Origin of the sequence: Nocardioides sp. NPDC023903 (assembly GCF_040639295.1) — a bacterium.
In the GTDB taxonomy this organism is placed as follows: domain Bacteria; phylum Actinomycetota; class Actinomycetes; order Propionibacteriales; family Nocardioidaceae; genus Nocardioides.
This window is the reverse complement of the sequence record NZ_JBEZZS010000011.1, coordinates 110,028-167,176: the sequence shown is the minus strand read 5'-3', so window position 1 is coordinate 167,176 and position 57,149 is coordinate 110,028. Positions and strand designations below refer to the sequence as shown.

Genomic DNA, 57,149 nt, shown 5'->3' with positions numbered 1-57,149 from the left:
GCATCGTCCACCGTGACGTGAAGCCCGCCAACATCGTGGTCGGCCGTGCCGACCGCGCCAAGCTGACCGACTTCGGGATCGCGCGCGGCGTCGATTCCCAGACCACCCAGACCGGGCAGGTCACCGGCTCGCCGGCGTACCTGGCTCCGGAGATCGCCACCGGCGGGCGGGCCACCCCGGCCAGCGACATGTGGTCGCTGGGGGCAACGCTATTCCAGGCGCTGACCGGCGAGCCTCCCTACGGGATCGGCGACAACGCGCTCGCGACGCTGTATCGGGTGGTGCACGAGGACCCGCCGCGTACGCCGCTGGCCGGGCGGCTCGCTCCGCTGCTGGAGCACACGATGGCCTACGACCCTGCCGAGCGGTGGTCGGCCGCGGACGTCGTCGACTTCCTGGCCGGGCGGTTGGCGGCCGAGAAGCTGGAGCCGGTGGCGCTGCGTACCCAGACTCTCGCCGCGGTGGCGGCGCCGGCTCCGGCCGCGCCTTCGGGACTGGCACAGTCGACCAGCACGCCGACGCGGCGTCGCTGGTGGCCGATCGCGCTCGTCGCAGCCGCAGCGTTGGTGCTGGTGATCGGCGGAGCGCTGTGGGCCAACCGCGGCGAGGAGCCGAGTGCGAAGCCGAAGCCGGTCGCGTCCGGATCGCCGCTGTCGGAAGCGACCGACAAGGCCACCGAGGAGGCAGACGACGAGGCGTCGGAGGAGGCCTCCGAGAAGCCGTCGCCCAGCGAGACGGCCAGCGAGTCTCCGAGCGAGAGCCCCTCAGCCAGCGAGACCGCCGGCCCGACCGCCGAAGGGATCGACGCCTTCATCCGCAGCTATCTCGCCACCGCTCCCACGAACCCCGACGCCGCCTTCAGCTCGATGCTGACCCCGGCGTTCCAGGCCAGCAGCGGCGGGATCGAGGGCTACCGCGACTGGTGGACCACCGTCGCGAGCACCAGCGTCGCCTCGGTCTCCCCCAGCGTCGACCCGCTCAAGGTGACCTACACCTACAGATACACGATGAAGGACGGCCGCCAGGAGGGCAGCACGGTGACGCTGGGGCTCGTCTACGCCGACGGGAAGTACCTCATCAACAGCGAAGGCTGAGCGCCCAGCTCCTCAGAGGAGCTTTCCCAACGGGCCCAGGTCGATGTTGAGCTCCTCCGGGGTGAGCCCGAAGTGGTCGCGCAGCTCGGTCATCTTCTCGTCCAGCAGCATCAGGGTCTGCCCCAGCCGCTCGATGTCCTCATCGCTCAAGCCTCCCGCATCCATCCGGCGGATCGCCTGGCGCTCCATCAGCTGCCGGAGCAGCTCCACCAGGGTGAGCACGAGCTGTACGAGCCCCTTCTCGACGGATTCCGGATCCGCATCGATCCGCCTGCTCAAGGCGGACGGCAGGTCGTCTTCCGCGTCGAGGTCCAGGGGCCAGGGAGCCCCGTCGTCGGGCCGCGTCACGGGCTCTCCTCCTGACAGAAACTGAACGGTGGCCACGGGCCGGTGACCGTCACTCCGGGCCGGTTCTCGCCCCAGTCTCGAATGGCTGTCCGGGCCGCTTCCACGTGCTCGTCGGGTAGCAGGACCGACAGCCGCGCCTCGTGCGGTCGGATCGACGAGAGCTTCGTGATCTCGGAGGCGTAGGGGGCGAGCAACGCCCTCAGCTCCGCGGTCTCGGCGTCATGCTGCTTCAGCTCCTTCGCGCGCCGGCGGAGATAGTCCGAACCCGTCTGCTCGTCCTTGACACGTTCGGGGACACGCTCGGGCAGCGGGAGGTGGACGATGCACTCGCTGCATCCGGTGACGGCGGCGATCCGGTCGGTCCACTCGCTCTCGCGCTCCGCGACGAGCTCGTCAAGCTCATCGCTGTCGCTCACGACCGTCCCGAAGCGCATCGGGAGCACGGGGACGTTCGACCAGAGCTGGTGGAGGGCTCGCCCGAACCCGAGCAGCTCGTGCATCGACCGCTCGGGTGGCTGGGTTCTCGGTTCGACGAAGACGGTGAGCCCGCGGGAGCGGTGTGCTTGTAGCGGGGTGTCGACCGTGTCGCCTGTGCTTTCCGTGGCTGCCACGGCGTAGAGGAGCATCATGGTTGCTTCCCGGACCCGGGTAGCGAAACCCTGTGGGCCGGGGCGAGAACCAGGCGCAGGCCGAGGTAGACGAGGTCGACCCCGGCGAGCGAGAGGACGATGTCGCCGCCCACGACGACACCCCCGTCGATCAGACGGTCGACGAGGTCGACGAGCGAGGTCTCGTCGAGTGCAGGGGAACGCTCGAGCGTCATGACATCATCCCGGTCAGGTCGTCGTCGTGCGGCTCTTCCGCACCGACGAAGCTGTAGGCCGGCCACGGCCCGGTCACCTCGACACGCATGCCGGCAGCGGCGACCAGATGGTCGTGGAGCTCTTCGGCAAGGCCGAGGAATCGCTGCTCCTCGTCCCGCGCCACGAGGTAGGCGCTGTTGAGCAGCATCGGCTCGTCGCGGCCGGTGACGGCAGGGTCGAGCGGGGCGCGCACGACGCTCGCGGCCGCCCCATGAGCCAGTGCCTCATGGGTCTGCGTCAGGGCGGCCTCGCGCCGTCCGCGTTCGGTGTCGCGGGCATCCTGTTGCGACCGGCGCCGTTCGAGGTACTCACGGCCGCTGCGGGGCGCCGGCTGCTCCGGCGCGGCAGGAGCCGAGGTCGGGAAGATCTGGAGCGACCACTCGACGCGACCGGCCAAGAGCTGCCAGGCGTGTTGGAGGCGGGCGCGACTCGACTCCAGCGCGGCGATCAGCGCCTCATCGCTCGGGTAGATACCGGGCAGCTGCAGCGGCAGCACGTCGCCGTGCTCGACCAGCTGCTGGAGCACCTCGTGGTGGGCTGCGGCGACAGGCGTGACCCAGCGAGTGTCTTCCCCGTGCTCTGCCCAGGCGGTCTCTCCGAAGGACTCCGCGGGCAGATCGCTGACGACGATCTCGAGGTCGTGGAACGCGACGGTGCGTACCTTCGAACCCGCGATGCCGCGGTCGGGCAGGACAAACGGCCCATCGCCCGGAACCAGTCCGTACGCGTGGATCACAGTGGTCGGGTCAGCGGCGTTCACGGCTCGTCTCACCTTGCACGATCTCGGTCTGTTCACCGCCGACGCTGCGCTCGAGGGCCTCCAGCCGCCGGCGGAGGTCGAGCTCCTCGTCCTGCTTCTGCTGGTCCTCGAGGTTGCTGACGAACGGGTCGCCCTCCCACCAGTTGATTCCCATCTCGCGGGCCTTGTCGACGGAGGCCACCATGAGTCGCACCTTGATGGTGAGCAGCTCGATGTCGAGCAGCCGGACCTGGATGTCACCGACGATGACGATGCCCTTGTCGAGGACACGCTCGAGCACGTCGGCGAGGCTCTCGGGTGAGGACTGGGGCCGGTTGCTCACGAACATCGGTGAGCGTTGGGTCTCGGTCATCGCTCCTCCACTTGGGCTCGGACGTAGCGGTGGACACGGCGATAGCCCGTGATCTCGCCGTCCGGGTCGACAGTCACCTCGTAGGAGGCGAGGACATCGGTCGTCTCCGGGACTCGTTCCAGCTCGAGGATGTCCGCGTTGACGACCCAGCCGTCGTCGTCGCGACGGATTGCCGTCACGCCCTCGGCAGGACATCCCACGAGCGCCTCGAGCTCTTCGAGCACATGCTCGGCGATCGAGGACAGGGTGGGTTTGCTCGGCTCATTCATGCCAGCCTCCGGCCATCAGGCGCTGCACGAGAACCTCCTCGAGATCGGCAGCCTCCTCCTCGGTCAACAGGCCCGCCTCCCGGCGGGCGTCGACGTCTTCGAGCGCGGCTTGGATGGTGGCCGGGTCGAAGTACTGGCTCTCGGCCTCGTCCCGGATCTGCTCTGCCACCCAGACCACACCGCGCACGGGCGCGATGGGCAGGGTCAGCAGCTGCTTGATCAAGCCCATGAGAGCTCTCCCGACGAGGCGGCGTCGAGAAATGCGTACGGCGGCTGCGGGCCGACGTAGCGAAGCGACGCCAGCGGCGCCAGGTCCTCGCGCAGCGTGGTGACCGTGGCGTCGAGTTCGCTCTGCCGGTCACGCTCGACCAGCAGGAACACCTCGGCGGCCTGCAGAGCTCCGCGGAGCTCGCCGAGGGAGACGGCACGGGCGGTCGGGGCGATCCGGTCGACGACGCCGTCGCCGACCTCGGCCCGCAGTGCTTCGAGCGCGGCCGCGATGGCCTCGCCCAGGCGTACCTCCGCCGAGTGCCGGTCCTGCGGGGCGGCTCGCTGTACGTGGTCGCGCAGCGCGACGAGATCGGGGTCCCGCCGCAGCACCTCTTTGAGCGCTTCCTGCTCGATCAGGTCGACCGCGACGGTGAGCTGCAGCAGGCCCCCGAACCGTTCCAGGAGCGGGCGGATCTCGTCACCGCGGCTCTCGATCAACTCGTGGCGCACGGTGTCGTCGTCCGGCATCTCGACGCCGAACTGCATGGGCAGCACCGTGCCGAGCGCGGCCATCGCCTCGAGCGTATGAGCGTGGGCCATCAGGTCCTCGCGCAGCACGCGCGAGTCGGCGTCCACGTCGCTGACGAGCACTCGAAGGCCGTCGCCGTCGACGTGGCGCAGCGGACGTTCGGCTCGCCCCTTTCGATCCGCGGGGATCATGACCGAGGTGTCCGTGACTCCGTAGATGTGGACAGGCACGGTCAGTCCTCCTTCTCCTTGGTCTGCCTGGATGACGTGCTCTTCCGAGTGCGCCGAGCCGGCTGCTTGCGACCCTGACCTTCGTGCTCGTCATCGTCCTTGTCGGCGTCCTTGTCGGAGTCCTCATCGTCGCTGCCCAGAATGCTCCCGAGCTTCTCCTTGGCTCCTTCGATCGCGCCGGACGTCTTCCCCTTGGCCCCGGACTCGGTCACCCCCTCGATCAGCTCCGGGATGCCGTGCGTCTGGGTGTTGGTGAGATCCAGCCGATTCACCGCCTCGGCGAAGCGTAGGTAGGTGTCGACACTGGCGATCACGATGCGTGCGTCGATCGTCAGCAGCTCGATGCCGACGAGCGAGACGCGCACGTAGATGTCGATCACCAGACCCTTGTCGAGGATCGTGTCGATGACGTCGGCGAGACTGCTCGGCGCCGGGCGGTCGAGGTACCGGTTCTGCTGGGTGATGGTCATGACTCAGTCGCTTTCTGCCGGGGTGCCGGCGGGCACGGGCTGCGCGGCCCGCTCCAGGATGTGCCTGCGGATGTAGGCCCGGTTGGCGCCGAGCGACTTCGCCAGGCCGGATTTCCCGCACCCGACGAAGTAGCCGATGCACCAGTCGAGCTGCTGCAAGGCGTCCTCGGTGGCAGTCCGATAGCGATCGACCTCCACCATGAGCTCCTCGACGTCGCGCTCGAGCTCTTGGACACGGCGTTCGTCGTTCTCGGCCATGGTCAGGATGCCTTCGTCGAGGAGCCGGAGGACGTACGCCTGCTGGTGGTCTGCTTGCTGGCGCTCTGCTTGCTCGGGCTCTGCTTGCTGGCGCTCTGCTTGCTCGGGCTCCGCTTGCTCGCGGTCTGCTTGCTCGCGGTCTGCTTGCTCGCGCTCTGCTTCGTCGGGCGCTGCGTGCTCGTGGTCTTTTTGGCCGCCGGCTTCTTGGCAGCGGTCTTCTTGGCAGCGGTCTTCTTGGCAGCCGTCTTCTTGGCAGCCGTCTTCTTGGCAGCCGTCTTCTTGGCTGCTGGCTTCTTAGCCGCGGTCTTCTTGGCAGCGGTCTTCTTGGCAGCGGTCTTCTTGGCGGGCGTCCTCTTCGCCTGCGGTTTGTCACCAGACGCCCCGTTCCCGGAAGACCTGTTGTTGGAAGACCCGTTGCCCGGCTTGCTGCCCGACGACGACTTCTCCGAGCTGTTCTTCTGCCCGTTCTCCGAGCCCTCGCCGGAACCGTCGTCCACGACCTCCTTGTCGTGGATCTCGCCCGTCCACCCCTCGATCTCGTCGCGGTGAAGAAGCGTGTGGTTGGCGACATGGCGGCGGAAGTGCTTCAGCTCCAGGCGAACTCGACGCCCCTGAGCCCGCCAAAGGTTTCCGGTGTGCTCGAAGAGACCCTTCGGGTGGTACTCGAGCGAGACGAGGACCCGGGTCAGGTTCGGTGCGAGCTCGTGGAAGGTCACGGCGCCGTCGACGCGTCCCTTCTCGCTCTCGCTCGTCCACACGATGTGCTCGTTCGGGACCTGGTCGAGGATGGTGGCCTTCCACGTGCGGTGGGACCAGAACACCTGGGCCTGCCAGGTGACGACCTCGTCCTCCTCCTGCGTGACGTTCTCGACCTTCTTCATGAACGACGGGAATTCCTCGAACTGGGTCCACTGCTCGTAGGCGACGTCCCGGCTGACGGGTACGTCGACCGTCTCGACGATGTTGGTCACCTTGAGCTTCTTGCCGGTGGGATGCTCGCTCTTGTTGAGGCCGCCCGAGACCTTGTCAACGGTGTCCTTGACCTGAGTCGCCGTGTCCTTGACCTGGGCGGCGGTGTTCTTCACCTTGCCGACCGGAGCCGTGACTTTGTCGACGGCCGCCTTCGCCCCCGCCTTCACGTTCGAGCCACCCTTGGACTCCTTCGCCCCCTTCATCGTGGGGACACCGTCGGCGAAGCCGGTCAGTCGGTCAGTGAGCCCCTCGACCCCGCTGCCCAGCTTGTTCAGGCTCCGCTTCCCGAAGGCGCGGCTGAGGCCCAGGGCCTCTTTGAACAGCCGATCGACGGGTAGCTGCGACAGAAGGCCCGAGTCCTCCGTTTCGGCAGTGGCTTTCTTGCGGGTCTGTTCCGTCATGACTCAGGCACCTCCTGTCGGCGCGGCCGCGCGCCGACGACGGGAGCTCCGCGCAGGCCGGCGCGGCTTCTCCTCTTCGTCGTCCTCGTCCTGCTGGTCCGCCTCGTCCTCGGGCTCGTCTTCGTACTCGTCCTCGGGCTCTTCCTCCGCCTCTTCGACGTCCTCGTCCTCGGGCTCTTCCTCAGCCTCGTCCTGAGCCTCGTCCTCAGCCTCGTCCTCAGGCTCCTCGGCCTCGTCCTCAGGCTCTTCCTCGTACTCGTCCTCAGGCTCCTCACCCTCGGCCTCGTCTTCGGCTTCGGCTTCGTCTTCGGCTTCGGCTTCGTCTTCGGCTTCGGCCTCGTCTTCGTACTCGTCCTCAGGCTCCTCGTCCTCCGGAACCTCGTCGGTGTCCTCGTCGGTTTCCTGGTCGGCGTCCTCATCGGATGACGACGCGCCCCAGAGCGTGCTCCGCTCGTGCAGGCGATCGCTGAGCTTGTCGATCTGGCCGGCGGCCGCGGCGACCGCGGCAGCCTTACCAGCCGAAACGAGCTTTCCGCTGACCTGCTGTCCGAGCTTCTGTACGTCCGGCGAGCCGCCAAGGCTCTGGGTGCCGATCTTCAGCAGCTCGAGACTGCGGTCGCGAACGGCGCTGTTGCTGAGCGCGGACCCGACAATCACGGCGAGTCGAAGCTTCTTGAATCGCCCGAGCACGTACCCCGCCGCGACAGCGGTTCCCACGCGTGTGGTGACAGACATGTTGGTGCTCCCTCCTCGGGCGGCCCTCCAACCACCCACGTACCCCCGGTGGTACCCGCCGGACCACCGGACATACCTTGCACGTCTGAATTCGTGCCGCCCACCGGCGCAGAGCGCTGGATAGTCTCCGAACATGAGTGTCAGCGCGGGACAACAGAAAGACCTGCCGGAGTCGGTGGTGATTGAGCTGCGCCGCACCGCTGCCGAGCTGTTGGGGCACGTGGCGTCGTACGCCGATGACATGCTCGCCTACATCCTCGAGCGGATCCCGGAGGCGAGCGCCGATGACGAGCTCCGTGGCCTGACGCTGGGGTCGTGCTCCTCGAACCTCGAGGCCGCGCTGTCGATGGTGCGGCACGGTATCGACGTGAGTGCCGCGTCGGCGCCGGTCACCGCGCTCGAGCATGCGCGTGCCATGGCCGGCCGCGGCTACAGCGTCGATGTGATGCTGCGCTTCTACCGGATCGGCCACGCGTACTTCAGCGAACGACTCCTGACCGGCCTCACCGACTCGGTGAAGGACCCGGCCCTCGCCCTTGCGGTGGTCGCACACCTGCAGCACTACGCCTTCGCCTACGTAGACCGCATCTCCAGCGAGGTCGCCGCCGAGTACGTCGCCGAGCTCGACCGGATCCAGACCCAGGCCCGTGCGGCGCGGACGGATGCTGTCCGCACGTTGATCGCCGGCGGACGGATCGACCTCCGCCGCGCGGAGCGCACCTTGTCTCACCGGCTCACCGGATGGCAGACGGCCTTCGTCTGCTGGACCGACGGCGACGACGTCGGTCTGGCCCGCGTGGGTGAGACGGTCGGCGCCCACTTCGGCTCACCGCATCCCCTGCTCGTCCCGGACGGCGCTCGGGCGCTGTGGGGCTGGGTCTCCACGACGGGTGCTCCTGGCATCGCACCGACGGACCTCAGGCCTCTGGCCGGGAGGATCCCGGAAACGGTCCGGGTCACGCTCGGGTTGCCGGCGCAAGGTGCTCCCGGCTTCCGGAACTCCCATGTCCAGGCGCAACGCGGCCGTCGGATCATCGAGCTCGCGGGTCGCGGAGCAGCGGTAACGACGTACGCCGAGGTGGCCCTCGTGGACACGATGAGCGGCGACCTCGACCTGACTCGCGCCTTCGTCGCGACCGAGCTGGGCGGGCTGGCGGTGGCCGGGCGCCGGGAGGAGGAAGAGCGGCGGGCGCTGCTCGCGGTGCTCGATGCACAGGGTGGGCTGGCGGCCGCGGCCGACGAGCTCGGCGTACACCGGAACACAGTGCTGCAGCGTGTTCGCCGGGGCGAGGAACGGCGCGGGCATCCTGCGACCGAGCGGGTTGCCGAGCTGCATGCCGCGTTGCGCCTGGTGGGTGTGCTCGGTCCGCTCGTGCTCGCGCCGGAGCATGAAGCCTGACCGGGATCTGACTCGGATGTGCTGCGCGCACATCGACATGGGCTCGGCACCTCTCGCGGAGTGCGGCTCGTGGTTCGTACGTTTCGAGCATGGCAACTACGACGGAGCAACCCGCAGCCACCCGCCACGCGCTCCCCGACCCGGGCGAGAAGGTTCCGACGATCTCCTGGCCCATCGTCGGCATCTTCTCCGGCGCGCTCGCGCTCTTCGCGGTCTCGACATGGGCGGCGTTGGCCGAGCGCCTTCCCGTCCCTGTGACGGTCCTGCTCAGTGCGGCGGCGATCTTCGTACTGTTCACCGTGCTGCACGATGCCGCGCACTACTCGATCAGCACCCATCGCTGGGTCAACGTGGCCTTCGGTCGGGTCGCGATGCTCTTCGTCTCGCCGCTGATCTCGTTCAGGTCGTTCGCGTTCATCCACATCGAGCACCACCGCAACACCAACGACGACGACAACGACCCCGACCACTTCGTCAGTGGCGCGCCGTGGTGGCAGGTCCCATTCCGGTTCCCGCTGATGGACGTGCCGTACCTGTCCTTCCTGGTGCGCAACGTGAAGCGTCGCCCTCGAGCAGAGGTGCTCGAGACGGTCTTCCTGATGGGCATGACGATCGCCTTGATCGTCGCCGCGGGCTTCACCGGACATCTGTGGACGCTGGCCGTGCTCTACCTGATCCCCGAGCGGCTCGCGATGTTCGTGCTGGCGTGGTGGTTCGACTGGTTGCCGCACCACGACCTCGAGGACACCCAGCAGGAGAACCGCTACCGCGCCACCCGCAACCGGGTCGGGTCCGAATGGGTCCTGACTCCCCTGCTCCTCTCGCAGAACTACCACCTCGTCCACCACCTGCATCCCTCGATCCCGTTTTACCGCTACGTCGCGGCCTGGAAACGCAACGAGGAGGCCTACCTCGAGCGCGATGCCGCGATCGGCACCGTCTTCGGTCATCAGCTCGATGCGGACGAGTACCGCGAGTGGAAGACGCTGAACGGCAAGATGGCCCGGCTCCTCCCGGTGCGGATGCCGAAGCGTTCCTCGGCCCGTGCCGCGGAGTTCCACCCGGTCCCGGTCGCCGGCGTCGACCCACTGACCGACGACAGTGTGCTGATCCGCTTCGCCGTGCCCGACGAGCTGCGCGAGAAGTTCTCCTTCGAACCCGGTCAGCATCTCGCCGTCCGCACCGACCTCGGTGGCGAAGGCGTACGTCGCAACTACTCGATCTGCTCCTCGGCCACCTCCGACACCTTGGCGATCGCCGTCAAGCACATCCCCGGCGGGGCTTTCTCGACCTTCGCGATGGAGCAGCTCCGACCCGGTGACACCCTCGAGCTGATGACACCGACCGGTTCGTTCGGGACAGCGGTCGACCCGCTCGCCACCAAGAGCTATGTGGCGATCGCCGCCGGCAGCGGCATCACGCCGGTCCTCTCGATCCTGCAGACCACCCTCGCCGTCGAGACCGAGAGCCGCTTCACCCTGATCTACGGCAACCAGGATGCCGACAGCACGATGTTCCGCGACGAGCTCGACGACCTCGAGGGCCGCTACGCCGACCGGCTCCGGATCATCCACGTACGCTCCCGCGACCCGCGGCACCCGGCACACCTGCGTGGCCGGATCGACCGGGCGAAGCTCGAACGGTGGCTCGGCTCCGAGCTGGCCGCGGCTTCGGTGGACGAGTGGTTCCTGTGTGGACCGGTCGAGATGGTGGCTGACCTACGCGACCTGCTCCTCGAACGCGGGGCCGAGCCGGACCGCGTCCACGTCGAGCTCTTCCATGGCTACCAGAAGTCCCGGGTCGCCGACGGCTTCGCCCCGGCCACCGTCACCGTCGGCCTGCGCGGCCGACAGCACGCGGTCCCGCTGGCCGCCGGCGACACCGTTCTCGAGGCCGCGTTGAAGGCCGGGCTCGAGGCGCCGTACGCCTGCCTCGGCGGAGCCTGCGGCACCTGCAAGGCGAAGGTCGAGCAGGGGTCGGTCGCCATGGAGCAGAACTTCGCCCTGTCCTCGGCCGAGGTCGAGACCGGCCACGTGCTCACCTGCCAGTCGCGCCCGACCACCCCGGCGGTCACCGTCGACTACGACGACTGAGCGGGCGGCTTGCTGCCGCTGCGTACGGCGCCGTAGAAGTCGCTCAGACGGGTGATCAGCTCTTCCACCGAGGCGGGGGTGGGTCCTTCGGCGGGTACGTCGAGGACCCAGTCCGCGATGATGTCGAACAGGCCACCGATCAGGCCGATCGCGATTCCGTGATAGCGCTCGGTCACCACGGTGCCGTACCCGACCCACAGGTCTTCGACGAACGCCGCGGCCGCGCGGCGGTTCTCCCGGCGCTGTCGCTCGGCGACCGGTGTGATGGCGCTGCCCTGGCCGAAAGTGACCTGCGCGACCCGGACGTCGTCGACGAAGGCGTGCGCCAGCTCAGCGAGCATCAGGCGGGTGCCGGTCTCCTCGTCGGGTGCCTCGGCGGCCACGGTCGCGAGCCGCGCGAAGGCCCCGTCGGTGATCTGGCGCAGCAGGACGGCATAGAGGTCGTCGCGGCTGTCGAAGGACTCGTAGAAGGACTTGGTGGCGACGTACGCGTGCTGGCACAGCTGCTCGATCGAGGTGCCGACGAAGCCTTGCGCGGCGAACAGCTCGAGCGCCGAGTCGAGCAGCGCCTGCCGGCGCTGCTCGCGGCGCTGATCGGCGTCCAGGCCACGGATCACCCGCTGTTGCTTGCCCGTGGCCTTGCCGCTCGTGCTGTTGGGTGGCGTCACCTCACCGAGGTTAGAGCACCCTCCTCGACGTACTCAGGACAGCCAGGGCATCGGGACGCAGCTGACCGGCCTGGCGTCGGCCGGGTCGAGCGCGTTGGACACCAGCGCGAACACGTTCGGGTCCCAGGCCAGACCGACGTGGCCGCTGAAGTCGACAGCGCAGACGTCCTGAAGCACGACGTTCTTCACGTTGCTCGCCGGGGCGAGGATGCCGCTGGTGTAGGGCGTGACGGCCTCGTCGTACTTGGTGACGATGCTGGTGTAGCGGGGTCCGGGGACGCTCACGCCACCCTCGTTGAGGTCTTTCATGAACTCCGAGGTCGGCGCGAACTCGTTGCAGGCCGTGCAGCCGCCGGCGTCCAGGATCGGACGGAAGCCGAGCAGGTCGGCGAGCTCCTGGAGACCCTGCAAGCTGGTTCCCTTGAAGTTCGAGCCGAAGCCGACGAAGTGCTTGACCACCTTGTCGCCGCCGAGAAACTTCAGGTAGTACGCCGGCACGGTCGTTCCTTCGGAGTGCCCGGCGATGCTGACCTTCGCCGCACCACTCGAGGCTCGGACCTTCTCCACGAACGCGTCCAGCTCGCCCGCGCTCTCGCGCATCGAGGCGAGCCCGCCGGTGAACGGGCCCCAGTGGGTGGTGCCGTACGTCTTGTAGTAGACGCAGTAGCCCTTGCCCTTGAGGTGCTGAGAGAGCAGCGCCATCCCAACGTCGCCGCTGCTGCCCAGGCCGTGCCACAGCACGACCGGCTCCGGGTGTGCGGCGCTCGGCTGACAGGTCCAGTCGTTGATGCCCGCCGTGGGCGCCGCGGTGGCCGGCGCGGCCACCACCAGAGTGGCCAGAACCGCGACGAGCGCGGTTCCTAGACAAGCGACGAGTTTCTTCATGGGGTCCCTCCCGGACGCCGGAATGTGACGGTGGTCACCCGAATTGGAACACGGTTCCTGCTTTGAAACAAGACACCTTTTCCAAAAGAGGCCTGTGCAAGCGCGACCGACTGGTGTCTGCGTGGTATCCACGCGGCGCCCGCTAGGATCTGCGCGGGCCGTGTGGCTCGCCGCTGGCACACCTCCACCCCTCGTGGCGAAGTGGGCCGGCCATAGCGTTCAAGTGCTCCTGACTGTCTACGCTCACGCCGTCGACGGCCAAGAAGATGCCGCGCGAATGAGGATCGAGCAAGCCCTAGCCGATGACACTGAAGCCGCGTAGCGCCCGCTAGGATCTGCCCGGGCCGTTAGCTCAGTTGGTTAGAGCAGGGAACTCATAATTCTCCAGTCGCGGGTTCAAGTCCCGCACGGCCTACGGCGACAGGAACCCGTCGTCCTTGACCTCTAGCAATCGCGGGGGTCAAGGACGCGAAAGGGCACCACGGCAGCACACCGATGCGCCAAACTGTGTCGTCATGAGGAGAGTTGGGCCTACCGCGCGGATTGTCGGCATAGTCGGCGTCGCCGCCCTAGCAGCCGTTCTAGTTGCCGTCACAACGGAGAAGTTGTTGCCGGGGCCAGCCTTGGTCACGGTGAGCGTCGGCGCCGCCGGCGTCGTCTTGGTGGGGTTTTTCAAACCGCTTCTCGATGCGTCGTCCGAGATCTGGACGTCCAGGCTTAAGAACTCCGCGGAGCGATCAGAGGCACATCGAATCCTTGAGGAGCGACATGGCGGCCCCGGTGGGAGATTCCGTCATGTCGCCGAAATTCGAGAGCGTGCGATTGTATACGGAGTCCAACAAGCGATCCCGTTGCCAGTCGGCCACGATGGTGATCTCTCACACGATCTCCCGAAATACGTACCACGCACAACAGATGGCTTGCTCCATGCAAAGCTCACTGCACGTTCAGTCACAGGCGGAATGGTTATCGTCAAGGGCGAGTCGACGTGGGGCAAGACGCGCAGCCTGCTTGAAGCGGTCACACAAACGATCGGAACCTGGCGAATCATTGCCCCATCTTCAGCCTCCGATCTGAAGGAATTGGTCGACAGTGGACTTGATATCCGACGAACAGTATTTTGGCTGGATGAACTCGCCGGATTCCTGGATTCTCCGACACCCCTTACACTTGAGATGATCCGCAAGGTTATCGACCATGGCGCGATAATCGTCGGAACCATTTGGAAGTCTGATTTTTCACGGCTTACGAGACAGGGTGACCGAACCAAACAAGAGAGCGGAGAGATGATGCACACGGACATCTACCCTGCCGCTCGAGCAGTTCTGACCTCCAGTCTCGTAGACGTTGTTGAGATGTTCGCGCACTTCGACGCCCAAGAGCTGGAGACAGCCACGGCGGTCAGCGGCGAAGATCCCCGCTGGGCGACTGCGTTGGCCTACGAGAGCCACCTGGAGCCGATCAAGGTCCTTGCGGCGGCCGACTGGCTTCTCGACCGATATCACCGGCCCGACCACGTCGCAGGCGGGGTCGTGCTCCAGACAGCGGTCGAGTTGCTATCTATCAACCATCCTGAACCTCTGCCAGAACCTACATTGAAGAACCTGGCATCACTGCTGTTACCCGACGAGATTAGGCCGACAATTGATCACACGGACTGGTTCGCGGATGCGGTGGGATGGGCCTGTGAGCGGTACCGCGCCAACGAGAATCAACTGGGGGCGATCGCGCCACTGACTCGACTGGGAGATCCGAGTGATCCGAATGGCGGCTATACCGTGCCAGACATCTTGATTCAGGCTGCTCGGGGCGCTCTCCCCGACGGGCGACGCATCGACGTCGACATGTTGTTGGACCACCTTTCCGCATCGGCCTGCGCAAGTGTCGGGCGTTTCTTCTATTTCCGCGACGAGGACGATGCGGCACGTCCACTGATCGAGCACGCAGCAAAGTCCGACGTGACCACTGCCTATTTGCAATTGGGCTACCTACTTCAAGACGAGGATCCTGAGGCGGCCATGGCATGGTGCCGCAAGGCCATTGACGCCGGCAACACCGAAGCCCACATAAGACTCGGACATATCCTCTCCGAACAGTCGGGCCGAGAAGCGGACGCCGAAACCGAGTACCGCGCAGCCATCGCCGCCGGCCACACCGACGGCCACTACTGGCTCGGCATCCTCCTTTCCGACCAACCTGGTAAAGAAGCGGAAGCCGAAACCGAGTACCGCGCAGCCATCGCCGCCGGCCACACCGACGGCCACTACTGGCTCGGCATCCTCCTTTCCAAGCAGCCTGGCCAGAAGACGAAGGCCGAAACTGAGTACCGCGCGGCCGTCGACGCAGGCCACACCATTGGCCACTTCGGGCTCGGGAACCTCCTTTCCAGCCAGCCTGGCAGGGAAGATGACGCCGAAACCGAGTACCGCGCAGCTATCGACGCTGGCCACACCGAGGCTCACAGCTTTTACGGGGTTCTTCTAGCCGCCCGCCCCGGCCGCGAAAGCGACGCCGAAGCCGCCTTCCACGCAGCCATCGACGCAGGCCACACCATCGGCCACCATTGGCTCGGCGGCCATCTCGCCGACCAGCCCGGCCGCGAAAGCGACGCCGAAGCCGCCTTCCACGCAGCCATCGACGCAGGCCACACCATCGGCCACTACTGGCTCGGCAAGCTTCACGCCGACCAGGCCGGCCGCGAAAGCGACGCCGAAGCCGCCTTCCAGGCAGCCATCGACGCAGGCCACACCGTTGGCTACAAAGGCCTCGGCCACTTCCTCGCCGACCAGCCCGGCCGCGAAAGCGACGCCGAAGCCGCCTTCCACGCAGCCATCGACGCAGGCCACACCGACGGCCATTACTGGCTCGGCAGCCATCTCGCCGACCAGCCCGGCCGGGAGAATGACGCCGAGGCAGCCTTCCGTGCAGCCGTCGGCGCAGGCGATGCCGACGGTCGCAAAGGACTCGGCCTCTTCCTTGCCCACCAGACCGGCCGCGAAGACGACGCCGAGACAGCTTTCCGCGCAGCTATCGCTACAGGCGACACCGACGGCCACTATCTACTCGGCCTGTTCCTTGCCACTCAAACTGGACGCGAAGACGACGCCGAAGCCGCCTTCGACGCAGCGATCGCTGCGGGCAATACCGACGCCCATGAGTGTCTCGGTGACCTCATCGTCCTCCAGCCTGGCCGCGAAGGCGAGGCTGAGGCTGCTTACCGCGCTGCCATCGCCGCGGGTAATACGACGGCCCGCATAGGCCTCGCTGAACTTCTGATCGACCTCGGCCGTCTGCCAGAAGCCCGAAACCTACTCGATGACGGTGTGGCGGCTGAAGACCCAGATGCGATTCGAACGATGGGCGCATTGGAGTTGATTGACGGCAATTCTGTCGAGGCGGAGAGACAACTACGTCGCGCCGTCGAACTTGGAGTTGAAGGGGCCGCCGAACTGTTGGCGCGAGCGATTGGCGGCAACTGACACCGCACACCCCGACAGCGCATCTTGCGGTCTACGCGTACGAGTGGCGTTTGTGCGGCGCACCACCATGTCAAATGCGCAGGTCAAGGGCATGCGACACGAGGACTCATAATCCTTGGGTCGCGGGTTCGAGCCCCGCACGGCCTACCATTCATAACCGCAGGTCACGCCGCTGTCAGCACGGGCATACGCGCAACAGAGGAGGCCAGAACCTGGTCCGTGTCAAGGTATGCGGGTGGTTCTACCCGTCCTCATCGGCCAGAGGCTACGACTAGTTCCTTCAGGCCCTGAGCATCTTGAGTTCTTTCGTCGACTCAATACGGACGAGCAGGTGACGCGGCATGTCTCTGGCCGACCGTACTCGCGGGCCGAGACTGACGCGGAGTGGTCGCGACGGCTAGGCCGACGGTCGAACACGGACCGAGGTCATGGCTACTGGACTGGCTTCCTTGACAGGCGTCCCATCGGCTGGTGGGGCCTCGGATACGACGGAGCGCGCCCGGAAACAGGCGAGCTTGGATTCCGACTCGCCCACGAACGATGGCGCCAGGGTTTCGGCGCCGAGGGAGCCCGCCTTCTGTTGCGCCACGGCTTCCTCAGTGCCCGCCTTACGCATATCTGGGCGGGAACCGTGACGGCAAACACGGCGTCCAGGGCTACGCTCGCAAGCCTCGGATTTGCGTGCGTCGACGAACCGACACCAAAAGCTCTGACGTACGAGATCTCTGTTGGCGAGTGGCTCGAGCGAGACGATCCGCCGTCGTGACCGCGGCCGCCGTCTTGGTTCTGTCGCTCTACCAACGATCGGTGCGCTGGACCTCGTGCATGAGCTCGATCTTGCGGAAGCCGAACTGCTTGTTGATGCGCTGCATCACGTCGTTGGACGGGTCGGTCCAGGTGTGGATGCTGGTGCGTTCGGGGTGGTCGCGCTGGACGGCGGCGAGGGTGGCGACCTTGAGGGCGAGGCCGAGCTTGTGGCCGCGGTGGGCGGACTTGACGAAGGTGTCGTCCTGGATGGCCTCGTCGCTGCCGTGGGCCAGGAAGATGACCGAGTAGCCGACCAGCTCGCCGGTGAGGATCTCACGGGCCGCGGCGGTGATGCGGTCGTAGGAGCGGGCGGTGCTCTTCTCGGCCGAGCGGATCCGGTCGGCGGTGTGGGCGACCAGGTCCTCCTGGGACTTGCCCGGCATCTCCTTGCCCATCTGGTTGCGCAGACCGACGAACTGGGCGAGCAGGTTCTCGGGGGTGCGGTCCTCCCACATCAGGATCTCGTAGCCGAGCACGTTGAAGGGCTTGTGCGGCAGCGGGAGGTCGGCGGCGAGGTGGTCCTCGCGGCGTACGGACTTGAAGCCGAGCGCCCGCGCGAAGGCCAGGGACGACTTCGGGGGGATGGTCACCTCGGCGGTCGTCAGGGTGCGGCCGCTGGTGCGGCGTACGTCATCGGCCGCTCGCCACAGCTCGGTGCCGACTCCGCGCCAGCGATGCACGGGGAGGACGTGGATGCCCAGCTCGACGACGTGGCTCCGCTCCTCCTCGGGGAGGTCGAGCTCGGCGATGCCGATCGTCTCGCCCTGCTCCTTCGCGGCGAGGAGGACGCGGCGGCCGTGGTCGTGCGGGGTGCGCACTGAGTTCGCGAGCGCCTCGAAGGTGCGATGCGACGCGTAGGGTCGATCGAAGGCCATCGATGCCGCCTCCACGGCGTACCAAGCCTTCAGAGCGGTGTCATCGTGGACGTCGACGGGGGCGATCACAGACACGGGCACTATCTAACCGTGTCGGGCAAGGTCGTGGGAACTGAGGCCCCCCACCAAGCGTTGACACGTCATCTGTTCGGACCGGATCCGCCTCAGACCGGCCCGGGCTCGGTCTCGGGGTCGTCGGGGTCGGGGTCCGGAGGGCCGGGCGTATTGGTCGGCGTCGGAGTCGGCGTCGGCGTCGGAGTCGGGGTGGGTGTCGGCGTGGGCGTCGGCGTTGGCTCCTGGGACGGCGACGGCGTGTTCGACGGCTCCGGCTCCTCGGTCGGCTCGGGGTCGGGGCTCGGCGGGACGTACGGCGCGTGGCCGGACTCGGGAGCATCGCCGTCGAGCCAGGCCGGCGGCGGGAACTCCTCGTAGTCGAGCTCGTTGGTCAGCTGGCCCATGATCTGAACCCAGGTGTCGGCCGGGTAGTCGGCGCCGAAGAAGGTGTCGAGCCAGCCGTCGAGGGCGCCACTTCCCTTGCCACGGCTGTAGGAGACGGCGGTGGAGAGCTGCGGGGTGTAGCCGACGAACCAGGCCGAGGAGACCTCGTCCTTGTCGTTGGTCGCCGTGCCGGTCTTGCCGGCGGCAGGCTGGGCCACCGCGCTGGCGGCCTGGCCGGTGCCGCTGGAGACGACCTGCTGCAAGGCGTAGGAGGTGTCGTCGGCGATCTCCTCGTCCATCGCCCGCTTGCTGCTCGCGGTGTCATCGTGCTCGTAGATGACGGTGCCGTCTGCGTTGACCACCTTGGAGACGACGAAGACGTCGTTGTGCACGCCGCGGTTGGCGATCGTGGCGTAGGAGTTGGCCATGTTGATCGGGCTGACGGTCGAGTTGCCCAGCGTGAGCAGGAAGTTGTCGGGCTGCATGTCGCCGCCCGACTTCCCCGGGATCCCGGGATAGGCGGGGTCGATGCGGTCGCCGCGCGGGATGCCGGAGCGTACGGCCATGTCGTAGACGTCCTTGCTGCCGTTGGGCAGCGAGTCGGACATCTCGACGAAAGCGGTGTTGATCGAGTCCTCCATCGCCTGGAGGCTACTGACGTTGGAGCCGTAGCTGTGGCCGAACGGGTCAGCGGCGCTCTGGCCCGAGTTGCGTACGTTCACGCCACCGGGGAACTCCATCGGCGAGTTGCCGTTCCAAGTGTCCTTGAGCGAGTAGCCCGCCTTCAGCGCGGCGGCGAGGGTGAACGGCTTCATCGTCGACCCGGCCATGGTGGCGCTGCTGGCGGCCCAGTTGATCTGCGACTCGAGGTAGTCCTGACCGCCGTAGAAGCCGCGCAGCGCACCGGTCTTCACGTCGACCGTCGCCGCGCCCACGTGGAGCTCGTCCTTCTCGTTGCCCTCGTCGTAGGCCTTCTTGTCCTCCGGACGTACGTCGTCGACCGCCTCCTCGACGGTCTTCATCGTCTTCTTGGTCAGCGTGGTGGTGACCCGGAGCCCACCGCCGTTGATCTCGTCCTCGGTGACCAGCGGGTTGCCCTGCTCGTCCTTGAGCTTGAGGAGCTCGTCGCGGACCAGCTTGAGCGCGTGACCCTTCTGGCCGCCGTAGCGGCTGTCGGAACGCGGCTTCTTGAACTTCGGCAGCGACTCCTTGGCCTTCTCGCCCTCGGCGGCGTCGACCATGTCCATCTTGACCATGGAGTTGATGACGTAGCGGTAGCGGCCCTCGAGCTCGGTGACCGACTCCTCGCCGTTGCTCGGGTCGAGGTCGTTGGGGTCGTTGAGGATCGCGGCGAGTGCGGCCGCCTCCTGGAGGGTGAGCTTCGCGGCAGGCTTGTCGAAATAGGCGTTCGACGCGGCCTCGACGCCGTAGGCGCCGCGGCCGAAGTAGATCGTGTTGAGGTAGCCGGCGAGGATGTCCTCCTTGGACTTCTGTCGGCTGATCTTCAGCGAGATGACCGCTTCCTTCACCTTGCGGGAGTAGGTGCGCTCCTGGGTGAGGTAGAGGTTCTTGACGTACTGCTGGGTGATCGTCGAGGCGCCGGACTGGGTGCCGCCGGTGTTGTTGTTGACCACCGCGCGCACGATGCCCTTGATGTCGATGCCGCTGTTGGTCCAGAAGGTGCGGTCCTCCGCGGCGACCGCGGCGTCCTTCATCAGCTGCGGGATCTCGTCATAGGGCAGCGAGTCGCGGTCCTGGGAGTCGGCGATGTAACGCCCGAGCTCCTCCTTGCCGCCGCGGTAGTAGACGAAGGAGGTCTCCTTCTCGTACGCCGCGTTGGCGTTGGGGATCGGGATGGCGTTGTAGGCCACGATCACACCCACGGTGCCGATCAGCGCGCCCACCAGAATCACGATGAAGAAGGCCTTCAGGACCTTCCTTCCACGCTTCTTCTTCGGCTTCGGCGTGGGTGTGTAAGGCGGATTGCCCTGCCAGCTCAAGATGTCCCCTCCCGCGGTCACAACGTCCCTAGAGTACGGCGGGCTCCCAGGCCCATCGCGATCGTCGACTCCGTGTCCAAGACGTTTCAGCGGGGTCTCAGGTTGCTTCGGAGATGGCGACGGGCCTCTGGCCTGGGCCGGCGATGCCGTGTCTGCCCAGGTCAGAGGCCCGTTGCGAGAACGCTCAGACCAGGAAGTAGAAGGTGCTGTAGTGGTCGGGAGTGAAGTAGACGTCACCCGTTGTGGTGTCGACCACGAGTCGGTAGGACTGACGCTGGGCACCGCATTCGCGCGGGGTCACGTCGAACTCGAGGTAGGAGTGGCCCGAGGGCAGCTCGCCCTCGTAGTTGTTGTAGGTGCCACCGGAGAAGTTGCAGGTGCCGGTCGGCGGCCAGTCGTGCCAGCCACGGTTGGACGGGTAGCCCAGCGAGGCCCAGACCTCGTTGGAGTCGAGGGCCTCGGCGCAGCCCTTGTGGGTGCAGCTCTCGATCCAGTCGGCCTGGGCGGCGGGGGCGAGCGCGACGCTGCCGCCGAGCAGGCTGGTGGTGGCGACGAGACCTGCGAGGAGCAGCTTGATCATCGTGAGCACGGAGCGGTTCTTCCCGGACATGAATCCTCCAGTGTGTGCGTTACGGACGGTTGGTAATTCTGCTACCTGACTCGTCCGGATGGGGGCTCCGAAGGTCACGAACCGGTGAACTCTGGGGGGTGAGCGCGTCTTCAGACGATGCCCGCCTCGCGGGCGACGATCGCCGCCTGGACCCGGGATGCGACCCCGAGCTTCGCCAGGACGCGGGAGACATGGGTCTTCGTGGTCGCCTCGGAGATCACCAGCCGCTCGGCGATGTCGGCGTTGGACAGACCCTGTCCCAGGGCCGCGAGCACGTCCCTCTCCCGGGGCGTGAGATCTGCGGGAAGGAGTGCGTCAGGCGCGGCCGCCGGGGCCGATCGGTCCGGCGCGCCGGCGAGCTCGGCGAGCACCCGGCGGGTCACCTCCGGGGCGACCACGCCGTCGCCAGCTGCGACGTGCCGGACCGCGTCGACCAGGTCGTTCGCCTCCGCCGACTTGAGCAGGAACCCGGCCGCGCCGGCGCGGAGGGCACCGAAGACGTACTCGTCCAGGTCGAAGGTGGTGAGCACGAGTACGTCGGCGAGTCCCTCCTCCACGACCTGGCGGGTCGCGGTCACGCCGTCGGTGCCAGGCATGCGTACGTCCATCAGTACGACGTCGGGGCGCAGGGCCCTCGCGTTGGCGACCGCGGTCGCACCGTCGGCGGCCTCCCCCACCACCTCGATGTCGCCGGCAGTGGCCAGCAGCATGCGCAGGCCGGCGCGGATGGCGGCGTGGTCGTCGGCGAGCAGGACGCGGATCATGCGCTCGCTCCTGGGAGCGGCAGGATCGACCGGACCCGCCAGCCGGGGCCGTCGGGGCCGGCCTCGAACGTGCCACCGAGCGCTTCGGCGCGTTCGCGCATCGACACCAGTCCGGTGCCGGTCCCGGCCTCGGGCTCCTTGGCGGCGCCGGCATCGGTCACCTCGATCTCGAGGGCGTCTCCGGGGACCAGGCGCAGGTGGGTCTGGCCGCCGCCGTGCTTGAGCACGTTGGTCAGGGATTCGCGCACGATCCGGTAGACGGCATGGTCGACCGCGACCGGCAGCGAGAGGTCGGCGCCGTCGAGAAGCCCGCCGGGGTCGTCGATCCGCAGCGGCAGACCGGCCAGGCGCACCTGCTCCAGGACGGGGCCGAGGTTGGTGGCGCGGGAGGCGGCGGTGAGGTCCTCGGCGTCGCCGGGATCGCCGTCGGAGCGCAGGACGCGGATCATCGCGCGCATGTCGTCCAGCGAGGCCAGGCTCTCCGCCCGCACCGACCGCAGCGCCGCCCGGTCCCGCTCCGGATCGTGCTCACCGGCCAGCGCCGCACCCGAGGTCAGCGCGATGGCCGACAGGTGGGAGGCGACGACGTCGTGCAGGTCGCGCGCCACCGCGGAGCGCTCGGCGCGTACCGCGTCGTGCCGTTCCGCGTCGGCCAGGCGCAGCAGCGCGGAGCTGCGTTCCCGCTCGAGCCGGGCCCGGTCATCGGCGGCGTCGGCGAGCTCGCTGCCCTGACGTACGTTGCTGCCCCACCACATCGGGGTGACGACGATCGCGAAGAGGGTGAGCGCGAGCACGAGTGGGGTGCGTGGGTCGGAGGTGGCCGCGGCGGAGGCGACGACCGCGGCCGCGATGGCCACCCCGACGGCCCCAGCGGCGATGCGTCGCGCCAGCGGCGACCCGTGCAGCTGGCCGGCGAAGAGCGCGTCCCAGAGCACCACCACCATCGCGATGCTGCCCCCGATCATCAGGTCTGCCCCGAAGCAGAGGGCGACGACGGTCTGCACGGCGAGCGGCCGGCGCCGCTTGAGCACGAGCGCCCCGGCGGCGAGGGTGAGCGGGACGAGATGCCACCAGGTCGGCACGGTGTCCAGGTCGATGCCGAACGGGTGCAGGCCGCGTACGCCGCCGACCTGGCCGAGCGCGTGCAGCGCGAGACCGGCGGCGAGGACGACCACGGCGTCGAGCCAGGCCAGCCGACGGTCCGCGGCGCGCAGGCTCGTGCCACCGCCGAGAAGCGCCGCGGGCAGCTGCTGCAGCAGGGTCAGGCGGTCCACGACCCCATCTCAGCACGTACGCCGCCTTCCCGGGGTCATCCGAAGGATGTATCCCCGCGCGGAAGGATCACCGGTTCGGCCGACGCGCGCGAGGCCGGGCGCACGCGAGCCTCGGCGCATGGACATCGACCTCGGCCCACTCACCGGCGACCTCGGCGGCGCGGCGACGTACCTTGCGCTGGCGGTGCTGGCGCTGATCGACTCGACCAGCTTCGGCACCCTGCTGATCCCGGTGTGGCTGCTGATGGCACCCGGCCGGGTGCGGCCCGGACGGATCCTGGTCTACCTGGGCGCGATCGCCGGGTTCTATGCGCTGCTCGGCATCGCGATCCTGCTGGGTGGCTCGGCTGTGGCCGACGCGCTCACCGGGCTGCGCGACTCGCGTCCGTTCCTGTGGGGACAGCTGCTCGTCGGCGTCGGCCTGTTCGCGTGGAGCTTCAAGCTGGACCCGCCCAGGTCGATGAAGGGCCGAACCGATGCCGCGGAGCCGCCGCGGCGTCTGCTCCGCTGGCGCGAGCGGGCGGTCGCCTCCGAGTCCGGCTCGGCCTCGGCGCTCGCCGCGCTGGCGGTGCTCGCCGGGCTGGTCGAGGCCGCCTCGATGCTCCCCTACCTCGCCGCGATCGGGGTGATCGGGACCCAGGGGCCGGACTGGCCGGTGTCGGGGCTGTGGGTGCTCGGCTACTGCGCCGTGATGATCGCTCCGGCGCTCCTGCTCACCGCCGCGCGCGTCTTCGCCGCGCCCCTGGTGGAGCGACCACTGGCCCTCCTCGACGGGTGGCTCGTCAAGCACGCCGCCAGCGCGACTGCGTGGGCCGTGGGGATCGTCGGGTTCCTGCTCGCGAGGGCGGCGCTCGGGCCGCTCTTCGGCTGAGCCTCACTCCCAGCCGCAGTAGCCGGGCAGGAAGTCGTAGAGGGCGGTCTTCTGCGCCTTGCTGAGCGGGAGGAAGTAGTTCGCGCCGTCCGGGACATCGGGGCCGGCGACGTGGACGCGGAAGAGGCTGCCGACCTTGTCGTCGGCCAGGGCGTGCGGGTCGCACCGGGCGGGCAGGACCCTCAGCTCCAGTGTGGTCGGCTCGCCCGTCATCGGCTGCGGGGTTGCTCGCGGCCAGGTGGGTGTCTCGGCCGCGAGCTGGAAGAGCACCGTGCCCTCCCAGCCGTCGAAGGTGACGTCCGGCAGCGCCTCGGTCGGGGCGAACGTGACCGGGAGGACGAACACGCTCTGCTTGCCCTCGCCCTCGACCCGCGGCTCGCCGACGGTGATGTCGGCGGCCTCGGTCAGGGTGCGCTCGGCGCAGTCGCGGTCGAGGAGGCGATCGACGTTGGCGTACCTGTCCTCGGCCCTGCCGATGCTGGTGCGCCACTCCCCCTCGTCGCCGGTCTCGCGCCAGGTGAGGGTCAGGTCGGCGTCGCCGCCCTCGCCGCACTTCCCGCGGGGCATGTCGAAGTCGAAGTCCATCTCTGGGTCGACCGGTTCCGAGCCCGTCCATCGGGCCCGGAACCGGTCGCTGCTCACCTCGACGCGTGAGACCTCGATCGAGGCGCCGGTGTCGTTGACGAGGCGTACGAACGCCTCACCGGTGTTGCGCTGCAGCCGGGTCTGGTCGAGGTAGGCGGTCAGCCCGTCGGGCCAGGCCGCCTCGCGCGGCTCGGTCGTGCCGCAGGCGGCCAGGGTCGACCCGACCAGGAGACCCGCGGCGAGCATGGCGATTCGGCGCACTGCGGCAGGCTAGCGGGAATCACGGCGCGGCGTAGGGCTTCAGCATCACGGGCCCCAGCAGGCCGTTGACCGTCCGCGCCCGATCCCCGAACTCGTCGGGGCGAGTGATCCGCAGCCGGTTCAGGAGAGGGCTCGCGACCTCGACCTCGATCGTGTTCGCACCCGGGGTAAGGCGAGAGCCCAGGTCGATGACATGGTTCAGCTGGTCCGGGGTCGACAGCAGCTTGCCGTTCAGCCTCACGCGGTAGGCGCCCGCCACGTCGCCGAGATCGAGCACCGTGCCCACTGCGGCGACCTGCTTCGACACCCTCACAGTGGTGCGATAGGTGCCGACGCCGACCGCATCCTCGATCCCCTCGATGTCGCTCCACGGAGCGAGCTCGACGTCGTCGATGGTCCGGGTGACGTGGCGGGTGATGTACGACGGGTCGTCGGCCCCGCCCGGAAGGTACTCGTCGAGGCTGAGGGACCAGTCAGTCAGCGCGACCTTGCCCGGGTTGCTCGTCGCGGCACCAACTGCCGGCTGGGCGCCGAGGGCGAAGGACTGGCCTGCGAGCGCCACGAGCGCCGAGTCGCCGGCCGCGAGGTCGAGGTCGATCTCGATCCGGCCGCCGGCCCGCTTGTAGTCGCTGATCGCGGTGACCTTGCCCGACCACGGATCGAGCAGGTAGGGCACCGTGCCACCCGGGGCCAGGAGGGACGCCTTCGTCGACGACTCGTCGGTTCCGCGGTTGAAGAGAGCCGTGAAGGTCGCCGCACCGGACACGCGGCGTACGGCCTCGACATCGGCCGCAAGTCCGTCGGCCGACGGCACTACCCGCTGCTCCAGGAGCGTCGCTGCGGCGGCTCCATCGGTGGCCTCGAACCCAGTGGGAAGTGCGGCGATCCGGTCGAACACCGCGACGATCGCAGAGTCCTCCGCGGCAGCGTCCGTTGCGCTCGCGGCATATCCGGCGACGCGCTGCGGCCCTCCGTCCAGGACGACGACCGGCAGACCGGCGGCGGCGACCCGCTCGATCTCCTTGGCCGTCGCCAAGTCGATCGGATCGCTCCCGACGACGAGGGCGCCGTACGATGCCCGGTCCGGGGCGAGCCGCCCGGCAACGACCGGCAGGCCTGCCAGGCTGTCCGCCGTCAGGTACGAGTAGGTCAGATCAGTATCGCCCAGGAAGGCAACGCCCCCGTCGAGAACCGCGACGTCGTAGCGCGCTGTGCCGGCCTGCAGCACCTGCTGGATGCGGGCGTAGTAGTCGCCCATCGTTGGCTCGATCGTCCAAGCAGGCTGGCGCGGACCGAAGGCCTCTCCGATCCGCGCGCTGAAGGCGTGAAAGCCCGGCCATGCCGCGGCGGTGTCGACCTGGGAACCGTCTGCGGCCGGCGGGAGGTCGCGGTAGGGCAGGCCGTGGAAGACCATCTGGTTGGCGCCGAAGGAGTACTCCTTGTTGGCCAGCGCGGCGATCTCGGCCGGGGTGTGGCCATAGAGGTTGCCGAAGCCGCCCGGCAGCATCTCGCTGCTGAGCAGGGCCTTGCCGGCAGCGGTGACACCGCCGGCAAGGGCACGGAATTGGTCTTCGGTGCAGCCGAGCGACTCGCACTCGCTGACGTCCAGCTCCTGCGCGGCACCGCCGAGGTCGATCGCCTCACCGTAGGGCTGAGCACGGAAGCCCAGGCCCATCTTGTTCGCCCACGCCCGGATCGGGCGCACGTGCTCGGTGACGTAGAGGTCGTCGAGCGTCGCCTCGACGTCATGCGAGACCCGGGTGGCGACCTCGTCCTGCCCGGCGGCCCAGGCGTAGCGGGCCTCCGGCTCGGCGAACGGTCCCGTGGCGTCCAGCTTCGCCAGCACCGGCAGGTAGGGCTCGATCCGATAGCCGTTGGTCTCCTCGAAGGCGTCGAGGAAGGCCGGTGTCCAGGCCTGGGCGTGCTTCAGCTCGAGGGAGTCCTCGAAGAGCGAGCCGCCGTTCTTGCGCAGCAGGCGCCGGGTCGGGCCGTCCAGCAGGCCACCGAAGAACGTCAGGATGGCCTCTGTGCCGGCCGCGCCGAAGTGGTCCACCACCCGCGACTCGGGCTCGGACCACGGCGAGAGCGAGCTGCCGAAGGGGGCGTCGTTGCGTTGGGCCGTACCGCGGCGCCAGTACGACGTCACGACCCATGTCCCGTCCGCCGGCGCGGTCCAATCGAGGTTCCCGTCGGTGACGTCCGCACTCAGGTCGACCACGGTCTCGAGATCGAGGACCGGCGTCGCGCCGTCGCACGCATCCACGCACCGGGTCGCGGTCGCAGCGACGTACGACGCCGGTGAGGTCCGGGAGGTCGTGACCACCTTGCCGTCCTCCATGGTGCGGTCCTCGTAGGTCAGAGGTGTGGGCTGCGGCAGCGCTTGGTCGAACCGGGCCCCCGCCGCGACGACAGCATTGCCCGTGGTGAGCTCCTGGCTCGCAGCTTCACTGAACACGTCGAGACCGGGAACCGCCGCGGGCCAGCGACCACCGAGGGTCAGGTCGACCTGAACTCCGAGGCGGTTGGCCTCGGCCAGCACCGCCCGGACAGCCCCACGCCAGCCCGCGTCGCCGTACTCGTGCTTGTCGGTGTCGACGACGTAGCTCACGCCGTCCATCACAAAGGCGATCTCGACGCCCTTGTAACCGGCGGCGGCGACCTGGCGCAGCTGCTGGACCGCGACATCGGCGTCGACCGCCGACGTCCACCACCAGCGGAACATCGCGCCATGACTGGTGTCCGCAGCCGTGAACTGCTGCACGAACGCGCTGTCCGGACGCTCCGGCAGCGCATCGGCAGGCGCACCGAGCGGGGCGAGGACGGTGGCGACAGTGGCCACGACGGAGAGGCTGGCCGCGATCAGCAACGGCCCGCGGCGGGTGGGTTGGGGCATGGTGACCTCCTCAGGAGGGAACAGCAGGGTGGGCGTCGGGGAACAGGGAGATGGCTCTCAGGCTCCCTTCTCGAAGGTCCACTGACCGGAGCCGATCCGGTACGAGGTGATGCCGTTCTCGGTCCCGAGGCGCTCCGGGGCGGTCCCTGGGCCGGTGGCCAGGTAGGAGCCTTCGGGGAGGCGTACGACCGCGGTGACGTTGACCGGGTTCGTGGCGCGGAGGGTGAGGTCGTCGGCGGTGCGGGTCCAGGCGGAGGCGACGCGGCCGCGTTGGGTGACCACGGAGCCCTTGGCGTGGGTCAGGCCGGTGGCCGGGACGCTGAGCTCGACCTCGGCGGCGCCGGGGGCGGTGGTGCGGATGCCGAGCACCGATTCGGTGACGTCGACGATGCCGCGTGAGCCCCAGCCGTGGGACGCGCTGTTGGCCGAGCCGCTCAGCTCCCAGGCCTCGGGAGTGAAGGTGCCGCCGTCGGCGAGCCAGCCGGCCCAGCCGTAGTCGTCCTCGTTGGTCAGCAGGTTCAGGACACTCTCGCCGGCACCAGCCTCGGCGACGGCCTCGAGCAGCACGTGCGCGGTCATCGGGCCCTGCTTCATCCCCTGGGAGGCGATCTGCTCACCGAGCGCGGGAACGTCCTGCGCCGGTGCGACGCCGAAGGCGATGGCGTACGAGGTCGCGTGCTGGCCGGCGTGGGCGGACTGGGTGCCGTCGGCGAGCAGGCCGTCGACGTAGGTCCCGTCGGACTTGCGCAGCGTCTGGTTCATCCGCGTCGCGAGGGCGTCGGCGTCCGAGCGGAGGGCGGCGACCTCGGCGGCGGGGCGGTCCAACTTCTCGCCGATCAGCGCGACCTTGCGGAGTACGTCGACGCCGAGCGCATTGACCGTGGTCCTGGCGGCGGTGGTCATGTCGTAGCCGAAGCGGCCGTGGGCGGGCCAGTCGACGATGCCGTACAGGTACTGGCCAGAGCCGCCGGACAGGTTGGTGACCAGACCCTGGGTCGGGCCGCTGGTGGCGATGTGGCGGCGGATGTAGCCGGCGGTGGCGGTGAGGTTGTCGTAGGCGTTCTCCAGGACAGCCTTGTCGCCGGTCTCGAGGTAGTAGCGCCAGATCCAGTCGGGGACGACCTCGGTGAAGTCGGGGATGTCGCGCTTGCCGTCGCCGTTGGGGTAGACCGCGTTGTAGCGGCCGGCGTCGTTGCCGGTGGTCCAGTAGCGCTCCTGGCTGAGCAGGAACTCCCTGATCGCCTGGCGGGAGGCGACCCGCTCGCGCTGGGAGGACATCAGGCCGATCGAGATGTTGGCGGTGTCGTGCAGGAACTGGCCCTGCTCGCGCGTCGGGGTGTCGACGAAGGTCTCCTGGACCGAGTAGCGCAGCGAGCGGTCCATCAGGTCCCACACGTCGTCGAGGGTCGCGTCGGAGCTCTCGAAGGTGGCGGCGCCGTCCTCGTCGTACGCGGCGTGGACGACGGTCGCGGTCACGTCCTCGGTGGTGATCTCCTCCCCCGCGCCCGGGATCTCGAGGTAGCGGAAGCCCAGGTGGCCGACCGCCAGGTAGTCCTGCGTGCCCGCGGCCTGGGTGTAGGGGAAGGACATGTTGGTGCTCTGCGTCGACAGGCCTGTGGTCGAAACCCGGCCGGTGTCGGCGAGCTCGTAGCCGGCCCGGATCGGGACCTGTCTCCCAGCCACACCGTCCTCGAAGTGCACCCCGGGCCTTGCCGGGATGATCCTGCCGAAGTCGGCAACCGGAGTGCCGTCGGCGGCTTGGAGGATGCGCTCGGGGTGGACGACGGTCTCCTCGAGCCGGGTCTGCTGGCCCTCCAGGTGGGTGAACGGCGCCACCGGGTGCGCGCCGACGACCACGGCGCCGGACCACTGGGAGTCGTCGTAGCCGGGCGCGGTCCAGTCGCCGATCTGTTGGGCGGCCTGGCCGTCGAGGTGCTCGATCCACAGGCCCTCGCCGTTGCGGGTGCCGACCATGACGTACGGGCCGCGGCGGACCTTCCAGGAGCCGTCGGTGACGATCGTGGTCGTCTCACCGTCGGCGTAGGTGAGCTCGAGCTTCAGGAGTACGCCGGGGATGCCCGCGGCGCGGCCCTGGCCGCCGCTGAACCAGTGGAGCTTGACGCCGAGGGCGAGGGTCTCGCCGGGCGTGACCAGGTCGGTGACGTCCGCGGCCTGGTAGTAGCCCTCGCTGGGGTAGCCGAAGTTGCTCATCCGGTCGGCCTGCTCGCCTCCGAGATAGAGCTCGGCGGTGTGGCTGGCGGCCAGGTAGCTGCGGGCACTGACGATCTTGCCGTCCGGGACCTCGACCTCGGTGCGGGCCAGGGTCCACTCGTCGCGCTCCTGGGCGGGGTTGGTCGCTGTGCCCGGTGGTCGCCTGATCCAGCTCGCACCGGCCCAGTCGCCGTCGCCGAGCCCGGTCTCGAACGCGGCCCTGGCCGACCACCGCGACGGCAGCTTGCCGCGGTCCCAGGTCATCACCCGCCAGGTGTAGCGGCTGCCGGGCTCGAGCTTCTCGCCGGCGTAGTCGACGTAGGACTGCTGCCCGGAGGTGACCTTGCGGGAGTCCCAGACGATCTCACCGGCGGCGTCGCGTACCTCGATCTTGTAGGCGCTCTGCACCTCGTTGGCGTCGCTGTCCTGGGGCAGCCAGCCGAACCGTGGGGTCAGGTCGGTGTTGAGCGGTCGGGTGAGGTCGTCGACGTTCAGACCGGCGGGTGCGCCGGGCGCGGTGTTGGCGGACGCGGCACCGGTCGGTGTCACGGCCGCCGCGAGGCTGGTGACGACGAGGGCGCTGGTGACGATCGCGGCCAGGCGGAGCTTCATGGGGTCCTCCGAGCGAGTTGATACGTTCCTGTGGCCGGGTCCGGCCACAGCCTTCAGGTTCAGCAGACTGCGCGAAGCCGATCGGCCTCCGGGCTCTCCCCGGAGCTCGTGCTGATCACATGGCAACCGGAGGGCACGTCCTGGATCACCAGGTAGGAGCCTTCACGCGTCGCGGGCACCGGGTGCCCGTCGAGGAACGCCTGCTCGCCGGACGGCGACGGTACGAAGACCTCGGCCCGAGAGTTGCCCGGAACGCTCACGCCGACGTCGATGCCGCGGTCGGTCGTGGCGTACGCCGCACCGATGCGTCCGCGGAGGGTGGGCAGGGTGACGTGTGCCCACGGGACCCCGGCAGGTTGTGGCCGGACGCGGAACTCCTCGTAGCCAGGCACCAGGGGTTCGATGCCGAACATGCCTTGGGGCACGTTGTACGCCGGTGACGCCGCCCAAGGGTGCGACCACGTCATGTTCGGTTTCAGCGAGGTGTCCCAGGCCTCGGCGGTGGCGCCGGCTCCCTTCGCGATCATGTTGAGCCAGCTGCGGAGCCCCGTGCTCGTCAGCAGCTGGTGCGCGACATCTCCCCGGTCACCGTCGTAGAGAGCCTCGAGGACGAAAGCGGCGCAGTAGACGCTGCAGGCCATGCCACGGGTTCCGATGTAGTCCGCGGCCTGCTGCGCGACCTCACCTCGGGCGAGTCCGAACGCCGTGGCGAAGACGCTGGCCTGGATCGCCCAGTGCTGGATCGGGGTGCCGTCGGCGTTGAGACCGTCTCGGTAGGCACCCTTGGCCGAGTCCCACAAACTGTCGTTGGCCGCGTTCCGGAGCCGGTCGGCGATGGCGGTGTACGTCGCCGCGTCGTCGTCGTGGCCCAGCGCTGTCGCGATCTCCGCCATGTCGCGGAACGACCGGTGGCCGATCGCGTTGATGACCGTGTTGTAGGGGCGGAAGACGTAGCCGTCGCGCTCCGACCCCGGCCAGTCGACGATGTCGCAGTCGGTGCAGGAGTTGCCGCCGTTGGATCCGGTGTTCTTGCGGATGAGTCCCGTGGACGGCTCGACCCACTTGAGCGGCAGCTTCTGCTGCAAGGCGGTGTAGTTGCGGGCCAGAGCCTCGGTGTCGCCGGTCTGCTGCCAGGAGTCGTGGAAGGCCAGGATCGTGTACATCGGCCACTCGGTCGGCCACGTCCTGCGGGTGAGCAGGTACTCCAGGGAGTAGTTGCCCAGAGTCGGGTCGCTGGACACGAAGTAGTTGGCCATCATCTGCAGGTAGCTGTCGGCCTCGTAGGCGCCGCGCTCGCGGCTCCAGGAGTCGACGTAGAGGTGGTGGTTGGTCGCCTCGATCGTGTTGCGCGACAGCGCCCACACGCGATCGAGGTCGTCGTCTGCCGAGTCGAAGACCGCCTCGTCGGTGTCGAAGGGGTAGATCTGCGCCAGGGCGGGGAAGTCGTCGGCACCCAGGCCGGTGGGAGCACCGATGACCTCGGCGTAGCGGAAGACCCGCATCCCCCAGGTCTCCAGGTGCTGCTCACCGTCGCGCAGCGTCCACTTGTCCTGGTACGTGTTGCCGGTACGCATGGCGTACCGCACCGTCTGAGGCGCGGACAGCTCTTCGCCGAATCGCAGGTCGAGCACCTGCCCCGCGGTGCCCTCGACATCCAGGGAGAGACCGCCGATCCAGGTTCGGCCGTAGTCGATGAAGTAGTGGCCGGGCGCCTTCTCCACCACGCTGACCGGCGTCCTCAGCTGCTGCTCCACCTTCGCCGTGGGGGCTGCCCGGAGGTCGCCGAAAGCCGGGCGCACCGCGGCGTCGCTCCAGCCGGAGTCGTCGAAACCCGGCTCGGCGAAGCCCTCGGGCCAGTGGGCCGACTGCAGGTTCTCCTTCGGTGCCGAGAAGAACGAGGTCCCGATGCTGCCGGCGGAGGGGAAGACGAGGCCACCGGACCGACTCCGCCACTGGGGACCACTCACGATCGCGTCACGGGTGCCATCGGCGTACTCCACGACGAGCCGCCCGAGGAAGCGCCGGTCGCTGCTCGTCCAGCCCAGCACGCCGATCGCGTTCTCGGCTCCCGGTCGCAGCGCGGCGGTCACGTCGAAGCCGTCGTATCGGGCCTCACCACGGATCGGCTGCGTCGGGCCGAGGCCGGCGAACTTCCCGTTGAGCCACGCCTTGTAGACGTACTGCCGGCCCGGTGCGGTCGAGGATGCGGTCGCGTAGAAGGTGGCGGCCGCGATCGGCTTGTCGGGCAGCGTGAACTCGTGCCGGAGGAAGGCCCAGTCCTGCGACTCGACACCGTAGACGCAGTTGGCGTTCGTGCCGACCTCGAGCCAGCCGCCGACCGCGGCGCCGCAGGCGAAGTCGCTGCTGGCGGAGAAGTCGTTGGCGTAGAGGACCTCCCCGGAGGTGGAGGTGACGGTCAGGTCGTCCCACGCGTTGCGCTCGGACCCGCCCGTGCGGAAGCCGACCGAGCCGGCAGCGAAGTCGGTGAGGGTGCGGGTGTCGATGAGGGTGTCGTCAAGCCACGTGCGGATGGTGGCGCCCTCTGCCTGGATGCGCAGCCGGTAGGACGTGTCGCGGACGAGGGGCTCGGGCAGCGGCACCGAGTCGAGCTGGGTGAAGGTCCCGCCCACCCGCTTGTGGGGAGCGAAGGTGTTCACCCCGTCGCCGCGGAACTGCCACATGTAGTAGTTGCTGGCGTCGGAGGCGCGGAAGGCGATGGTGGCGTTCTGGGACGTGATCCGGAAGGTGGTGTCGATGGTGACGTCACCCCAGGTGACCGTGCGGGACGGGGCGAGCCAGATGGGCTGGGCCTGGCCCCACTCCTGGCCGGGACCGGTGGTGAAAGTGGAGGCGGTCGACCAGTCCGAGCTCTTTCCGCGCCTATCCCACGTGCGTACCCGCCATTGGTAGGTCTGTTCGGGCTCGAGCGCCGGGCCGGCGTAGGGCACGTTGGTGCTCGCCGAGGACGTGACTCGACCGGAGTCCCAGACCCCGGCGGCGCCGATGCCTTCGCTGATCCGGGCGACCTGCACGCGGTAGGCGCTCTGCTCGGCGAAGGGAACGTGCCAGGCCAACAGCGGCGAGCTGAGGTCCTCCACGTCCCGCGGCGAGGGCAGCTGCGAGACGGTGAGGTCGGTGGCTGCCGCGCCGTCGACAGCAACAGCCGGGACTGGTACCGCGACGACGAGCGCACTGATCACGATCGCGGCCAGGCGGAGCTTCATGGGGGTCCTCCGGATCGTGATTGATACGTTTCAGAGCACTCCGAAGACTATGACCACCGTCACACGATCGGGAAGGGGCATGGCCGGATCCGGTCAATCCGGCGAGACGTCGGTTTCTGACGCCGAGGCGTCAATTATTGAGCGCGAGGAGTCGATTTCCGGTGGCGGTCCTCCCGCGCAGAAATTGACTCCTCGGCGTCATTAATCGACGTGTCGGGGCCAAGAACTGACTTCTCGGCGTCAGGAAGTGACTTTTCGGGGGGCCACCACCAGGACATGGAGGGTGCGGGGGCCGTGGACGCCTTCGACGCGGTCGAGCTCGATGTCGCTGGTGGCCGAGGGGCCGCTGATCCAGGTCTGGGGGCGAGCGGGGTCCAGGATGCCGATGGCGTCGGGGACGTCGGCCACCACCTGGTCCTCGCGCACGACGCAGATGTGGGTGTCGGGGACGAGCGAGATGGCTCGGCGGCCTTGGTCGGGGGCGTGGTCGAGGACGATCGTTCCGGTCTCGGCGATACCGACGCGGGCCTCGGTGACGACCGCGGCGATCCGGTCCAGCTCCGCGGCGGTGAGGGTGCCGTCGTCGACGATGGCGCCGGGGACCTGGACCGACAGGCCGGGCGGTACGACCACTTGGCCGGCTGGCAGCGCGGCGGCGATGCGGTCCTCGAGGTCCTCGGCTCCGCAGCGTTCGACGACCGCACGGTAGTCGGCCACGCGCTCGGCGAAGAGGTCGACGACCTCGGGGGTCGCGACGGGCGCGAGGTCCCGAGGGACGCTGGTCTCGCCGAGGTCGATCGTTGAGCCGGCCAGTGCATCGCGGACTCGGGCGAGGATCTCGGTGCGTGCGTCAGTCATGGTCAGCCTTCCTGGTCGTCGTGTCGGCCGCCGTCGGTGCGCAGCCACCAGGCTCGGAAGCTCTCCCCCGGCGCGTCCGGCAGATCTCGCGCCCCGATCCAGGCGGCGGGTCCGAAGCGGCGCGCGAAGCGCATGCCGAGACCGGTGAAGCGCTCGACGGCGGAGAGGCGGCGCGAGCGCCCTAGGACGTACGCCGCACCCTTCATCGCCACGGCCTCCGGCTTCGGCACGCCACCTCGGTGGGCGTCGACCACCTGGGCGCGCAGGTCGACCAGGACGGAGGGGATGTCGATGCGTACCGGACAGACCTCGAAGCAGGCGCCGCACAGCGAGGAGGCGTACGGCAGCGAGTCGGTCTGGTCGTCGTGCCCGACGCCCTTCAGCAGCGGGTTGAGGATGGCGCCGATCGGGCCCGGGTAGACCGAGCCGTACGCATGGCCACCGGTGCGCTCGTAGACCGGGCAGACGTTGAGGCACGCCGAGCAGCGGATGCAGCGCAGCGCCTGCCTGCCGACCTCGTCCGCCAAAGCCCGGGTGCGGCCGTTGTCGAGCAGCACCACGTGCACCTCCTGCGGCCCGTCACCGGGGGTGATCCCGCTCCACGTCGAGGTGTAGGGGTTCATCCGCTCGCCGGTCGAGGACCTCGGCAGGAGCCTGAGCATCGGGTCGAGGTCCTCCCAGCGGGAGACGACCTTCTCGATGCCGACGACCGAGACCAGGACCTCGGGCAGGGTCAGGCACATCCGGCCGTTGCCCTCGGACTCGACCACCACGAGGGTGCCGGTCTCGGCGACCGCGAAGTTGGCGCCGGAGATCCCGACCTTCGCGCGCAGGAACTTCTCGCGCAGGTGCTCTCGGGCAGCGGCGGCGAGCACGGCCGGCTCGTCGGTGAGATCCGCGGGCGCGGGACGGCCGGCGGCTCCCATCTTCGACCGGAAGATCTCGCGGATCTCGGCCCGGTTGCGGTGGATCGCCGGCACCAGGATGTGGCTCGGCAGGTCGTCGCCGAGCTGCACGATCAGCTCGGCCAGGTCGGTCTCCCAGGCCGCGATGCCCTCCTCGGCGAGCGCCTCGTTGAGCCCGATCTCCTGGGTCACCATCGACTTGACCTTGACGACCTCCTGCGCGTCGTGGGCCTTGGCGATGCCCGCGACGATCGCGTTCGCCTCGGCGGCGTCGCGGGCCCAGTGGACGGTCGCGCCGTTGGCGGTGAGGGTCTCCTCGAGGCGTACGAGCTGGGTGTCGAGGTCGAGCAGCGCCCGCTCCTTGACCGCGGCACCGGCCAGGCGCAGCTCCTCCCAGTCCGCCACCTCGGCGACGACCTTGGCCCGCTTGGCGCGGATGGTGCCGGTCGCGTGGGCGAGGTTGTGGCGCAGCTGCGAGTCGGCGAGGGCCTCGCGCGCGGCCTCCGGGAAGGCGGGCATGCCGACGAACGTGCCGGTCATCGGGTCGCCTCCTCGGTCGAGGCGAGGATCTCGGCGAGATGGACGGTGCGTACGCCCGAGCGCTGCCGGGAGAGGACGCCGCCGATGTGGGTCAGGCAGGAGTTGTCGCCGGCGACCACGATCTCGGCGCCGGTCTCGCGGATGTGGCGGGCCTTGTCGGCGCCCATCGCGATCGAGGTATCGGCGTTCTTGACCGCGAAGGTGCCGCCGAAGCCGCAGCACTGGTCGGCGCCGGGCAGGTCGACCAGCCGGATCCCCCGCACCGACTCCAGCAGCCGTTGCGGCCGGTCCCCCACGCCCAGCATCCGCAGCGAGTGGCAGGTCGGGTGGTAGGTCACCCGGTGCGGGTAGTAGGCGCCGACGTCGGTCACACCGAGCACGTCGACGAGGAACTCGGAGAGCTCATAGACCTTCGGGGCGACCTCCGTGACCGCCCTCTCCAGGGCCTCGTCGCCGGAGCGGCGGGCCACGATCGAGTGCTGGTGCCGGGCCGATCCCGCGCACGACCCGGACGGCGTCACGACGGCGTCGTAGCCGGCGAAGGCGTCCCCGAACGTACGCACCACCGGGACCGCCTCATCGAGATAGCCGGTGTTGACCATCGGCTGCGCACAGCAGGTCTGCGCCTGCGGGAAGTCGACCTCGACGCCGAGCCGGCGCAGGAGGCGTACGACGGCCTGACCTGTGCTCGGGTAGAGCGCGTCGTTGATGCACGTGACCATCAGCGCGACTCGCATCCGGCGGCCTCCTTCGTCTCTCTCATGTCCATCACATCAGTTCAGATGAGTCCGGTGCGTACGGCCCGCACGACCGCCTCCACACTCGTCCCCGCTCCCAGTGCATCCGCGGCTGCCCGGAGACGGCGCCGTACGGTGCGCTCGGAGATGCCCAGCGCCCGCGCGATCCGCTCGATCGTGTAGCCCTGGGCGAACAACGCCAGCACCTCCACCTCGTCCGATGGAAGGTCGGTCGAAGCGGAAGGACGTACGCCGCCCGAGGCTGCCACGGTTCACTCCTGTCTCAGCATGACGCTGACCGATCGACGGGCTCGCGACCGGGACACCGCGCTCATCCGGCCACCACCTTCTCGACGTAGGGCACCAGACGCACCGGCCCGGCGAGGCCGTAGCTCTGCCTGGTCGCCACGCCGTAGACCGACGGGGTGACGGTGCGCAGCCGGTTGAGCAGCGTCGAGGCCACCTCGATCTCGATCGTGTTGGAGCCGGCGACCAGGGCATGGCCCAGGTCGACCACCGGGTCCATCGGGTCGCACGGCGCCAGCAACTCGCCGTTGACGCGCACCCGGAAGGTGTCGTTGACCTCGCCGAGCTCCAGGTAGGCGCCGTCCTCCGCGGTCCAGTCGGTGCCGAGGTCGATGCTCGCGCGGTAGCGGCCGATGCCGGCGACGTCCTCGAGGCCGGCAACCTTCGACCAGGACTGCGGCGCCGCAAGGTCACTGGTCACGACCTCCTTCGTCGTGGCGAGGTCCTTCGGGTCGGCCGGGTTCGCCGGCTTCCAGTCCTCGAGCGCGAGGGCCCAGGACTGCGGCGTCACCGGCTCGCGGACCCGGTCGACGGCGACCTTCACCGTCCGGCCGTCGGCCTTGGTGAGCTCGAAGGTGCCGGTGGTCGTCGTACGCAACGCGACGTTGGCGCCCCGCGCCACCACGGCTTGGCCAGCGGTGGCGACGGGGAGAACAGAGCGGGCGACGCCCGCGCCCGGGGCCGCGAGAGCGACCACGGTGGACTGCCCGGGAACGAGGTCGACCCGCACCCGGACCCGGTCGCCGACACGCTCGTAGGCGGCGATCCGGGTGACCTCACCTGTCCACGCGTCCAGCAGCCACGGCACGGCGGCGCGGTCGGTGGCGGTCAGCCAGACGTCCTGCTGCACCGGGTTGAGCCGCCGGTTCTCGGCGTGCCGGGCGTTGGCGAGGTAGTAGAGGTCGACCTTGCCGGTGACGCGCCGGACGTGCATCACCGTCGAGTCGGCGTGCTCGACGTCGCGTACGACACCGAGCGCGGCCAGTGCGTTGCCGACCTCGGCCTCGGGGACGCTGCGGGTGGTCGGCAGGGCGCCGATCTGGGCCATCAGGGAGCGCACCTCGGCGGTGGCCGCCTCGCTGTCGCGCCCGGCGACGGTGACCTGCGACCAGTCGCCGATGAGGACGATCGGCAGGCCCTTGCGGCCGAGCGCGAGCAGCCGCTTGGCGCCGTCGATCTCCATCGTGAACGCGTTGCTGCGCAGGTTGTCGGGGCCGACGACGACGGCCTTGTAGGCCGGGCCCTCGGGCGCCAGGCGGCCGTTCGCGACGTCGACGCCGTCGAGCGCGAGCAGCGAGGCGCTGACGAAGGAGTGCGACCAGCCGAGCTTGGTGCCGTTGTTGGTGATCCACTGCGGGCCGATGCCGGTCGAGGCCCAGCCCTTGTGGCGCCAGAACGCGACGTCGTACTTCGGGGCGCCGGTCTGCAGGACCAGCTGGGTGCGGGCGAGGTAGGCGGCGATGCCGGGGATGTGCTGCCACTGCGGCGTGCGTGGTCCCCAGGCCTCGCCAAAGCCGATCGCGCCGTTGTAGTAGGGCGAGAAGGCCGCGAAGCCCGGCCAGGTGACGTCGGGCGCCTTCGCGTACGGGAAGCCGTGGATCATCAGCTGGTTCACGCCGGCGACGAAGATGCTGTTGATCGTGAACAGCGCCTGGTTCTGGGCGGCGGGGCTGGTGCTGTTGGCGCCCCAGGTCGTGTTGTAGGCCGCTCCGTTGTAGCAGATCGCCTCGCAGGAGAGGACCGTGTGGCCGGCGAGGTCGCGGCCGGCGGCCATCACCCGGTAGTCGTCCAGGTTCTTGAATCCCAGGGACTCGGTCTCCGGTACGTCGACTACGGCCGCGTGCTGCATGGTGTCGGTCTCCAGGCCGTACGGCTGGATCCGGATGCCCATGCCGAGCGTCTTCGCGAACTCCTGCATCGGGCGCAGGTGGTGGTCGCGGTAGAGGTCGGACAGCACGATGTTGTAGTCGTCGCGGATCTCGTTGGTGCGCAGGTTGTCGGCGGTCGCGGGATCGGTGGCCGCGATCGAGAACTGGTACTTCTCGTCCTTCTCCAGCACGAACGGCAGCCACGGCCGCAGGTCGTAGCCGTGCTTCGCCTCGAACTCCTCGAGGAGGTCTCGCGTCCAGATCGTCGCCTCGGTCTCGATCTCGAGGGAATCCTCGAAGAGGTAGCCGCCCGCGGCCCGCAGCAGCGTACGCAGCTCGCCGTCGAGCACCCGGTCCTGCCACAGGTCGATGACCTTCTGGGCGCCGCGACGGTTGAAGTGGTCGACCACGTAGGCACGCGGCGAGGTGTGCGGGCCGGCCTCGGGCTCCTGTCCCGAGCCCCGCTGCCAGGTCGCGAGCACGACCCAGGTGGCACCGGCCGGCTCGGCCGGCGCGGTCCAGGTGAGGTGCTCGCCCTCGACGCTCGCGCTGAGGTCGAGGTAGGAGGCCGGGTCGAGGATCGTGCTCGTGATGTTGTTGTTGCGGTCGCGTACGTAGCCGGTGACGCGATGCGCCTGCACCGTCACCAGCTCTGCGCGGGTCACCGACGACGCCGGCTCCACGACGGGCTCGGGGAGCACGGCGTCGTAGGTCGAACCGGCACTGACGACCGCCTGTCCGTGCACGAGCTCGGTGCAGGCCGCGTCGTCGTCGGGCGTGATCGTCGGGACCGCAGCCGGCCAGGAGGGGCCGACCGTCACGTCCACGCGTACGTCCCGCTTCGCCGCCTGCGCGAGCGCGGCCTTGACGCCGGCCACCCACGGCGCGGTCCCCCACCCGTGGGTCGCGACGTCGATGTCGATGTTGCGGGCGCGGAGGCTGTGGGTGACGTCGGCGACCTCGAGCACGCCGAAGCCTGCGTCGGCGACCTGGTCGACCTCCCGCGCGATCTCGACCGGGTCGACGAGGCCGTGCGGCCACCACCAGCGGAAGCCCGCGGCGGTGGCGGTCCCCGGCTTGCGGAACGCCTTGACGAAGGCGTCCGGGAGCCCGGCGGTGCCGGTCGCGGCGGTCGTGGCCCCGGCGGGGGTCACAGCTGCGGTGGCGGAGACGCCGGCGGCAGCCGTACCGAGGGTGGCGGCAGCGGTGCCGAAGAGCGCGCGGCGGCTGAGCCGGGCGTTGGACAGGAAGTCGGTCATGGGGGTGGCCTTCGGGGAGCAGGGTCAGGAGATGCGGGCCTCGGCGGCGGCCCAGTCGAGGCCGTCGCGCGGCTCGAAGCGGCGTACGTCGTAGGAGCGGCGGACCAGGTCCCGCATCGCGGGAAGGTCAGGCAGGTCGGCCCCGAGAGCCCTGCCCTGGACCAGGACGTTTCCGATTGCGGCCGCCTCGACCGGGCCGGCGAGAACCGGCAGGCCGCAGGCGTCCGCGGTGAGCTGGCAGAGCAGCTCGTTCTGCGAGCCGCCGCCGACGACGTGGACGACCTCGGGCGAGGTGCCCGCGAGGGCGGCCGCGGTGCGGACATGGCGACGGTAGGCGACAGCGAGGCTGTCGAGGATGCAGCGGGTGATCGCGGCCGGCGAGTGCGGGATCGCCTCGCCGGACTCCGAAGCCAGCGCGGCGATCCGCTCCGGCATCGGGTCGGCCGAGGTGCTCGGGAAGAGCAGGCGCGGGTCGTTGATGTCGACGACCGTACGCAGCGGCTCGAGCTCCGCCGCGGCCGCGAGGAGCGAGCGGAGCTCGGCGCCCTGGTAGCGCCGCTCGCTCCAGGAGCGCAGCGACTCGGACAGGACCCACAGGCCCATCACGTTCTTGAGGAAGCGGATGGTCCCGTCGACGCCGACCTCGTTGGTGAAGTCGGCGAGCCGGGCCTCCTCGGTCAGCACCGGCTGGTCGAGCTCGAGGCCGACCAGCGACCAGGTGCCCGAGGAGATGTAGGCGAACTCGTTCGTAGCCGCGGGGACGCCGACGACCGCCGAGGCGGTGTCGTGCGAGCCCACCGCGACCACGGGTACGTCGGTGGTGACACCCAGCTCGTCAGCGACATCGGGCAGCAGCGTGCCGAGGAGAGAGCCCGGGTCCCGAAGGGGCGGGAGGACCCCGTCGGGGATCCCGAGCTCCCGGCACAGGTCGACCGCCCAGACGCCCCGACGTACGTCGTAAAGCTGGGTGGTCGAAGCGTTGGTGCGCTCCGCGCCGATCGCACCGGTGAGCCAGTAGCCGAGCAGGTCCGGCAGCAGCAGCATCGTCTCGGCGGCGTCGAGGGCGGCGGTGCCGCGGGCGGCCACCAGCTGGTAGATCGTGTTGAACGGAAGCTGCTGGATGCCGGTGGTGCCGTAGAGCGTGGCCGCACCGATCTGAGCGACGACCTTCTCGGCGATCCCCTCGACCCGGGCGTCGCGGTGGCTGAAGACCTGGCCGAGGAGCTGGCCGTCGTGGTCCAGCAGCCCGTGGTCGATGGCCCAGGAGTCGATGCCGATGCCGTGCAACGGCCCGGTCCGGGCCACCTCGCGGATGCCGGTGAGCACCTCGCGATGGATGCCGAGCACGTCCCAGAAGAGCGAGCCGCGGACACGTACCGCCCCGTTCGGGAAGCGGTGCAGCTCGTTGATCTCGACCCGGTCGCCACCGATCCGGCCGGACATGACCCGGCCGGAGGTGGCGCCCAGGTCGACCGCAGCGACCCTGACCGGACGATTCATCGCAAGAACGCGGCGGCGACGCCGGCGTCGACGGGCACGTGCAAGCCGGTGGTGTGGGACAGGTCGGGGCCACAGAGCACGAAGACGGCGTTGGCGATGTTCTCCGGGAGCACCTCGCGCTTGAGCAGGGTGCGCTGGGCGTAGAACTTGCCGAGCTCCTCCTCCTTGACCCCGTAGACCTCGGCGCGCTTGGCGCCCCAGCCGCCGGCGAAGATGCCGGAGCCCTGGACCACGCCGTCGGGGTTGATGCCGTTGACCTTGATCCCGTGCTCACCGAGCTCGGCGGCCAGCAGCCGGACCTGGTGGGCCTGGTCGGCCTTGGCCGCGCCGTACGCGACGTTGTTGGGCCCGGCGAAGAGCGAGTTCTTCGAGGAGATGTAGACGATGTCGCCGCCCATCTCCTGCTCGATCAGCACCTTCGCCGCCGCCTTGGAGACCAGGAACGAGCCCTTGGCCATCACGTTGTGCTGGAGGTCCCAGTCGCGCTCGGTGGTCTCCAGCAGCGACTTCGACAGCGACAGGCCGGCGTTGTTGACGACCAGGTCGACACCGCCGAAGGCGAGCACCGCGGCGTCGAACATCGCCTGTACGGCGGCCTCGTCGGAGACGTCGGCGGCGAGGCCCACGGCGACGTCAGGGCCGCCGATCTCCTCCGCTGCGGCCTGCGCCTTGGCGAGGTCGAGGTCGGCGATCACGACACAGGCACCCTCGGCGGCGAGCCGCTTCGCGGTGGCCTTGCCGATGCCGGAGGCGGCGCCGGTGACCAGGGCGACCCTGGTCGCGAGCGGCTTGGGGGCAGGCATCCGCTGGAGCTTGGCCTCCTCCAGCGCCCAGTACTCGATCCGGAACTTCTCCGACTCGTCGATCGGGGCGTACGTCGAGAGCCCCTCAGCTCCGCGCATCACGTTGATCGCGTTGACGTAGAACTCCCCCGCCACCCGGGCGGTCTGCTTGTTCTTGCCGAAGGAGAACATGCCGACGCCGGGGACCAGGACGATGAGCGGGTCCTTGCCGCGGATCGCGGGGCTGTCCTCGTCGGCGTGCCGGTCGTAGTAGCCCTGGTAGTCCTCGCGGTAGCCGACCGCGAGCTCCTTCAGGCGGGCGATCGACTCCTCGACGCTCGCGCCGGCCGGGAGGTCGAGGACCAGCGGCTTGACCTTGGTGCGCAGGAAGTGGTCGGGGCACGACGTGCCGAGCTCGGCCAGGCGCGGGTGAGCCTCGTGGGCGAGGAAGTCGAGGACCACCTCGGAGTCGTTGAAGTGGCCGACCATCGGCTGGTCCGCCGAGGCGATGCCACGGATCGTGGGGGCCAGAGCAGCCGCCTTCGTACGCCGCTCCTCCTCCGCCAGCGCCGCGTAGCCCGCGAGCGCGGGACCGAACGGCTCGGCCTTGCTGTGCTCTTCGATGTAGGCGGCGGCCTTGTCGATGATCCAGAGCGAGTTCTTCTCGGCCTCCTCGGAGGTGTCGCCCCACGCGGTGATGCCGTGCCCGCCCAGGACGCAGCCGACCGCCTGCGGGTTCTTCGCCTTGATCTCGGCGATGTCGAGACCGAGCTGGAAGCCGGGGCGGCGCCACGGCACCCAGACGACCTGGTCGCCGAAGATCTCCTTGGTGAGGTTCTCGCCGTCGGCGGCCGTCGCGATCGCGATGCCGGAGTCGGGGTGGAGGTGGTCGACGTGGGCCGCGTCCACGAGCCCGTGCATCGCGGTGTCGATCGACGGCGCCGCGCCGCCCTTGCCGTGCAGGCAGTAGTCGAACGCGGCGACCATCTCGTCCTCGCGCTCGACGCCCGGGTAGACGTCGACGAGCGCGCGCATCCGGTCGAGCCGGAGCACCGCGAGGCCGCTCTCCTTCAGGGTGCCCAGGTCACCGCCGGAGCCCTTCACCCAGAGCAGCTCGACGTCCTGGCCCGTCACCGGGTCGGTCGCGGTGCCCTTGGCGGAGGTGTTGCCGCCGGCGTAGTTGGTGTTCTTCGGATCCGCGCCGAGTCGGTTCGAGCGCGCGATCAGGTCTTCTGCAGTGGTCATCTGTTCAGTTCCATCCGGCCTGGGTGCCGCCGACACGGGCGGCTTCGATCTGTTCCTGGTAGCCGCTGGCGAGGTAGGCGCGCATCGGGTCCGCGGCCAGGCCACGGTCCTCACGCCACCCGCCGAGGTCGGCGCGTACGTCGGTGTAGAAGGCGTCCATGAAGATCTCGTTGGCCAGGAGTACGTCGCCGTCCTCCTGCGCCTGGGCGAGAGCATCGGTGTCGAGGAGGAGCGCCCGTGCGGACATCTCCTGGACGTTGAGCACGGACCGGATCTGGCCCGGGATCTTCTTCTCGATGTTGTGGCACTGGTCGAGCATGAAGGCGACCCCGCCCTCGGCCACGGGCTTGAACCCGCCGCCACGGACCACCTCGACGAGGATCCGGAAGAGCTGGAACGGGTCGGCCGCACCGACGATCAGGTCGTCGTCGGCGTAGAAGCGGCTGTTGAAGTCGAACGAGCCGAGCCTCCCCAGCCGCAGCAGCTGCATCACGATGAACTCGATGTTGGTGCCGGGCGCATGGTGGCCGGTGTCGAGGCAGACGACGGCCCGCTCGCCGAGCGCGCTGACCTGAGCGAAGGACGTACCCCAGTCGGGGACGTCGGTGTGGTAGAACGCCGGCTCGAAGAACTTGTACTCGAGCACCAGGCGCTGCTCCTCACCGAGGCGCTCGTAGATGGTCGCGAGCGACTCGGCGAGCCGGTCCTGGCGGCCGCGCATGTCGGCCTGGCCCGGATAGTTGGACCCCTCGGCGAGCCAGATCTTCAGGTCGCGCGAGCCGGTCGCGTTCATCACCTCGATGCACTCGAAGTGGTGGTCGATCGCCTTCTGCCGGATCTTCGCGTCGGTGTGAGTGAGCGCGCCGAGCTTGTAGTCGTCGTCCTGGAAGGTGTTGGAGTTGATCGTGCCGAGCGCGATCCCCTGGTCCTCGGCGTAGGTGCGCAGGGCCGCGTAGTCATCGACCTTGTCCCACGGAATGTGCAGCGCGACGCTCGGCGCCAGGCCGGTGAAGCGGTGGACGGTGGCCGCGTCGGCGACCTTCTCCTCGGGGGTGCGCGGTGTGCCCGGGGTGCCGAAGACCTTGAACCGGGTCCCCGAGTTTCCGTAGGCCCACGAGGGGACCTCGATCTCGAGGGCGGCCAGGTCGCCCGAGATCTGGTCGAACGTCGTCATCGGAGAGCCTCTCTGTGTGCGGTTGAAAGGTTTCAAAGCGCGCATCCGACGTTAGTGGCGCACGTCACGTGCGTCAAGAGCAGCGCGAACTTCGTTGCGTTTCAGCGCCCACCGCGAGAGGTCAGTTTCTGAACGCGAGAGGTCGGTTTCTGGCGCCGAGAAGTCAGTTCCTGACCCACGGAACCCATTCCACGTACAGGAATCGACGCCTCGAGGTCAGAAACTGACCCCTCGGCGTCGAGAACCCACTCCTCGGCGTCGAGAACTGACGCTTCGGCGTCAGGGACCGAGCTGGTCCTCGACGTGGAAGACCTCCTCGAGGCGGAGGAAGCCCTCGTCGGGCGCGACACCGTCGAGGTCCTCGAAGAACTCCGCCATCTCCGCCTGCCAGCGCGCGTTGACCGCGGTGGCCGCCATCCCCGCCTGAGCAGCCTCGATGGAGGGGGTCTCGACGTAGCCGATGAGGAGGCCGTCAGGGCGCAGGAACAGCGAGTAGTTGTGCCACCCGGTCTCCGCGAGCGCCTGGAGCATGTCGGGCCAGACGGCGGCGTGGCGTCGCTTGTACTCCTCGATGCGCTCGGGCTTGACCTGCAGCTGGAAGCAGACGCGCTCCATGACGACCTCCGATGAAACGATTTAGACACGGACGCTAATGAGCATGTCCGACATCGGTCAATCCCGGTAGCGTCCTTCCTCGTCACAGCGCCGCCCACGGCCTATGCTGCGATTGAACGTTTCAGGAAGGAGCCCAGGTGGCGATCACCCCAGGTGCGGGTATACCGCGCAGCGCCTCGGTCAAGGACGTCGCGGCCACCGCAGGCGTCTCCCTCGGCACGGTGTCCAACGTGCTCAACCGCCCCGACCGGGTCAGCCGGACGACACGCGAGCGGGTGGAGCGCGCGATGGCCGACCTCGGCTTCGTACGCAACGAGTCTGCGCGCTCACTGCGCACCGGCAGCACCCAGTCGCTGGCCTACGTCATGCTCGATGCCGGCAACCCGTTCTTCACGGACGTAGCCCGTGGCATCGAGCTGGCCGCCGAGGCGGCCGACCTCTCGCTGTTCCTGTGTAACAGCGACGGCCGCTCGGTCCGCGAGGGCGCTCACCTGGCCCACCTGCAGCAGCAGCGGGTCCAGGGCATCCTGATCACCCCGGTCGACCCCGATGACCCGCAGCTGGACCAGCTGATCGAGCGGGGCACCCCGGTCGTCATCGTCGACCGCACCCGGGCCGGATCGTCTTTCTGCTCCGTCGCCGTCGACGACGTCCTCGGCGGGCGGCTGGCAGTCGAGCACCTCATCGACGCCGGCCACAAGCGGGTGGCGTACGTCGGTGGGCCGGAGTCGATCGGACAGGTCCGCGACCGCGGCGAGGGCGCCCGGCAGGCCTGGGCCGAGGCCGGGCTGCCGCCCGAGGATCTGATCACGCTCTCCTGCGAGGCCCCGACCGTCGCCTGTGGTCGCGCCGCCGGCGAGCGGCTCGTCGGACTGCCCGCCCGGCGCCGCCCCACCGCCGCGTTCTGCGCAAACGACCTGCTCGCGCTCGGCCTGCTCCAGCAGACGATCTCCGGCGGCCGGACCGTACCCGGCGACCTCGCGATCGTCGGCTACGACGACATCGAGTTCGCCGCGGCAGCGGCCGTGCCGCTCACCTCCGTACGCCAGCCCCGCCAGGATCTCGGCCGCCGCGCCGCCGAGCTGCTCCTCGACGAGGTCGGCGACCCCGCCCACGAGCACGAGCAGGTCGTCTTCACCCCCGAGCTCGTCGCCCGCGCCTCCACCCTCGGACGCCCCTGACCGCCGAGCCGGCCGGAGCAGGAGCGGGCGTACGTCTTCATCGGATGCCTTAGGCTCCAGGAGCGAAAGCCGAAGGAGAGTCAGTTGGTCGGAGAACGCGCAGCGACGCTGAGCGATGTCGCCCGCGAGGCAGGGGTCTCGCTGGCCACCGCGTCGCGCGCGTTGAACGGGAGCGACCGGGTGGTGCGCCCCGAGCTGCAGGAGCGGGTCCTGGCTGCAGCCAACAAGCTTGGCTACACGCCCAACGCCAACGCCCAGGCGATGGCGCGCGGCTCGACCGAGACCGTCGGCCTCCTGGTGAAGGACATCTCCGACCCCTACTTCTCCACCATCGCCGGCGGCCTGGCCGACGAGGCCGAGAAGCACGGCCTGCTGGTGATGCTGTGCAACACCGGCGGCCAGCCCGAGCGCGAGCAGAAGTTCCTGGCCGCGCTGCGGCGCCAGCGCAGCCGGGCGATCGTGCTGGCGGGAAGCGACACGGCCGACGTACGCCACACCAGCGAGGTCGCCGACCTGCTGACGTCCTACCTGGACGGCGGCGGCAGGGCGGCCGCCATCAGCCAGCCGCGGCTGCCGGTCGACACCGTCGTGATCGACAACCACGGCGGCGCCAAGGCGCTGGCCGAGCGGCTGGTCGGCCTCGGCTACCGCCGCGCCGCGGTGCTCACCGGCCCCGAGGACCTGCTGGTCTCGGCCGAGCGCCACGCCGGCTTTGCAGAGGGATGGCTGGAGGCGACCGGCTCGAAGCCGGCGTACGTCTCCGACGAGTTCAGCCGCGACGGCGGCCGCCGGGCGATGACCCGGTTGCTCGAGGACAGCCGGAGCAACGGCACAGAGGTGGACTGCGTCTTCGCGGTCAACGACCTGATGGCCGTCGGCGCCCTGGCCGCCTGCCGGCAGGCCGGCGTCGAGGTAGGGCCTGAGCTGGCCGTCGCAGGCTTCGACGACATCGCCACGCTGCGCGACGTGACCCCGGGGCTGACCACCGTACGTCTCCCCCTGGCCGACATCGGCCGGCTCGCACTCGAGCTCGTCCTCGGCAAGCCGTCGGCGGAGCTGCGCAAGCGGTCCGTCCACGGCGAGGTAGTTCTGCGGGAGAGCACTCCCCCGCGCTCCTGACCCCAGCGTCGACTCGGCGCAACTGTCCCAAGAATCGGCGCCGAGTCGGCGCTTCTACATGGGACAGACGCGCCGACTCGGCGTTCCCGGCTGGGACAGACGCGCCGACTCGGTCGGGTTGAACGCCGGGCCTGACGGAACACCCTCTTGCGACGGCCATCACATTTGCCATACCGTACTGGAAAGCGCTTTCCCCCATCGCTTTCCCGCGATTCCAGCAGACGAGGAACCCTCACATGGCCACACGACGGCTCGGCATCATCATGAACGGCGTCACCGGACGCATGGGCTACCGCCAGCACCTGGTGCGCAGCATCCTGGCGATCCAGGAGCAGGGCGGTGTCGAGCTCTCCGACGGCACCCGGATCCTGCCCGACCCGATCCTGGTCGGACGCAATGCCGAGAAGCTCCAGGACATCGCCAAGGAGCATGGCCTGGACCGTTGGACCACCGACCTCGACGATGCCCTCGCCAACGCCGAGGACACCGTCTACTTCGACTCCCAGCTGACCAACGTCCGCGAGACCGCCATCACCAAGGCGGTCGCGGCCGGCAAGCACATCTACACCGAGAAGCCGATCGCCGACGACGTCGAGGGCTCGCTGCGCCTGGCCCGCCTGGCGGCCGACGCTGGGGTGAAGAGCGGCGTCGTCCACGACAAGCTCTATCTGCCGGGTCTGCTCAAGCTCCGCCGCCTGGTCGAGTCCGGCTTCTTCGGCCGCATCCTGAGCGTGCGCGGCGAGTTCGGCTACTGGGTCTTCGAGGGCGACCTGCAGCCCGCCCAGCGGCCGAGCTGGAACTACCGCAAGGAGGACGGCGGCGGCATCACCACCGACATGTTCCCCCACTGGAACTACGTCCTGGAGAACCTCTTCGGCAAGGTCGAGGCCGTCACCGCCAAGGTCGTCACCCACATCCCCGAGCGCTGGGACGAGAAGGGCGACGCGTACGCCGCCACCGCCGACGACTCCGCCTACGGCATCTTCGAGCTCGAGGGCGGGATCGTCGCGCAGATCAACTCCTCCTGGGCCACCCGGGTCAACCGCGGCGAGCTGGTGGAGTTCCACGTCGACGGTACCCACGGCTCCGCCGTCGCCGGCCTGCACCACTGCGTCGCCCAGGACCGCAACTTGACCCCGAAGCCGGTCTGGAACCCCGACCTGGTCGAGAGCATCCGGTTCCGCGAGCTGTGGAGCGAGGTGCCCGACAACCAGCCCTTCGACAACGGCTTCAAGGCCCAGTGGGAGCAGTTCATCCGCTACGTCGAGGGCGACGGCGACCACCCCTACGACTTCATGGCGGGGGTCCGCGGCGTCAGGCTCGCCGAGGCCGGGCTCGCCTCCTCGGCCGAGGGCCGCCGGATCGAGCTCGGAGAGATCCAGCTGTGACCTCCGTACGCCTCCCGCTGCCCGACGGCGGCACCGAGCTCCACACGCTCGCGGCCCCCAGGGAGTGGACGAAGCCGAGCGCACCGTTCACCTCCCGCACCGCGTACGCCGCCGCCCACGTCGTCCCCCGCACCCTCGCCGAGAACGTGCCCGGCGCCCCCGCGGACATCGACTGGGACCGCACCCTGGCCTACCGGCACGAGTTGTGGTCCTACGGTCTCGGCGTCGCCGAGGCGATGGACACCGCGCAGCGCGGCATGGGGGTCGACTGGACCGCCGCGGCCGAGCTGATCCGCCGCTCGGCCGCCGAGGCGGCCACCGTGGGCGGTTCGATCGCCTGCGGTGCCGGCACCGACCAGCTCGCCCTCGACGCCGTCCCCGAGGGCCGGGCCGGTCTGGCCACCGTCATCGACGCCTACCGCGAGCAGATGAAGGTGGTCGCCGACACCGGCGCGACCACGATCGTGATGGCCTCGCGCGCACTCGCCCGGGTCGCCCGGCATGCCGAGGACTATGCCGAGGTCTACGCGACCCTCCTCGACGAGGCCGAGAGCCCGGTGATCCTGCACTGGCTGGGCGACATGTTCGACCCCGCGCTGGCGGGCTACTGGGGCTCCTCCTCGGTCGCGGAGGCGACCGAGACGTTCCTCGACGTGATCCGGGCCCGGCCCGGCAAGGTCGACGGAGTCAAGGTCTCGCTCCTCGACGCCGAGCACGAGGTCGGGCTGCGCCGGGCGCTGCCCGGCGGCGTACGGCTCTACACGGGGGACGACTTCAACTATCCCGAGCTGATCGTCGGCGAGGGAACCGGCGAGGGCGAGTTCTCGCACGCCCTGCTCGGCATCTTCGCCGCGATCTACCCGGCCGCCTCGGCCGCGCTACAGGCACTCGACGCGGGTGACCCGGACGAGGCCCGCGCGCTGCTGGAGAGCACCCAGGCGCTCGGCCGGAAGATCTTCGAGGCGCCGACCTACTACTACAAGACCGGGATCGCGTTCCTCTCCTGGCTCAATGGCCACCAGCCCGCGTTCTCGATGGCCGGCGGCCTGCACGCCGGTCGCTCGGTGCCTCACCTCGCCGAGGTGTTCCGGCTGGCCGACGCGGCCGGCCTGCTGACCAGCCCCGACCTCGCGGCCGCACGCATGCGCGCCTTCCTCACCGTGCAAGGAGTCGACCAGTGACCGACAGCATCACCGGGCTGGAACGCCTCTCGCTCAACACCAAGACCACCAACTCCTGGACCCTCGACGAGGCCGTCGACGGAGCGGCCCGCGCTGGCATCCCCGCCCTTGGACTGTGGCGCGACCGCGTGCACGAGGCGGGCCTGGAGAAGGCCGCCAAGCTCGTACGCGACGCCGGGCTGCGCGTCTCCTCGCTCTGCCGCGGCGGCTTCCTGACCGCATCCGACGAGGCCGGGATCGCCGGCGCGCTCGAGGACAACAAGCGGGCGATCGACGAGGCCGCGACACTCGGCACCGACGCTCTGGTGATGGTCGTCGGCGGCCTCCCCGAGGGCGACGTGGACCTGGCCGGCGCTCGGGAACGGGTCGCCGAGCGGCTCGCCGAGCTGGCCCCGTACGCCGGCGACCATGGGGTGAAGCTGGTCCTGGAGGCGCTGCACCCGATGTACGTCGCCGACCGGGCGGTCCTCTCGACCCTCGGCCAGGCGCTCGATCTGGCCGCGCCGCACCCCGTCGCCGCGGTCGCGGTCGTCGTGGACACCTTCCACGTCTTCTGGGACCCCGACCTCGCGGCCCAGATCGAGCGGGCCGGAGTGGAGGGCAGGATCGCGGCGTACCAGGTCTGCGACTTCAACCTGCCGATCCCGTCCGACGCCCTGCTGGCGCGCGGGATGATGGGCGACGGGGTCATCGACTTCGCACCCATCACGCGGATGGTTGCCGCGACCGGCTACACCGGCGACGTCGAGGTCGAGATCTTCAACGAGGCGGTCTGGGCGAGCGACCCCGACGACGTGCTCGCCACCATGGCGCAGCGCTACCGCGACCTCGTCCTCCCCCACCTGTGATGCCGGATCCTGCGCCGCGATCCACACGAACGTCGAACGCCGCCGAGCTGCTCTCACAGCTCGGCGGCGAACTCATGTAACACGTCGTTCGTAGGTCTATCCGGTCGTTCCCATAGGGCGAGTAGACCTACGAACAGCGTGTTACACGGGGCGCGAGACTCAGAAGTCGAAGTCGTCGATGTTCGACTCGTCGAAGACTGTCGGCTCACCCAGGACGACGACTCCGTCGGCGCCTACGGTGTATTCACCCAGGTCACCGGCTTCGAAGGTGTCGCCTTCCTTGCCCTCGATGTCACCCGCGGCGAGCGCGTTGGCGGTGTACGCGGCCAGGTAGCCGAGCTGCTCGGGGTCCCACAGCGCGAAGCCCTTGACGGTGCCGTCCTTGATGTACTCCCGCATCTGGTTCGGGGTGCCGAGTCCGGTCAGCGCGACCTTGCCCTTGTACTCCGAGTCGGACAGGTAGCGCGCGGCCGCGGCGATGCCGACCGTGGTCGGGCTGATGATGCCCTTGAGGTTCGGGTGGGACTGCAGCAGGCCGGCGGTCTTGTCGAACGACTTCTGGTCGTCGTCGTCACCGTAGACGGTCTGGACGAGCTTGATGTCGGGGTGGCTGGCTGCCAGCTCCTCCTCCATCAGCTTGATCCACTCGTTCTGGTTGGTGGCGTTGGCCGCCGCAGAGAGGATCGCGATCTCACCCTTGCCGCCGATCTGCTCGGCGATCAGGTCGACCTGGCTCTTGGCGATGCCGGCAGCGTCGGCCTGGCTGACGAAGACGTCGCGGAACTGCGGCTCGGTGTCGGAGTCCATCGTGACGACCTTGGTGCCGGCGTTGCGGGCCTCGTCGAGGGCGTCACCGATGGCGGTCGGGTCGTTGGCCGAGACGACGAGCGCCCCGGCGCGCTGCTGGGTCGCGGTGTTGATGAAGCTGACCTGGGAGTCGGGGGTCGACTCGGTCGGGCCGACCTGCGCCCACTTGGTGCCGATCTCGTCGGCGGCCTTCTTGCCACCCGTGTCGGAGGCGTCGAAGTAGGGGTTGCCGAGGTTCTTCGGGATGAAGGTGATGCTGCTGGTGTGGCCGCCACCCTCTCCATCGCTGCCGCTGTCGCTCCCGCCGCCGCAGGCGGACAGGGCGAGGCCGAGGGCCGCAACGATGGCGACGGCACTGCCTGCGCGTCGGAACTTGCTGGTCATGTCTCTCACTCCGATTTCTTTGAGGATGGTTCGTCCGAGCTGTGTTGCCGGCGATAGGTGCCGACGATGCGACCGGTCCAACCGAGAACGCTGGCCGCGATGACCGCTGCGATGAGAAGTACGCCGGTGATGATCTGGATGATGTTGGCGCTGAGTCCGTCCAGGCGCAGAGCGCTGCCGATCGTCCCGATCAGGACGACGCCGGCGATGACGCCGGGGATGGCACCGCGGCCACCGAAGATGGAGACCCCGCCGAGCAGCACCGCGGCCACGACCTGGAGCTCCAGGCCGGTGGCGTTGTCGCCACGCGCGCTCCCGTAGCGCAGCGTGAAGTAGATGCCCGCCAGCCCCGAGACCAGCCCGCTGAGCGTGAACAGGATCAGCTTCGTACGGTCGACGTTGACGCCGGAGAAGCGCGCCGCGTCCTTGCTGAGACCGGCGGCGAAGATGCCGCGCCCGAAGGGCGTGAAGTGCAGGACCACAGCGAAGATCAGGATCAGGACGACCAGCGGGATCGTCATCAGTGGGATCTGGGAGCCGCCGATCCGGGCTTGTACGGCGTCACCCCAGGCGTCGGGCCAGTCGGTGATCGCGGTGGTGCCGAGCGCGCCGACCGCGATGCCGCGGAAGAGCGCCATGGTGCCGATCGTGACGGCCAGCGACGGCAGCCCGAAGCGGGTGACGAGCACCCCGTTGAGCGCTCCGGCGACCGCACAGGCGAGCAGGGCGATCACCATCGCGGCGACCATCGGAAGGCCCTCACGGTGCAGCACCCCGAACAGCACGCTGGAGAGCCCGACGACGCTCGCGACCGACAGGTCGATCTCGCCGGTGATGATGATCAGCGTCATCGGCAGCGCGATCAGCAGGATCGGCGCGATGTCGAGGACCAGGAAGTAGACCGTGATCGGGTCGGAGAAGTTGAGGATCGCGATCGAGGCGTACAGCCACACGACCACGAGCAGGGCGATGATCGCCGAGTCCCTGGTCACCAGGGTGCGCTGCCACCACGGCTTGGCGTGAGCGGCGTACGTCCGGGCCGGTGCTTTCTCGGAGAGCAGGCTGGTCATGACTCTTCCCTCTCTGCGAGAAGCTTGTCGTGCTGACGGCGGGCGAAGTAGCGGTCGAGGACGATCGCGCCGATGATCAGCGCACCGACGACGGCCTGCTGCCAGAAGTCGGGGATGCCCAGGACCGGGAGGGCCCGGTTGATGGTGGTGAGGAGGTACGCCCCCAGGGCTGCCCCGAGGACGGTGCCGCTGCCGCCGAAGATGGCCACGCCACCCACGACCGCGGCGCCGACGGCCTCGAGCTCGATGCCCTGGCCGACGCCGGAGCTGATGGTGCCGTAGCGGGAGACGTACAGGATCCCGGCGAGGCCGGCGAGCGCTCCCGAGGTGGCGAACGCCTGCAGGACCCGGCGCTTGTCACGCAGCCCGTAGAGGGTGGCGGCGTCGGGGTCGGAGCCGATGGCGTAGAACTCGCGGCCGACGCGGGTGGAGCGCATCAGGTAGATCGCGACGGCCAGCAGCGCGAACGAGATCCAGGCGAGGTTGGGGATGAACAGGAACGATCCGGTGCCGAAGTCGAGCAGCCCGGGCGGGATGTCGGAGGCGTTGATCCGGTCGCTGCCGGCCCACTCGAGCATGATCCCGCGGTAGACGTAGAGCGTGCCGAGGGTGATGACCAGCGCCGGCACCTTGGCGAAGGCGACCAGCGCCCCGTTGATCAGGCCGAGCACGGCGCCCGCGGCGACGGCGATCAGTACGACCAGGATCACCGGGAGCCCGGTGTCGAGGAAGAGGCGCCCGGCCAGGTAGGCCGTGAGCCCGAGGGTCGAGCCGACGCTGAGGTCGACGTTGCGGGTGACGATCACCATCGCCTGGCCGATCGCCAGGCACACGAGGATCGCGGGGGTCAGGGTGAGGTCGCGCCAACCGTCCGTGCTGAACAGGAAGTTGGGGTTCACCGCAGTGGTCACCACGAGCAGCGCGATGAAGGCGACGGCGATGCCGGTCTCCCGCTGCTTCAGGAGCCAGGTCAGCCGGTTGGCTGCTCGGTGGCGTGGCTGCGGCGCGGCCGGGGCAGGCGCGTCGAGCGTGGTGGTCATGATGCCTCGCTGACGTTCAGGGTGGTGGAGTGGTGGGCCGTCGCCGCACGCATGACGGCCTCGGGGGTCGCCTCCGCGCGGCTCAGCTCGGCCGTCTGGTGACCCTCGCTGAGGACGATCACGCGGTCGGCCATCCCGAGCACCTCGGGGAGCTCGGAGGAGATCATCAGGATCCCGAGACCCTCCTGGGCGAGGGTCGAGAGCAGGCGGTGGACCTCGGACTTGGTGCCGACGTCAATGCCTCGGGTGGGCTCGTCGATGATCAGCACCTTCGGCCGCGTCGAGAGCCACTTGGCCAGGACGACCTTCTGCTGGTTGCCGCCCGAGAGCGTGCCGGCCAGGGTGTCGAGCGTCGCGGCCTTGACCTCGAGCCGGGCGGCCCAGTCGGCGGCCGAGCGGTTCTCGATCGCGGTGTTGATCAGCCCGGTGCGGGCGAGCCGGCCGCTCGTGGGGAGGGTGATGTTGCGCGAGATCGGCGCGTCCAGGACGAGACCGTGCTGGCGGCGGTCCTCGGGGACGAACGCCAGCCCCATCTCGATCGCTCGTCGCGGGTCGCCCGGCGGGACCGGCCGGCCGTCGAGGACGACCTCGCCGCTCTCGTAGGGGTCGACGCCGAAGATCGCCTGCGCGACCTCGCTGCGCCCGGCTCCGACGAGGCCGGCCAGGCCGACGATCTCGCCCTCGCGGACGGTGAGGCTGATGTCCTGGAACAGGCCGGTGCGGGTGAGGCCCTTGACCTCGAGCAGGGCCTTGCCGACGGTGGCCTCGAGCTTCGGGTAGAGGTCGGAGACCTCGCGCCCGACGAGCCGGTGGACGATCTCGTCCTCGGTGACCGCCGAGATGGGGTCGGTGGAGATGTAGGCGCCGTCGCGCATCACCGTGATCGTGTCGCAGAGCGCGAACACCTCGTCGAAGCGGTGCGAGATGAAGACGACGGCACAGCCCTGGTCGCGCAGGGTTCGCGCCACGCTCATCAGCCGCTCGACCTCGTTGCCCGACAGGGCCGCGGTCGGCTCGTCCATGATCAGGACCTTGGCGTCGAGCGAGAGCGCCTTGGCGATCTCGATCAGCTGCTGGTCGGCGATCGAGAGGCCCTCGGTCGGGCGGTCGGGCTCGATCGGGACACCGAGCCTGGCGAAGAGCTCGACGACCTCGGTGCGCATCGCGGCGCGGTCGATCTTGCCCCAGCGGTTGGTCGGCTGGCGTCCCATGAAGATGTTCTCGGTGACCGAGAGGTCGGGGAAGAGGGTCGGCTCCTGGTAGATGACCGCGACCCCGGCCTGCTTGGCGTCGGCGGTGTTGCGAAAGTCGACCTGCTCCCCGGAGAGCAGGTAGTCACCGGCGTCGCGGCGGTAGAGCCCGGCGACGATCTTGACCAGGGTCGACTTCCCGGCTCCGTTCTCCCCCACGAGAGCGTGGATGGATCCGGCCTCGACCCGGAGGCTTCCGGACCGGAGGGCGCGTACGGGGCCGAAGGACTTGGCCACGTCCCGCAGCTCCAGTGCGGCGGGTGTGTCCGGCATGGGCAGCTCCTCGAATTGAAAGGTTTCAAGCCTGGTTTACGCTAGTGATGGCAATCACATACGTCAACACTCTGAGGCCGCTAATTTGAGCGAGATCCGGACTTTGTCATCAGACCGCGCCGACGCCCGCCCGCATCCGGGCGGGAATCCCTCCGCGTCAGACGGCGTTCAGGGCCCCATGCACGCACTCTGGGTATGGGCACATCCGCACGCGTCATCACTCAACGGACGGCTGCGCGAGGTCGGCATGAACGCGCTCGGCGCGGCCGGCTGGAGCGTCGACGAGATCGACCTCTATCGAGAAGGTTTCAATCCACTTCTGGTGGAGCGGGGCGAGGCCGACGTACGCCGCCACCAGGACCGGCTACGGGAGGCCGATCTGCTGGTCGTGCAGTTCCCGCTGTGGTGGTATTCGGTGCCGGCCATCCTCAAGGGCTGGATCGACCGGGTCTTCGAGTCGGGGTTCGCCTTCGACGTACCGGACCCGGAGACCGGCAAGCCGCTCAAGTACGGCAAGGGCGGCCTGGTCGACAAGCGCGCGCTGACCATCGTCACCGCCGGCGACCGGGCCGCGACCCTCGGTCCGCGCGGGATCAGCGGCCACATCGAGGACGTCCTGTGGCCGTTGCTCCACGGCACGTTCTGGTACACCGGGATGGACCCGCTGCGCCCGCACCTGATCACCGACACCGACACCATCGACGCCGAGCTCATGGCTCGGATCGAGGCCGACCTGAGCGTGCGTCTCGAGGGCGTGATGACGGAGCCGCGGATCGACTACCGACCGATGGTCGAGGAGCACTACGACCACACGATCAGGCTCCACGACTCCGTCGCGCCCGGGATGGACGGGCTGAACGCCCACCGCGAGGGCTGAGCCTCCTCAGAGCTGGGAGTCGTAGACGCGTACGTAGTCCACGACCATGCTCTGCGGGAACTGGGTCGTGCCGTCGGGGTTGCCGGGCCAGTTGCCGCCGACCGCGACGTTGAGGATGAAGAAGAAGGGCTGGTCGAAGACCCAGGGGTTGGCGCCGGTGTTGGCCGTGGTGAAGGTCTGGTAGGCGACACCGTCGACGGACCAGGTGATCGAGCCGGGCCGCCAGTCGATGGCGAAGGTGTGGAAGGTGTCGGCGAAGGACCAGCCCTGCGGGTGCATGTACTGCCCGGTGATGCCGTTGCCGCCGGAGTATCCCGGACCGTGCAGGGTGCCGTGGACCAGGTGGGGCTCGTAGCCGACGTTCTCCATGATGTCGATCTCGCCGGCGTTCGGCCACGGCGTGTTCGGGAACTGGCCGCCCAGCATCCAGAAGGCCGGCCAGATCCCCTGGCCGCGCGGGATCTGGATCCGCGCCTCCAGGCGCCCGAACTTCGGCTGGACC

At 69.2% G+C, this 57,149-nt stretch carries 49 protein-coding genes and 1 tRNA gene (2 of these 50 cut by a window edge); 13 read left to right on the top strand and 37 right to left on the bottom strand.

Features of this window, described 5'->3' with window-relative positions; translation table 11 throughout:
* A protein-coding gene (locus AB0F44_RS14505) for a serine/threonine-protein kinase (protein WP_357356482.1) crosses the window boundary here: on the top strand, positions 1–1,094 show its 3' portion. The gene continues 361 nt to the left of window position 1, outside the view; the window shows 1,094 of its 1,455 coding nt (coding positions 362–1,455); the start codon falls outside the window, past its left edge; its stop codon occupies positions 1,092–1,094.
* A 12-nt stretch (positions 1,095–1,106) separates the two neighbouring features.
* On the opposite strand, the gene AB0F44_RS14500 is transcribed toward AB0F44_RS14505, so the two are convergent.
* From AB0F44_RS14500 to AB0F44_RS14445, 12 genes are read right to left on the bottom strand one after another with little or no spacing between them, the layout of a single operon-like run.
* Positions 1,107–1,442 (bottom strand): gas vesicle protein K, encoded by a 336-nt coding sequence (locus tag AB0F44_RS14500; RefSeq protein WP_357356480.1) that lies wholly within the window; start codon positions 1,440–1,442, stop codon positions 1,107–1,109.
* Positions 1,439–2,071, bottom strand: coding sequence for a GvpL/GvpF family gas vesicle protein (locus tag AB0F44_RS14495; RefSeq protein ID WP_357356478.1), 633 nt, complete (start codon positions 2,069–2,071; stop codon positions 1,439–1,441). Before AB0F44_RS14495 ends, AB0F44_RS14500 begins: the two co-directional genes overlap by 4 nt.
* On the bottom strand, positions 2,068–2,265 hold the full coding sequence (gvpJ, locus tag AB0F44_RS14490) for a gas vesicle protein GvpJ (RefSeq protein WP_357356476.1): 198 nt from the start codon (positions 2,263–2,265) through the stop codon (positions 2,068–2,070). Before gvpJ (AB0F44_RS14490) ends, AB0F44_RS14495 begins: the two co-directional genes overlap by 4 nt.
* Positions 2,262–3,065 carry a GvpL/GvpF family gas vesicle protein gene (locus AB0F44_RS14485; protein WP_357356474.1) on the bottom strand — a complete coding sequence of 268 codons (804 nt, stop codon included), beginning with the start codon at positions 3,063–3,065 and terminating at the stop codon, positions 2,262–2,264. Before AB0F44_RS14485 ends, gvpJ (AB0F44_RS14490) begins: the two co-directional genes overlap by 4 nt.
* A complete protein-coding gene (locus AB0F44_RS14480; RefSeq protein WP_357356472.1) occupies positions 3,052–3,417 on the bottom strand; it encodes a gas vesicle protein in 366 nt (121 codons plus the stop codon). Before AB0F44_RS14480 ends, AB0F44_RS14485 begins: the two co-directional genes overlap by 14 nt.
* The gene (locus AB0F44_RS14475) at positions 3,414–3,686 is read right to left on the bottom strand and encodes a gas vesicle protein (protein WP_357356470.1); all 273 of its coding nucleotides are present in this window, start codon (positions 3,684–3,686) and stop codon (positions 3,414–3,416) included. Before AB0F44_RS14475 ends, AB0F44_RS14480 begins: the two co-directional genes overlap by 4 nt.
* The gene (locus tag AB0F44_RS14470; RefSeq protein ID WP_357356468.1) at positions 3,679–3,915 is read right to left on the bottom strand and encodes a gas vesicle protein GvpG; all 237 of its coding nucleotides are present in this window, start codon (positions 3,913–3,915) and stop codon (positions 3,679–3,681) included. Before AB0F44_RS14470 ends, AB0F44_RS14475 begins: the two co-directional genes overlap by 8 nt.
* Positions 3,906–4,655, bottom strand: a complete 750-nt coding sequence (locus tag AB0F44_RS14465; RefSeq protein WP_357356466.1) for a GvpL/GvpF family gas vesicle protein — start codon at positions 4,653–4,655, stop codon at positions 3,906–3,908. The genes AB0F44_RS14470 and AB0F44_RS14465 overlap by 10 nt, the downstream gene beginning before the upstream one ends.
* Positions 4,656–4,657: 2 nt before the next feature.
* Positions 4,658–5,125 (bottom strand): gas vesicle protein GvpJ, encoded by a 468-nt coding sequence (gene gvpJ, locus AB0F44_RS14460; protein ID WP_357356464.1) that lies wholly within the window; start codon positions 5,123–5,125, stop codon positions 4,658–4,660.
* A gap of 3 nt (positions 5,126–5,128) precedes the next feature.
* Positions 5,129–5,383: a hypothetical protein gene (locus AB0F44_RS14455; RefSeq protein WP_357356462.1), complete on the bottom strand. Its 255-nt coding sequence runs from the start codon at positions 5,381–5,383 to the stop codon at positions 5,129–5,131.
* 2 nt (positions 5,384–5,385) lie between these two features.
* Positions 5,386–6,756: an SRPBCC family protein gene (locus tag AB0F44_RS14450; RefSeq protein ID WP_357356461.1), complete on the bottom strand. Its 1,371-nt coding sequence runs from the start codon at positions 6,754–6,756 to the stop codon at positions 5,386–5,388.
* 3 nt (positions 6,757–6,759) lie between these two features.
* Positions 6,760–7,491: a hypothetical protein gene (locus tag AB0F44_RS14445; RefSeq protein ID WP_357356459.1), complete on the bottom strand. Its 732-nt coding sequence runs from the start codon at positions 7,489–7,491 to the stop codon at positions 6,760–6,762.
* Positions 7,492–7,624: 133 nt separating this feature from the next.
* On the opposite strand from AB0F44_RS14445, the gene AB0F44_RS14440 reads away from it, so the two are divergent.
* Together AB0F44_RS14440 and AB0F44_RS14435 are read left to right on the top strand one after the other, a co-directional pair.
* The gene (locus tag AB0F44_RS14440; RefSeq protein ID WP_357356457.1) at positions 7,625–8,890 is read left to right on the top strand and encodes a helix-turn-helix domain-containing protein; all 1,266 of its coding nucleotides are present in this window, start codon (positions 7,625–7,627) and stop codon (positions 8,888–8,890) included.
* 89 nt (positions 8,891–8,979) lie between these two features.
* A complete protein-coding gene (locus tag AB0F44_RS14435) occupies positions 8,980–10,983 on the top strand; it encodes a fatty acid desaturase (RefSeq protein WP_357356455.1) in 2,004 nt (667 codons plus the stop codon).
* On the opposite strand, the gene AB0F44_RS14430 is transcribed toward AB0F44_RS14435, so the two are convergent.
* Both AB0F44_RS14430 and AB0F44_RS14425 read right to left on the bottom strand, forming a co-directional pair.
* Positions 10,971–11,651: a TetR/AcrR family transcriptional regulator gene (locus AB0F44_RS14430; RefSeq protein ID WP_357356453.1), complete on the bottom strand. Its 681-nt coding sequence runs from the start codon at positions 11,649–11,651 to the stop codon at positions 10,971–10,973. The two genes, AB0F44_RS14435 and AB0F44_RS14430, sit on opposite strands and share 13 nt — an antisense overlap.
* Positions 11,652–11,684: 33 nt before the next feature.
* The gene (locus AB0F44_RS14425) at positions 11,685–12,536 is read right to left on the bottom strand and encodes a lipase (protein WP_357356451.1); all 852 of its coding nucleotides are present in this window, start codon (positions 12,534–12,536) and stop codon (positions 11,685–11,687) included.
* Positions 12,537–12,877: 341 nt separating this feature from the next.
* On the opposite strand from AB0F44_RS14425, the gene AB0F44_RS14420 reads away from it, so the two are divergent.
* The 3 genes from AB0F44_RS14420 (at position 12,878) to AB0F44_RS14410 (ending at position 16,781) form a co-directional block, all read left to right on the top strand.
* Positions 12,878–12,951: transfer RNA gene (locus AB0F44_RS14420), tRNA-Ile, on the top strand.
* A 217-nt stretch (positions 12,952–13,168) separates the two neighbouring features.
* Positions 13,169–16,015, top strand: a complete 2,847-nt coding sequence (locus AB0F44_RS14415; protein ID WP_357356450.1) for a tetratricopeptide repeat protein — start codon at positions 13,169–13,171, stop codon at positions 16,013–16,015.
* Between the two features lie 229 nt (positions 16,016–16,244).
* Positions 16,245–16,781, top strand: a complete 537-nt coding sequence (locus AB0F44_RS14410; protein ID WP_357356448.1) for a GNAT family N-acetyltransferase — start codon at positions 16,245–16,247, stop codon at positions 16,779–16,781.
* A gap of 28 nt (positions 16,782–16,809) precedes the next feature.
* Here the strand turns inward: AB0F44_RS14410 and AB0F44_RS14405 are convergent, their stop codons facing one another.
* The 5 genes from AB0F44_RS14405 to AB0F44_RS14385 all read right to left on the bottom strand — a co-directional run bounded on the left by AB0F44_RS14405 (position 16,810) and on the right by AB0F44_RS14385 (position 22,783).
* Positions 16,810–17,772 (bottom strand): GNAT family N-acetyltransferase, encoded by a 963-nt coding sequence (locus AB0F44_RS14405; RefSeq protein ID WP_357356446.1) that lies wholly within the window; start codon positions 17,770–17,772, stop codon positions 16,810–16,812.
* Between the two features lie 89 nt (positions 17,773–17,861).
* Positions 17,862–20,135: a transglycosylase domain-containing protein gene (locus tag AB0F44_RS14400; protein WP_357356444.1), complete on the bottom strand. Its 2,274-nt coding sequence runs from the start codon at positions 20,133–20,135 to the stop codon at positions 17,862–17,864.
* 184 nt (positions 20,136–20,319) lie between these two features.
* Entirely contained in the window at positions 20,320–20,745 is a 426-nt protein-coding gene (locus AB0F44_RS14395) for a ribonuclease domain-containing protein (protein WP_160028510.1), read from the bottom strand.
* Between the two features lie 110 nt (positions 20,746–20,855).
* Positions 20,856–21,509, bottom strand: a complete 654-nt coding sequence (locus AB0F44_RS14390; protein ID WP_357356441.1) for a response regulator transcription factor — start codon at positions 21,507–21,509, stop codon at positions 20,856–20,858.
* Entirely contained in the window at positions 21,506–22,783 is a 1,278-nt protein-coding gene (locus AB0F44_RS14385) for a histidine kinase (RefSeq protein ID WP_357356439.1), read from the bottom strand. The genes AB0F44_RS14390 and AB0F44_RS14385 overlap by 4 nt, the downstream gene beginning before the upstream one ends.
* Before the next feature lie 118 nt (positions 22,784–22,901).
* Between AB0F44_RS14385 and AB0F44_RS14380 the strand changes: the two genes are divergently transcribed.
* Positions 22,902–23,654 (top strand): GAP family protein, encoded by a 753-nt coding sequence (locus AB0F44_RS14380; protein WP_357356437.1) that lies wholly within the window; start codon positions 22,902–22,904, stop codon positions 23,652–23,654.
* 3 nt (positions 23,655–23,657) lie between these two features.
* Here the strand turns inward: AB0F44_RS14380 and AB0F44_RS14375 are convergent, their stop codons facing one another.
* From AB0F44_RS14375 to AB0F44_RS14315, 13 genes are all read right to left on the bottom strand, one after another.
* The gene (locus AB0F44_RS14375; protein WP_357356435.1) at positions 23,658–24,500 is read right to left on the bottom strand and encodes a hypothetical protein; all 843 of its coding nucleotides are present in this window, start codon (positions 24,498–24,500) and stop codon (positions 23,658–23,660) included.
* A 19-nt stretch (positions 24,501–24,519) separates the two neighbouring features.
* On the bottom strand, positions 24,520–27,393 hold the full coding sequence (locus tag AB0F44_RS14370; RefSeq protein ID WP_357356433.1) for a glycosyl hydrolase: 2,874 nt from the start codon (positions 27,391–27,393) through the stop codon (positions 24,520–24,522).
* A 57-nt stretch (positions 27,394–27,450) separates the two neighbouring features.
* On the bottom strand, positions 27,451–30,216 hold the full coding sequence (locus AB0F44_RS14365) for a family 78 glycoside hydrolase catalytic domain (protein WP_357356432.1): 2,766 nt from the start codon (positions 30,214–30,216) through the stop codon (positions 27,451–27,453).
* Positions 30,217–30,275: 59 nt separating this feature from the next.
* Positions 30,276–33,440, bottom strand: coding sequence for a family 78 glycoside hydrolase catalytic domain (locus AB0F44_RS14360; RefSeq protein WP_357356430.1), 3,165 nt, complete (start codon positions 33,438–33,440; stop codon positions 30,276–30,278).
* A 240-nt stretch (positions 33,441–33,680) separates the two neighbouring features.
* Positions 33,681–34,298 (bottom strand): LUD domain-containing protein, encoded by a 618-nt coding sequence (locus tag AB0F44_RS14355; protein ID WP_357356428.1) that lies wholly within the window; start codon positions 34,296–34,298, stop codon positions 33,681–33,683.
* Between the two features lie 2 nt (positions 34,299–34,300).
* On the bottom strand, positions 34,301–35,743 hold the full coding sequence (locus AB0F44_RS14350) for a lactate utilization protein B (protein ID WP_357356426.1): 1,443 nt from the start codon (positions 35,741–35,743) through the stop codon (positions 34,301–34,303).
* Positions 35,740–36,480 (bottom strand): (Fe-S)-binding protein, encoded by a 741-nt coding sequence (locus tag AB0F44_RS14345; RefSeq protein ID WP_357356424.1) that lies wholly within the window; start codon positions 36,478–36,480, stop codon positions 35,740–35,742. Before AB0F44_RS14345 ends, AB0F44_RS14350 begins: the two co-directional genes overlap by 4 nt.
* A 41-nt stretch (positions 36,481–36,521) precedes the next feature.
* Positions 36,522–36,749: a helix-turn-helix domain-containing protein gene (locus AB0F44_RS14340; RefSeq protein ID WP_350664833.1), complete on the bottom strand. Its 228-nt coding sequence runs from the start codon at positions 36,747–36,749 to the stop codon at positions 36,522–36,524.
* A gap of 62 nt (positions 36,750–36,811) precedes the next feature.
* On the bottom strand, positions 36,812–39,913 hold the full coding sequence (locus tag AB0F44_RS14335) for a glycosyl hydrolase (RefSeq protein WP_357356422.1): 3,102 nt from the start codon (positions 39,911–39,913) through the stop codon (positions 36,812–36,814).
* Positions 39,914–39,937: 24 nt separating this feature from the next.
* Positions 39,938–41,413 (bottom strand): rhamnulokinase family protein, encoded by a 1,476-nt coding sequence (locus AB0F44_RS14330; protein ID WP_357356420.1) that lies wholly within the window; start codon positions 41,411–41,413, stop codon positions 39,938–39,940.
* The gene (locus AB0F44_RS14325; protein ID WP_357356418.1) at positions 41,410–43,440 is read right to left on the bottom strand and encodes a bifunctional aldolase/short-chain dehydrogenase; all 2,031 of its coding nucleotides are present in this window, start codon (positions 43,438–43,440) and stop codon (positions 41,410–41,412) included. Before AB0F44_RS14325 ends, AB0F44_RS14330 begins: the two co-directional genes overlap by 4 nt.
* A 4-nt stretch (positions 43,441–43,444) precedes the next feature.
* A complete protein-coding gene (gene rhaI / locus AB0F44_RS14320; RefSeq protein ID WP_357356416.1) occupies positions 43,445–44,614 on the bottom strand; it encodes an L-rhamnose isomerase in 1,170 nt (389 codons plus the stop codon).
* Positions 44,615–44,893: 279 nt separating this feature from the next.
* Complete coding sequence (locus tag AB0F44_RS14315; protein ID WP_357356414.1) at positions 44,894–45,229, bottom strand: L-rhamnose mutarotase; 336 nt, start codon at positions 45,227–45,229, stop codon at positions 44,894–44,896.
* 137 nt (positions 45,230–45,366) lie between these two features.
* Between AB0F44_RS14315 and AB0F44_RS14310 the strand changes: the two genes are divergently transcribed.
* The 5 genes from AB0F44_RS14310 to AB0F44_RS14290 all read left to right on the top strand — a co-directional run bounded on the left by AB0F44_RS14310 (position 45,367) and on the right by AB0F44_RS14290 (position 50,946).
* Positions 45,367–46,410 carry a LacI family DNA-binding transcriptional regulator gene (locus AB0F44_RS14310; protein WP_357356412.1) on the top strand — a complete coding sequence of 348 codons (1,044 nt, stop codon included), beginning with the start codon at positions 45,367–45,369 and terminating at the stop codon, positions 46,408–46,410.
* 84 nt (positions 46,411–46,494) lie between these two features.
* Entirely contained in the window at positions 46,495–47,529 is a 1,035-nt protein-coding gene (locus tag AB0F44_RS14305; protein WP_357356410.1) for a LacI family DNA-binding transcriptional regulator, read from the top strand.
* A 236-nt stretch (positions 47,530–47,765) separates the two neighbouring features.
* Positions 47,766–48,917: a Gfo/Idh/MocA family oxidoreductase gene (locus tag AB0F44_RS14300; RefSeq protein WP_357356408.1), complete on the top strand. Its 1,152-nt coding sequence runs from the start codon at positions 47,766–47,768 to the stop codon at positions 48,915–48,917.
* Positions 48,914–50,098: a dihydrodipicolinate synthase family protein gene (locus AB0F44_RS14295; protein ID WP_357356406.1), complete on the top strand. Its 1,185-nt coding sequence runs from the start codon at positions 48,914–48,916 to the stop codon at positions 50,096–50,098. The genes AB0F44_RS14300 and AB0F44_RS14295 overlap by 4 nt, the downstream gene beginning before the upstream one ends.
* Positions 50,095–50,946, top strand: a complete 852-nt coding sequence (locus tag AB0F44_RS14290) for a sugar phosphate isomerase/epimerase family protein (protein ID WP_357356404.1) — start codon at positions 50,095–50,097, stop codon at positions 50,944–50,946. The genes AB0F44_RS14295 and AB0F44_RS14290 overlap by 4 nt, the downstream gene beginning before the upstream one ends.
* A 159-nt stretch (positions 50,947–51,105) precedes the next feature.
* Here AB0F44_RS14290 and rhaS read toward each other — a convergent pair whose 3' ends face one another.
* From rhaS to AB0F44_RS14270, 4 genes are read right to left on the bottom strand one after another with little or no spacing between them, the layout of a single operon-like run.
* A complete protein-coding gene (gene rhaS, locus AB0F44_RS14285; protein ID WP_357356402.1) occupies positions 51,106–52,137 on the bottom strand; it encodes a rhamnose ABC transporter substrate-binding protein in 1,032 nt (343 codons plus the stop codon).
* Between the two features lie 5 nt (positions 52,138–52,142).
* Positions 52,143–53,207, bottom strand: coding sequence for an ABC transporter permease (locus AB0F44_RS14280; protein WP_357356401.1), 1,065 nt, complete (start codon positions 53,205–53,207; stop codon positions 52,143–52,145).
* Positions 53,204–54,247, bottom strand: coding sequence for an ABC transporter permease (locus AB0F44_RS14275; RefSeq protein WP_357356399.1), 1,044 nt, complete (start codon positions 54,245–54,247; stop codon positions 53,204–53,206). Before AB0F44_RS14275 ends, AB0F44_RS14280 begins: the two co-directional genes overlap by 4 nt.
* Positions 54,244–55,770 carry a sugar ABC transporter ATP-binding protein gene (locus AB0F44_RS14270; RefSeq protein WP_357356397.1) on the bottom strand — a complete coding sequence of 509 codons (1,527 nt, stop codon included), beginning with the start codon at positions 55,768–55,770 and terminating at the stop codon, positions 54,244–54,246. Before AB0F44_RS14270 ends, AB0F44_RS14275 begins: the two co-directional genes overlap by 4 nt.
* Positions 55,771–55,948: 178 nt before the next feature.
* On the opposite strand from AB0F44_RS14270, the gene AB0F44_RS14265 reads away from it, so the two are divergent.
* A complete protein-coding gene (locus AB0F44_RS14265) occupies positions 55,949–56,647 on the top strand; it encodes an NAD(P)H-dependent oxidoreductase (protein ID WP_357356395.1) in 699 nt (232 codons plus the stop codon).
* Positions 56,648–56,653: 6 nt separating this feature from the next.
* Here the strand turns inward: AB0F44_RS14265 and AB0F44_RS14260 are convergent, their stop codons facing one another.
* Positions 56,654–57,149, bottom strand: the 3' portion of a protein-coding gene (locus AB0F44_RS14260; RefSeq protein WP_357356393.1) for a glycoside hydrolase family 16 protein. Its footprint extends 374 nt past the window's final position; the window shows 496 of its 870 coding nt (coding positions 375–870); the start codon falls outside the window, past its right edge; the stop codon is at positions 56,654–56,656.

Excerpts from the sequence above, each read along its gene's own strand:
- AB0F44_RS14265 (WP_357356395.1), top strand. The coding sequence starts at position 55,949 with ATGCACGCACTCTGGGTATGGGCACATCCGCACGCGTCATCACTCAAC.
- AB0F44_RS14270 (WP_357356397.1), bottom strand. The coding sequence starts at position 55,770 with ATGCCGGACACACCCGCCGCACTGGAGCTGCGGGACGTGGCCAAGTCC.
- rhaS (WP_357356402.1), bottom strand. The coding sequence starts at position 52,137 with ATGACCAGCAAGTTCCGACGCGCAGGCAGTGCCGTCGCCATCGTTGCG.
- AB0F44_RS14410 (WP_357356448.1), top strand. The coding sequence starts at position 16,245 with ATGCGGGTGGTTCTACCCGTCCTCATCGGCCAGAGGCTACGACTAGTT.
- AB0F44_RS14480 (WP_357356472.1), bottom strand. The coding sequence starts at position 3,417 with ATGACCGAGACCCAACGCTCACCGATGTTCGTGAGCAACCGGCCCCAG.
- AB0F44_RS14345 (WP_357356424.1), bottom strand. The coding sequence starts at position 36,480 with ATGCGAGTCGCGCTGATGGTCACGTGCATCAACGACGCGCTCTACCCG.
- AB0F44_RS14395 (WP_160028510.1), bottom strand. The coding sequence starts at position 20,745 with ATGTCCGGGAAGAACCGCTCCGTGCTCACGATGATCAAGCTGCTCCTC.
- AB0F44_RS14390 (WP_357356441.1), bottom strand. The coding sequence starts at position 21,509 with ATGATCCGCGTCCTGCTCGCCGACGACCACGCCGCCATCCGCGCCGGC.
- AB0F44_RS14440 (WP_357356457.1), top strand. The coding sequence starts at position 7,625 with ATGAGTGTCAGCGCGGGACAACAGAAAGACCTGCCGGAGTCGGTGGTG.
- AB0F44_RS14495 (WP_357356478.1), bottom strand. The coding sequence starts at position 2,071 with ATGATGCTCCTCTACGCCGTGGCAGCCACGGAAAGCACAGGCGACACG.
- AB0F44_RS14445 (WP_357356459.1), bottom strand. The coding sequence starts at position 7,491 with ATGTCTGTCACCACACGCGTGGGAACCGCTGTCGCGGCGGGGTACGTG.
- gvpJ (WP_357356476.1), bottom strand. The coding sequence starts at position 2,265 with ATGACGCTCGAGCGTTCCCCTGCACTCGACGAGACCTCGCTCGTCGAC.
- AB0F44_RS14280 (WP_357356401.1), bottom strand. The coding sequence starts at position 53,207 with ATGACCAGCCTGCTCTCCGAGAAAGCACCGGCCCGGACGTACGCCGCT.
- AB0F44_RS14455 (WP_357356462.1), bottom strand. The coding sequence starts at position 5,383 with ATGGCCGAGAACGACGAACGCCGTGTCCAAGAGCTCGAGCGCGACGTC.
- rhaI (WP_357356416.1), bottom strand. The coding sequence starts at position 44,614 with ATGACGACGTTCGACCAGATCTCGGGCGACCTGGCCGCCCTCGAGATC.
- AB0F44_RS14365 (WP_357356432.1), bottom strand. The coding sequence starts at position 30,216 with ATGAAGCTCCGCCTGGCCGCGATCGTCACCAGCGCCCTCGTCGTCACC.
- AB0F44_RS14300 (WP_357356408.1), top strand. The coding sequence starts at position 47,766 with ATGGCCACACGACGGCTCGGCATCATCATGAACGGCGTCACCGGACGC.
- AB0F44_RS14325 (WP_357356418.1), bottom strand. The coding sequence starts at position 43,440 with ATGACCACTGCAGAAGACCTGATCGCGCGCTCGAACCGACTCGGCGCG.
- AB0F44_RS14315 (WP_357356414.1), bottom strand. The coding sequence starts at position 45,229 with ATGGAGCGCGTCTGCTTCCAGCTGCAGGTCAAGCCCGAGCGCATCGAG.
- gvpJ (WP_357356464.1), bottom strand. The coding sequence starts at position 5,125 with ATGACCATCACCCAGCAGAACCGGTACCTCGACCGCCCGGCGCCGAGC.
- AB0F44_RS14330 (WP_357356420.1), bottom strand. The coding sequence starts at position 41,413 with ATGAATCGTCCGGTCAGGGTCGCTGCGGTCGACCTGGGCGCCACCTCC.
- AB0F44_RS14360 (WP_357356430.1), bottom strand. The coding sequence starts at position 33,440 with ATGAAGCTCCGCCTGGCCGCGATCGTGATCAGTGCGCTCGTCGTCGCG.
- AB0F44_RS14335 (WP_357356422.1), bottom strand. The coding sequence starts at position 39,913 with ATGACCGACTTCCTGTCCAACGCCCGGCTCAGCCGCCGCGCGCTCTTC.
- AB0F44_RS14435 (WP_357356455.1), top strand. The coding sequence starts at position 8,980 with ATGGCAACTACGACGGAGCAACCCGCAGCCACCCGCCACGCGCTCCCC.
- AB0F44_RS14355 (WP_357356428.1), bottom strand. The coding sequence starts at position 34,298 with ATGACTGACGCACGCACCGAGATCCTCGCCCGAGTCCGCGATGCACTG.
- AB0F44_RS14275 (WP_357356399.1), bottom strand. The coding sequence starts at position 54,247 with ATGACCACCACGCTCGACGCGCCTGCCCCGGCCGCGCCGCAGCCACGC.
- AB0F44_RS14475 (WP_357356470.1), bottom strand. The coding sequence starts at position 3,686 with ATGAATGAGCCGAGCAAACCCACCCTGTCCTCGATCGCCGAGCATGTG.
- AB0F44_RS14470 (WP_357356468.1), bottom strand. The coding sequence starts at position 3,915 with ATGGGCTTGATCAAGCAGCTGCTGACCCTGCCCATCGCGCCCGTGCGC.
- AB0F44_RS14370 (WP_357356433.1), bottom strand. The coding sequence starts at position 27,393 with ATGCCCCAACCCACCCGCCGCGGGCCGTTGCTGATCGCGGCCAGCCTC.
- AB0F44_RS14350 (WP_357356426.1), bottom strand. The coding sequence starts at position 35,743 with ATGACCGGCACGTTCGTCGGCATGCCCGCCTTCCCGGAGGCCGCGCGC.
- AB0F44_RS14380 (WP_357356437.1), top strand. The coding sequence starts at position 22,902 with ATGGACATCGACCTCGGCCCACTCACCGGCGACCTCGGCGGCGCGGCG.
- AB0F44_RS14425 (WP_357356451.1), bottom strand. The coding sequence starts at position 12,536 with ATGAAGAAACTCGTCGCTTGTCTAGGAACCGCGCTCGTCGCGGTTCTG.
- AB0F44_RS14450 (WP_357356461.1), bottom strand. The coding sequence starts at position 6,756 with ATGACGGAACAGACCCGCAAGAAAGCCACTGCCGAAACGGAGGACTCG.